The organism is Dyella sp. 05T440 (genome assembly GCF_056395965.1).
On sequence record NZ_JBFTKN010000004.1, the window covers coordinates 1 to 57,671 of the forward strand.

Here is a 57,671-nt window from a genome sequence, read left to right on the forward strand (position 1 = left end):
ACAGGCCAAGACTCAAGACCAGGAGGCCATCGACGAATTGAGCTGACAATCGATACGATTAGGCAACGCCGGGGGCTGCCGCCCTCGGCTTCCACCCCTGGTCAATTTTCAATGAGCAGAGATGGTCAGTTTTCAACGAGCGCCAACATACGTTCCTTCCCATGTGTCGGGATTGCGGCGATGGACTTGTGATACTTCTTCTGGGGCCACCGCAGAGCGGAAAGTCCATTTTATACCAGTGCGTGGTGAAGGCTCTTATGGACGCCTTTCGTGACACTCGACCTGGCGCAATTCCTGTCACCGACCTTCAAATCGAGACTGTCGGTGACGGACGCGCAAGGCCAAAGTGGCTCGGTATCGAACTACTCAAAAAATTAAAGCACCCCGTCTATGAACACATCGGCGCCCTGGATGAGGCCGAACACTACTTTCCTTCTCGTGGTCGTGATGAAGGAACGATCCGGATTGCACTTAAATCGGCTCTAGATGGGCGTTTCGTCCGCCGTGTCTGCCTGGACGAACTTCATTTGCTAACTCATACGAAGGACCCTGATGTCAGGGCATCCATCCTTGAATCAATTAAATCAACCTGCGCAATCAACCGTACTTTGATTGGTTGTGGAGGATATGAAATTGCATACCGCGGCTTGTTCGACTCCGCACACTTCTGCGGGCGCGTTGTTATATACGACTTTGGGCACTACGAAGCGGATAACGCATGTCACGTGAAGGCTTGGCTCCGCATTCTCAAGACATACGAACAGCACCTCAAGCTGAAGACAGAATCGCTACTTGTCGATGAATTTCAGACGCTGTTGCTAGGAACCAACGGTGTGATTGGCCTTCTCGACAAGATGCTCTGGCACGCTCAAGTGATTGCCAACTCAAAGAAGTCACCAATTGATCGAAAGATACTCCTAAGTTGCATACCCCCAGCACTGGAGCGGAGGGCGGTCGCCCTGGATATCAAGATGGGAAAGGCTGCGCTTCGAAACGAATGCCCTGCCGTCGTGACCCGATCAGAGAGCGTTCTGACTTCTGATAAGACGAAAGAAGGGAAGCGGATTGCTCGACCGTTTGAACGAAACCCCAACAGGAATGCGTCGATGGACATCCTTACTCATGGCGATGACTGACTACCTTCCGATATACCCGCTCGGTGCGGAGAGTGTCGAAGTTGAGGCATTTGGTTCGCTTTTCTGTCGCATGGCTGTTGCGCATAGCGTCTCTGTGTACACGTTAGCCATGCATCTTCGCCAATGGTGGAAGCAGCAACATCCGGATGATGAACGGGCGAAGCAGAACGTCATCAACTGCACGAATCCCATGCTATGTGGATATGGCGCTAATGTTGAAACATACCTTGAGATCGTCCGAGAAGCGACCGGCACTGAATCATTGCATCGAACAACGTTTCTAGCACTCAAGGGATCCCTGGAGCCGAATGGACACGGAATCATTCGTGCCGATCGTGCATGGTGCCCAGCCTGTCTTGAAGAGTCCTTCCAATTGGATGTTCCTTTTTATGACCGTCTTGCTTGGGCGGTTCCCTTCGTTCAAAGATGCCCCATACATAGGATACGTTTACTAACCAAGTGTCCGCGGTGCCTCACCACTCAACTTCACTATCATCATTGCGGCTCGCTTGAACTTTGTTGCAAATGCAAATTGTCGTTACGAAGTCTGCCATCTAGTTGGGAAATCATCCCGCACGCCCCACTCTATGAGAGCGAGTGCATCGACCTAGTTGTCGGAATATCGACAGGCGAGCTACGTGTTGTGCCTGGAGCGTACAATCGGTTCATCGAGACGTTTTCTGAATATCTTTCACCCCTCAATAAGAAGATCTCTAAATTTGCTTATAAGGGCCCACGGCGACCTCAGCTGGCACGAGAGGCCAGGCCGCCGAGATTCGATTCGTTCCTGAGAAGGTGCGCGGCCTTTGGAGTCCGGCCGTCGGACATCCTCTGTGACCCCGAAGGCGCGGCAAAATCTGCCTGTCTCCTGGAGTTTGCACGCTTAAATCTACCGTCGACAGCTAAGCCACGCCGACCTGCCGAGCTTGTGCAAATTGCGAAGATTCGGCTCGAGAGCGAAATACGAGAGGGGCAGACTGATCCAATACCGTCGCTGCGGCAGGTCGCGAAGGAAATAGGCGTTTCCGCTGGCTTTCTGAACTTCCACTTCCCCGAGCTAATCCACGAGTACTCTGGCCTTCGAGCACTCAATGGCAAGAAGTCTCAGCGCCGAAGGCGAAACTTGGCGCTGAGCTATCTTCTTGGGGGACCTGTATATGAATATCCCTCGGTCTGCTACCCAAGCCAAGACCATTTGGTGGAAGCAACAGTTAAAGCAACGGGTGTGAATGTTAGAACTGCTAGGCACGCGGTCTTGGCGGCGCTGAAGGAACGCTTCGGTGCAAAGTCCTACGAAAGGTACCGAAAGCGGCGTAGGAAAGACCCCTCCGCTACTTGGCCTCCTTGTGCCCCCGATGCTTCGGCGCCAATACCTTCCGCCCCGATTAGGCCAATCAAGCCGCGCTGAAGCAACGCCGAACTCCGGCATGTGGCGGACCGTCGACGGCGATCGCAAGGACAATGGGTCGACCTAACGCGTACTTCCTAGTACCGCCGACTCTTTACTTCCTCAAAGACGCTCCCTCCCATACGTACTGGGGAATGTTGCAGCCGCAAAATGGGCCTCTCGGGATCCGCCAAAGAGTAGCTCTTCACCCCGAGCCAAATTACCTCGGGGGCAGGGTTCTGTGGCGTTCGCCAGGACAAACTTGCTGGATGTCTATCGAGGATTGGCCAATACGGACAAACTTTGATTGATCGCGCAAAAAGTCCAAAAAGACTTCCAAATTGGTGGGCCCACGAGGATTCGAACCTCGAACCAAGGGATTATGAGTCCCCTGCTCTAACCGTTGAGCTATAGGCCCATGCGTGCCGGCGTTGCGCTGGCTTGGGGCGGACATGGTAGCGGGGTCGGGAGGGGGCGTCGACGGGGGTGGGTGGGTTTTGGGGTGGGATTTCGGCGGGATGGCGCGGTTAACGTAGACTTTGCGCTGTCGCGCCGGTGTTGGCGCCTGCTTTTTTGAAGGATGCGCCATGCGCGAGCTGATCGAACGTTACCTGGCTGCCTATAACCGCATGGATGTCGACGGCATGACGGCGACGATGCATCGCGAGGTGGTGTTCGAGAACTATACGGCCGGGGTGTTGAGCGTGCGGACGTTTGGTGTCGATGAGCTGCGGCATCTGGCGCAGAGTTCGAGCTTTCTGTTTTCGGCGCGGCGGCAGGTGATTCTTGCCTATGAAGAGCGCGACGGGACGGCGACGGTGCATATCCTGTTTGATGGGACGTTTGCGGTTGACTTGCCTAATGGGGTGCGGGCGGGGCAGTCGATTACGTTGAATGGGCGGAGTGAGTTTCGGGAGAGGGATGGGTTGTTGGTTTATATCGGGGATTACAGTGAGTGATGGCTGGGTTCTGAAGAGCCCGATGGATGTCACTCGCGACAGCCGGCCCTAGAGGCGCTGGATTCCGGCTTTCGCCGGAATGACGAGCTAAGAAACACCGCCGCCCTTCCCTTTTTCAGGGCGCTTGCCGGAATGGCGAGCTAGAAGCCCGCAGCTCGCGCATCCGCTTTAAGACCATCCGCATCCGCGCGGCGCAGCAATGCGTTGCGCCACAGCTGTTGCTGGGGGGTGGTCGATTCCACCAGCCATTGCGGTTTGTTGGCGACCCAGGCGGCGACGGCGGCGCCGTCTTCGTAGAGCACGCGGGTGCCGGTGACGGCGGGGAGTTTGTTGCCGGCCAGGACGGTGCCGACCAGGTTGAGTGGGTCGGAGCCGCTGATGAGGACGAGTTCGCCTTGCGGCTCTTGCTGGCGTACGGCGCGCAGGCGGGTGATGGCTTCGGGTAGGGCGAATTGTTCGCCGACGAGGCCTTCGACGAAGCGGCCGCAGCGGAGTTCGCCTCGCGCCTCCAGGCGGTGGTAGACGCGTAGGAGTTCGCGCCAGCTGGGGAGCCAGGAGGCTTCGCGTTCCAGCAGTTTCCAGAAGATGACGCCGTAGCGGCGGAGGAGGCTGCGGGCGATGTGTTCCAGGTGGTCTGGGTCGAGCTTGGTGCTGGTCGTAGGGGAGGATTTGGCGAGCACCCGCCCCTCATCTGCCCTGCCGGGCATCTTCTCCCCGGAGGGGAGAAGAGTTGCGCGGTTTGACCTTACTAGTGACCACCTGCCCGCGTCTTCGATGCCAGTCAGCATGTGTCTGCGCAAACGGCGGTGGCGGTTTGCGTCGCGTTTGGCGGCGGGGACTAGCAGGGCGCGCAGGCCGGCGAAGCTGTCGGCGGTGACGCGGCCGGCGGCGACGAGTTCGCCCAGGGCGTCTTCGAGTTCGGTGCGCAGCAGGTGGGTGTCGCTCAGTAGTTCGTCGAAGAACAGGGCGCCGTGGTCGCGCAAGGCGTCGAGCACGGCTTGTGCGCGTGAGGAGACGACGATGTCCTGCGGGTTCGCATCGGCGGCCGCGGCGTTGGTCCAGATGGGCGAGCTGCGGCGTGGCAGCAGCACGATGGGCGTGGCGCGCACGGGGCCGCCGCCATTGCCGGTGCCGCTGCGCAGGCGGCTCCAGCTGACGCGGCCGGCGCGGATCTGTTCGTCCAGCCAGGTGATGGAGTAGTCGTTGATGCGCGTCGGCAGCAGTTCGCTTTCCCAGGCGCCGGCGGCGGCTTCGAAGCCTTCCAGTTGGGTCAGCACGGCGGGTAGTGCATCCGGTCCGCTGAGGCGTGCGCCGGGGGCCACGTGCTGCCATTCGAACAGGAAGCGCATCAGGTCGCGACGGCTGACGGGTTCGACTTCGCGGCGCAGGCGACCGATGGTGTAGCGGTGGATGCGTGCGAGGAGGTGGCGTTCGCACCATTCGATGTCGTGCGTGCCGGGGGTGAAGTGACCTTGCATGACGTAGCCTTCGGATTGAAGGCGTAGCAGTGCGAGGTCGATGGCGCTGGGCTCGACTTGGAGTGATGTGGCGAGTTGCGCGACGGTGATGGGGCCGGAGCCGGTTAGGCGGCCGCGGACTAGTTCGAGTAGGGCGTCTTCGTGGGTCCAGGGTTGCGCGGCGTATTCGGCCGGGGCATCGATGGGTGGGTGCAGGGTGGCGGTTGGGTGGACGGCTTGCCACTTGGGTAGGGATTCGGCGGTGGTCCAGATGTGCATAGAGCTGGACTGGGGCAAGAGTGACCCCTCACCCCAACCCTCTCCCCGGAGGGGAGAGGGAGCCAAGCGCGTGGCCCTGGAATTTTTGGCCAAGCTCTTTAGCCAGTCGTTCCAGCCTTCGTTCGCATCTGCTTCGCTCTGCGTGATGCCGCCGAGGATGGTGAGGGCTTCATGCATTTCATCGGCGCTGCGCACTTGCGGCCATGCTTCTTCGCGTACCGAGGCGATGGCGTCGGGATCAAGGCGGCCGAGGTCGTCGGCGCTTTCGGGGTCGGACCAGCGGCGGGATTGCACGGCTTGCGTGCGGCGTTCTTCCAGCGGTGCGTCGTCGAGGTAGGCGTAAGGCGCGGCGGTGAGCACTTCGCTGGCGAGCGGGCTGGGGGCGGCGAGGTCGCGCGCCACTACCTGGATGGAGCCGTCTTCCAGGCCGTGCAGGATGTGCAGCAGGCCGTCGACGTCCATCGCTTCGCGCAGGCAGTCGTGCATGGTCTGGTTGACCAGCGGATGATCGGGAATCTCGCGCTCGCCGACGATGTTTTCCAGGCAGGCCACCTGATCGGGGAATACGGCGGCGAGCAGGTCTTCGCTCTTCATGCGCTGCAGTTGCGGCGGCACTTTCTTGCCGCCCTGGAAGCGCGGCAAGGCCAGCGAGGTGGTGGCGTTCCAGCGCCAGCGCGCGGGGAATAGCGGTGCGTCCAGCAGGGCCTGGATCAGGACATGTTCGGCGGTGTTGGAGTGCAGGTAGTGCGCCACTTCTTCCAGCGGAAAACTGTGGCTGGTGGATAGCGACAGCACGATGGCGTCTTCGGTGGCCGCTGCCTGCAGTTCGAAATTGAACTGGCGGCAGAAGCGCTTGCGCAGGGCCAGGCCCCAGGCGCGATTGATGCGGCTGCCCCAGGGCGTGTGGATGATGAGCTGGGTGCCGCCCGATTCGTCGAAGAAGCGCTCGAATACCAGCGTTTCCTGCGTGGGAAGCACGCCTAGCGCGGCCTTGGCGGCGGCCATGTATTCGGCCAGCTGCTGCGCGGAGGCCTCGTTCATGCCGAGCGTGTGCATCAGCCAATGCAGCACGGCGGGCACACCGCCTTCATCGAGACGCGTGGCGATTTCCTCGCGCAGGCGCGACACGCCGTGCGACAGCTCGGCGCTGCGACCAGGCGCTTCGCCCAGCCAGAACGGGATATTCGGCGGCACGCCCTGGGCATCTTCCACGCGCAGGCGATCGCGCTCCACGCGAAGAATGCGGTAGCTGGTGTTGCCCAGCTGGAACACGTCGCCGGCGAGGCTTTCCACGGCGAAGTCTTCGTTGACGGTGCCGATGATGGTGGCCTGCGGTTCCAGCACCACCAGGTAATCGGCGGTGTCGGGGATGGCGCCGCCGGAGGTGATGGCGGTGAGTCGCGCATTGCGGCGGGCACGCAATTGCCGGTTCACGGCATCGCGGTGGATATACGCACCGCGCGGGCCGTGCCGCGTGGTGAAGCCATCGGCCAGCATGCGCACGGTGGCGTCGAATTGCTCGCGGGTGAGATCGCGGTAGGGATAGGCGCGACGCAGCGTGTCGTAGAGCGCGTCTTCGCTCCATTCCTGGCAGGCGACTTCCGCCACGATCTGTTGCGCGAGCACGTCCAGTGGTTGCGGCGGCTGGATCAGGGTGTCGAGTTCGCCGCGGCGCACGCAATCGAGTAGTGCGGTGCATTCCACCAGGTCGTCGCGCGAGGTGGGAAAGAGGCGCGCCTTGGGTGTGCCGTTCACGGCGTGGCCGGAGCGGCCGGCGCGCTGCAGGAAGGCGGCGATGGAACGTGGTGATGCAAGCTGGCACACCAGATCCACGTCGCCGATGTCGATGCCCAGTTCCAGCGATGCGGTCGCCACCAGTACGCGCAGGTCGCCGCGCTTGAGGCGTTGCTCGGCGTCGAGGCGTTGTTCTTTGGCGAGACTGCCGTGGTGCGCGGCGACGGCTTCCTTGCCCATGCGTTCGGACAGATGGCGGGCCACGCGTTCGGCCATGCGGCGGGTGTTGACGAAGACCAGGGTGGTGCGATGCGACTCGACCAGTTGAGTGAGACGGTTGTAGATCAGTTCCCAGCAGTCGTTGGACATGACGGCTTCGAGGGGGACTGGGGGGACTTCGATGGCGAGGTCGCGGTCGCGGGCGTGGCCGACGTCGATGATGTTGACGCTGTCCTTTTCCTTCTCCCCTGCGGGGAGAAGGTGGCCCGAAGGGTCGGATGAGGGGTCGGGGCTTGCCTCGGTTTTTTTCGAAGCGCGCTTTTTTGTGGGCGTGTCGCAAGATTGGCCCCTCACCCCGGCCCTCTCCCCGGCGGGGAGAGGGAGAAGTGTGGCGTGGCTTCCAACGAGAAACTTCGCCACATCCTCAATCGGCTTCTGCGTCGCCGACAACCCAATCCGCAACAGTCGCCGCTGACACAACGACTCCAACCGCTCCAACGACAACGCCAGATGCGCGCCACGCTTGCTGTTAGCGAGCGCATGGATTTCATCCACGATCACCGTGCGCGTCGTCGACAACATGCGGCGACCCGACTCGGAGCCCAACAGGATGTACAGCGATTCGGGCGTGGTCACCAGGATATGCGGCGCCTGCTTGCGCATCAGGTTGCGCTCGGCCTGCGGCGTGTCGCCGGTGCGTACGGCCGTCCGGATGTCCACATCGGGCAGGCCTAGTTTGGCCAGTTCGGCGCGGATGCCTTCCAGCGGCGCTTCCAGATTGATGCGGATGTCGTTGGACAGTGCCTTGAGCGGCGACACGTAGACCACGGTGGTGGCTTCGGGCAGTGCGCCGTCGTGGGCCAGGCCTTCGCGCACCAGGCCGTCGATGGCAGAGAGAAAGGCCGTCAGCGTCTTGCCTGAGCCTGTCGGTGCGGCCACAAGCGTGTGCCGGCCTGACCGTATGGATGGCCAAGCCGCTTTTTGCGGCGCCGTGGGTTCAGGAAAGGCTCCCTGGAACCAGGCCGCAACCGCTGGATGAAAATCGTGCAGGGGCATGGACTTAAGTGTCGCTCAAGCCGCTCTCAGAGGGAGAGACATGGGGGCGTCAAGGGGTTTTGCCAACTTTTCGAAAGAAAATTCGCTTCAACCCTTGCCAGAATTACGTGACAATATCGTTAAGCCGCCTTCTTACGCTGACTTCTTGCGGTGTTTTCCGCCTCTTTCCGCACTTTGCTTCCATTCTCCGGGGACCGTCCAATGACCGCCGCCAGCCAGACGCGTTTCGCGTTGCTCGCCCTTTCCATTGCCAGTGCCCTTGCCGCAGGAACGACTGCTTTCGCACAGGACGCGACCCCACCCGCCGCTAGCGCGGCCAAGGGACAAAGCGGCAAGGCCGTCCAGCTCGAAACCATCAACGTGACCGCTGAAAAGCGCGTCGAAAACCTGCAGAAGGTGCCGGTCTCCATGACGGTGGTGACGGCGGAGCAATTGAGCAATTACGGCCAGGCGGGTGACACCGTGCTGCAGCTGGCCGGCCGCGCGCCGAGCGTGTACGCCGAGACTTCCTACGGTCGTGAGTTCCCGCGCTTTTATATCCGCGGTCTGGGCAACAGCGACTTCGATCTGAATGCGTCGCAGCCGGTGTCGATGGTGTACGACGACATCGTGCAGGAAAACCCCATCCTCAAGGGCTTCCCGCTGTTCGACCTGCAGCAGGTCGAAGTGTTGCGCGGCCCGCAGGGCACCATGTTCGGCCGTAACTCGCCGGCCGGCGTGATCAAGTTCGACTCGGTGAAGCCGAGCCAGGAAACCAGCGGTTACGCCAAGGCCTCTTACGGCACCAAGGGCACCGCCAATGCCGAAGCCGCACTTGGTGGCTCGCTGGGCGGCAACTGGTCGGGCCGCATGTCGGCGCTGGCGCAGCATCGCGATGGCTGGATCGACAACGACTACACCGGCAAGAAGGACGACCTGGGCGGCTACAACGACCGCGCCGTGCGTCTGCAGGCCATGTACGACGTGCAGGATTTCAACGCACTGATCAATGTGCACGGCCGCTGGCTGGATGGCAGCGCGATGGTCAACCGCGCCAACGCGATTCCGCTGGGCAGCGACAGCCTGGTCCAGGGTTTTGACCGCAACGTGGTGTACCAGGACGGCCTCAATCGCCAGCACCTGTTCTCGTGGGGCAGCAACCTGCACCTCACCTGGAACCTGGGCGATTACACGCTCACCTCGATCACCGGTTTCGAGAAGGCCACCACGTACAGCCTCGGCGACGTGGACGGCGGTATCGCCATTCCGCTGAATCCCAGCCAGGACAAGGCCGTCACGCCGTTCCCGTCGGAAACCGCCGATGCGCTGCCGCACGATCGCCAGATCACGCAGGAAGTGCGCCTGGCCAGCAACCCGCAGGATCGCCTGAACTGGCAGGTCGGCGCGTACTACTTCTACGAAAACATCGCGATCGTCAATTACGACTACAACACGCTGGCCAACCACGTGATGGACGGCTATGCGCAGCAGGCGCAGACGACCAAGGCTTATGCGGTGTTCGGTTCGGCCGACTATCACATCACCGACGATTTCGACGTGCGCGCCGGTACGCGCTGGTCGCACGATTCGCGTGACTTCCACGTTGATCGCATCCTCTCGCCGATCGGCGGCGGCCCGCTGTCGCTGAGTGCCAACCCGCATGACGCGCGCTGGAGCGGCGACCTCACCGGCACCTGGGAACTCAATCCCAACGTCAACGTGTATGGCCGTATCGCCAACGGTTTCCGCGCACCGAGCGTGCAGGGCCGCGTGCTGTTTGCCGACTTCATCTCGCAGGCCAAGCCCGAGACGATCACCTCGTACGAGCTGGGCGTGAAGACCACCGGCATGGACAACCGTCTGCGTTTCAACGCCGACGTGTACGACTACACCATGCACAACCAGCAGCTCACCGCGGTGGGCGGCGACATCAACGTCACGCGCCTGATCAACGCGAAGAAGACCGAAGGCTACGGCGCCGAGTTCGACCTCGAAGCCTACGTGACGCCGAACTTCGTCCTCACCGCCGGCGGCAGCTACAACCACACCAAGCTGGACGATCCGAACCTGGCCGTGGCCGTGTGCGGCTCGGGCTGCACGGTGCTCGATCCGCTCAATGCGGACGGCAACGCGCTGGTCAACGGCAACCCGCTGCCGAACGCACCGCAGTGGATCGGCAACTTCACCGCGCGCTACGGCATCCCGTATGGCGAGAGTGGCGAGTTCTTCATCTACACCGACTGGGCCTACCGCAGCGAGGTGAATTTCTTCCTGTACGACTCGGAGGAATTCCGCGGCAAGCCGATGCTCGAGGGTGGTGTGCGCGTGGGCTACAACTGGGATTTCGGCAAGCGCGAAATCGCCTTGTACGGCCGCAACATCACCAACAAGCAGTACATCACCGGTGCGATCGACTTCAACAACCGCACCGCGTTCGTCAACGACCCGCGCATCATTGGCGTGGAGTTCCGCGCGGACTTTTGATGTTGCAGCCGGCTTGATCGCTGGTCACGCGATATGAAAAGAGGGAGCGGCCGGTCCGCTCCCTTTTTCTTTGCTCCTCAGCTCGTCATTCCGGCGCAGGCCGGAATCCAGGCGCGGTGCACTACGATTGTCGCGATAGTTTTGATCGGCCTTGTGTGGCGGTTCCGCGATAACCGTGATGCACCGCACCTGGATTCCGGCCTGCGCCGGAATGACGAGCTTAGGGGCGCCGCCGCTGACCCGGTCATTGGCGACAACCTCTCTGCAAAGCGCCAAACGCACGTCGCTTGTTGCAGAATGCAGGCCTTTACCGTCGAGTGCGCAATGTGAACCACCCGGGCGACCAGGGCAGCGAACGCTCCCACACCCTCACCATGGCCGACGGCCAGACGCTGTTCGTGCGCGACTGGCCCAGCAGCCGGGCGCAGGAGGCCGTGCTGATCGTGCATGGGCTGGGCGAGCACAGCGGACGCTACCAGCGCCTGGCCGCGTGGTTCCGCACGCGCGGCTATGCGGTGCGCAGCTACGACCAGCGTGGCCACGGCCAGTCGCCCGGACGGCGCGGCGCGCTGTCCCATCCGGATGATCTGCTCGAAGACCTGGCGATCGTCTACAACGACTACGCTCAGGCCCGGCCACAGCGGCCGCTGTTGCTAGGCCACAGCATGGGCGGCCTGGTCGCGGCGCGCGCCGTGCTCGACCGCCGCGTGCAGCCCGGGGCGATGGTGCTGTCCTCCCCTTCCCTGCGCACCTGGGAGCCGGTGTGGCGACAGAAGCTGGCGGCCACACTGGCCAAGGCCCTGCCCAATCTGCCGCTGCCCAATGGCTTGCCGTTCGACAAGCTCTCGCATGACCCGCAGGTAGAGCCGGCGTATCGCCGCGATCCGCTGCGGCATGGCTGGATCACGCCGCGCCTGGCGGATTTCATTTTCCGCGCAGGTGACGCGGCCGTTGCTGATGCATCGAAACTTGCCATCCCCACCCTGCTGCTGGTGGCGGGTGCGGACAAGCTGGTCAATCCTTCCGGCAGCCGTGATTTTTCATCAGCCAGCTGGGCCGGCAACAAAGTCACCACGCGCTATTTCGATTCGCTGTATCACGAGCTTTTCAATGAAGCCGAGCCCGCGCGCAGCCAGGTGTTGAAGCAGCTGGGGGATTGGTTGCAGAAGCGGGGGTAGTTTCTCCGCCGCTGTCCCGCGACCGACGGCGCACCTTGTGGGAGCGCACCCTGTGCGCGACAAACCTACGGAGCGGTACACCCCAGCGTGGCCGTCGCGCACAGGGTGCGCTCCCACAGTTGGGGGCATCGCAGCGGCTTACATCCACTCGCGGCCGTATCGCGAGCTGTTCAATGAGGCTGAGCCCGCGCGCAGCCAGGTGTTGAAGCAGCTGGGGGATTGGTTGCAGAAGCGGGGGTAGGTTTTCGCTGCCTGCGATCACCTTGCAGGAGCGCACTTGTGCGCGACCGCAGAGTTGCAGTTCACCGCTTCGCCGGGTTGTCGCGCACAAGTGCGCTCCTACAAGGTGATCGCGGCTTACATCCATTCGCGCTTGCCGGTGAAAACAATCGTCAGCCACTCGGCCCGAATATCGCTGCCCAGCCGACTGGCGATGTCGCTGCGCACCGCATCCACATCCCGCATATCACCCAACGGCCGCGACGCATCCACAAGGATATGGATGTCGATAAACCGCATGCGCCCGATCTTGGCAACGTAGCTGGTGAAGTCGAGATAGCCGCGCTCCCCTACCATCGCCGTCATCACATCACGCACGCGCTGGTCGAGCGAATCGGGCGCCAGTTGCAGCACTTCGCGCAGCGCCTGCCACAGGCTGCCAAGGGGCAGCGGCAGCAGCGCAAGCGTCAGCAGCAAGAGCACGGTGGAATCGATGTAGCGCGTCCAGTGATCAAGCGGGCCGCCCTGCATCACGGCCGCCAGGGCAAAGCCCACCAGCACCGCGACGCTGATGGCGCCGCCGATCAGCCAGCCCTTCGCGTCCAGTTGCAGCAGCACCGATCCCAAGGCATTGGCCTGGCGTCGCATATATAGCGCCATGGCCACGCTGACCACGCCCATGATCGCCGCCCACACCGCGCCGAAACCAAAGGCGAGCTCGTGGCCGCCGGTCAGCAGGCCATGCAAGGCGGTGAAGCCGCCGTAGCTGCAGATCGCGGTGAGCACCGCTGCATTGAACACCAGCACCAGCGGTTCCAGGTGCCAGTAGCCGAACTGGAAGCGCCGGCTGCCCTCGCTGGTGACCAGATGGGAGACCGCCAGCGATCCGGCCGTGAGCACCACGTCGACCAGCGAGTAGAAGCCGTCGAAGGCGAGGGCCTGCGAGCGCATCAGCAAGCCCACGGTGACGCAGGCCACGCCGACCAGGAAGGTCGCGCCGATTGAAAGGCGCAACAGGCTCTGTTCGCGGAAGGTGTCCATGCCCATCCCCTTTTGAGGTCGCAGACATTATGTCTGTAGGAGCGCACCCTGTGCGCGAACGCGACCGCCGAAGTCGCTGCCCCGTCGCAGCGGTCGCGCACAGGGTGCGCTCCCACAAGGGGAGGTTGCACGTCGGATTCGAAACCAGGGAAGCGTTCGTTCTGTTCCTTGGCGATGCGCAGCGTGTCGATCGCCCGACAACACCAAAGTCCGATAGTCGTCATGCGTGCGGTCGACATACTGTGAACGATGGGCGTCCAAACGCCTCCAGGAAAACGCACGCAAGCCGCTCGCCTGCTGCGTTTGTTCTGTAAACAAACCTTCACGTTTTGCATTCAGCTGTCGCGTCAGGATCGGCGAACGCAACGCACGCTTGGTAAGGGGTTGTCATGTCCAGCAAGCCCAGATCGCCTTCCCGTCGCGACTTTTTGCGACAGTCGCTGGTGGCGGTACCTGCCGTCAGTCTGCTGGGAACCTCCGCCATCGCGCAGACGCAAAGCAGCACGGCCGCCACGCCTGCGGCAGCTGCCACGGCAACGAAGTACTCGCCACGTTATTTCACGGCGCCCGAGTGGGAATTCCTGCAGGCCGCGGTGGAACGATTGATCCCGCCCAATGAAGACGGACCCAGCGCCGTTGAAGCGGGCGTGCCGGAATTTCTCGATCGCCAGATGGAAGCGGCCTACGGCCATGGCGGCCTCTGGTATATGCAGGGGCCGTTCGTGCCCGATGCGCCAGCCACGCTTGGCTACCAGCTGCGCTATACGCCGCGCGAGTTCTATCGCAAGGGCATCGCTTCGGTCGACAGCTGGTGCCAGAAGCAGCACAACCAGAAGTTCTCTGCGCTGCCGGCCGAGCAACGCGACGCCATCCTCCATCAGATGGAGAAGGGTGAGATCCAGCTCGACGATATCCCGGCGATCGCCTTCTTCACCCAGTTGCTGGCCAACACCAAGGAAGGTTATTTCGCCGACCCGATGTACGGCGGCAACAAGCAGATGGGCGCCTGGAAGATGATCGGTTTTCCGGGCGCGCGCGCCGACTACGCCGACTGGATCGAACAGCCCGGCAAGGTTTATCCATTTGGGCCGGTGTCGATCCAAGGGGCGAAATCATGATGCGCATGAAACCGGTCGACGTGGTGCTGGTCGGCTTTGGCTGGACCGGCGCCATCATCGGCATGGAGTTGGTCGATACGGGATTGAAGATACTGGCGCTGGAACGCGGCGCTTATCGCGATACCTCGCCTGACTTCACCTATCCGCACAATGCCGATGAGCTGGCTTACGGTATCCGCGGCGAGCTGTTCCAGCCGCTGGCGCGCGAGACGGTGACGATCCGCCACAACCTCAACGAGACCGCCGTGCCGTATCGCCAGTACGGTTCGTTCCTGCTAGGTAACAACGTTGGCGGCGCCGGCATCCACTGGAACGGGCAGCACTACCGGCCCTCGCCGGAGGATCTGGAATTCCATAGCCATATCAGCAAGCGCTACGGGCAGAAATTTATGCCCGAGGACATGCAGATCCAGGACTATGGCGTCACCTACGACGAACTCGAACCCTTCCTCGATCAGTTTGAGTATCTGTGCGGCACTTCCGGGCGCGCAGGCAATCTCAATGGCGAGATCAAGGATGGCGGCAATCCGTTCGAAGGCGTGCGCAAGCGCGAGTATCCGAATCCGCCGGTGGCCGACAACTACGGCGCCAAACTTTTTGCCGATGCGGCTCGCTCGAAGGGCTACAAGCCATTCCCGCAGCCCTCGTCCAACGCATCGCGGCCCTATACCAATCCGCATGGCGTGCGGCTGGGTCCGTGCAATCTGTGCGGCTATTGCGAGCGCTTTGGTTGCTTCATGTATTCCAAGGCGTCGCCGCAGACCACCATTCTTCCCGTACTGATGCGCAAGCCGAATTTCGAGCTGCGCACCAACAGCCACGTGATCAAGATCAACCTCGATTCCACCGGCAAGCGCGCCACCGGCGTCACCTACGTCGATGCGCAGGGCCAGCAGGTAGAGCAGCCGGCCGATCTGGTGATCGTGTCGGCGTTCCAGATGCACAACGTGCGCCTGATGTTGATGTCAGGGATTGGTGCGCCGTACGACCCCAGCACCGGCAAGGGCGTGATCGGCAAGAACTACGCGTACCAGATGATGAGCAACGTCAACGTCTTCTTCGACAAGGACGTGGCGATCAATCCGTTCATCGGCGCGGGCTCCGGCGGCAACCAGATCATCGACGAGTTCAATTCCGATCACTTCGATCACGGTCCGCACGGCTTCGTGGGCGGTGGTTACATCCTCGGCGGACAGACCGGCGGCCGGCCGATCCAGCAGCTGCTGGTGCCGCCGGGTACACCGGCGTGGGGCGAGAAGTGGAAGCGCGCGGCGAAGGATAGCTATCTGCACACCACTGGCGTGCAGTCGCATGGCTCAGTGATGTCCTATCGCGATCGCTATCTTGATCTGGACCCGACCTATAAAGATTCGTTTGGCCTGCCGCTGCTGCGCATCACCTTCGACTGGCACGACAACGAATACAAGATGACGCAATTCCTGACCGATAAGGCGCAGGAGATTGCCGATGCGATGAAGCCCAGGCAGACCTCGCAGACGATACGCAAACCCGGCGGCCACTACGACGTGCGCCAATACCAGACCACGCATACCACCGGTGGCGTGATCCAGGGCAGCTCGCCTGAAACCAGTGCCTTGAATCGCTTCCAGCAGAACTGGGACGTGCACAACGTGTTTGTCACGGGCGCCTCGGCGTTTCCGCAGAATCTTGGCTACAACCCGACCGGTCTAATCGGCGGCCTCACGTATATGTCCGTCAAGGCCATCCGCGAGACCTATCTCAAGAATCCCGGGCCTCTGGTGCAGGCATGAACACCTATGCGAAGCCTCGTCGTGGCAGCAGCTTGTGGCGCGTCATCGTCGTACTGGTCGTGCTGCTGGTAATCGTATGGCTGCTTGCCATGCTTTTCCCCGGTGGCGGCGGCGATCCGACGGCAAAGGCGGCGGAGGCCACGCCCGATCAGGTCAAGCAGGGCGAATACCTTGCGCGCCTCGGCGATTGCGCCGCCTGCCACACTGCGCCCGGCGGCAAGGCCTATGCGGGCGGCCTGCCGATCGCCTCGCCGATCGGCACGATTTACAGCACCAATATCACGCCCGATCCGGATACCGGCATCGGCAAGTACAGCTATGGCCAATTCGAGCGCGCGGTACGTCGCGGCATCAATGCGGACGGCCATACGCTTTATCCCGCCATGCCGTATCCGTCGTATGCGAAGGTGAGCGATCAGGACATCCAGGCCTTGTACGCCTACTTCATGCATAGCGTGCAACCGGTGAAGCAAGACAATCACGCCGAAGACATCCACTGGCCGCTGTCCATGCGTTGGCCGCTCACCTATTGGCGCTGGCTGTTTGCGCCGAAGGTCTCGCCAATCGAGACCGCCGCCACCGGCGACGCGACCATGGCGCGCGGGCAATACCTGGTGGAGGGCCTGGGACATTGCGGTGCCTGCCACACGCCGCGCGCGTTCACGCTGCAAGAGAAGGCATTGAGTCCGAGGGATGGTCCGGCGTACCTCAGCGGCAGCATCAACGACAACTGGGTCACGCCCAGCCTGCGCGGCGAGCTGGCCAGCGGTCTTGGCAGTGTGCCGGAGGATGAGCTGATCGCCCTGCTCAAATCCGGCCGCACCGAACGCAGTGCCGTGTTTGGCGGCATGAGCGACGTGATCGAGCACAGCACGCAGTACATGAGCGATGCGGATCTCGCCGCCATGGTCCACTTCCTGAAGTCCTTGCCGGCGGCGCGGCAGGAACAGGCGGTGACCTATGACGCGGCCACGCACACGGCGCTCTACAGCGGCAACGTGAGCGCACCGGGTGCGCAGCTGTATATCGACAACTGCGCCACCTGCCATCGCACCGACGGCCACGGCTATGGACAGGTCTATCCAGCGCTTGCCGGCAATCCCGTGCTCAACGGCGAGAATCCCGGCTCCGCTGTGCGCCTGGTGCTGCATGGCGCCACCATGCCGGCCGGCCGCGACGCGCCCACGCAGTTCAGCATGCCGGCCTTCCGCGAGCGGTTGAACAATCAGCAGATCGCGGACATCCTCACCTTCGTTCGCTCCAGCTGGGGTAATCGCGGCGGCGCGGTGACGGCAAATCAGGTGGCGGGTCTGCGCGACAAGCCGCCGGTCGGACAGCCATTGATGACGAGTTACGATTCACGTGTGCGTGATCCCAATGAGCTCAAGGCGGATGCGGAAGACCAGGTCCCGCCAACGCCCGCACCTTCGAAGTAACTCCCGTGCACGGCAGCGCTCAACGCGCTGCCACGTCCTTCGCCTCGCTGCCGGACCAGCCGCCGCCCAGTGCACGGAACGTAGCCACTGCGGCGCGCGCGTCATCGGCATGGACGCGGGCAAGCTGGTCGCGCGAAGTTAGCAACTGGCGATCTTCATCCAGTACTTCGATCAGGCTTACCGCACCGCCCTTGTAGGCATCCTGCGCGGCATCGCGGGCCTGCACGTGGGCCTGTACCTCCAGGATCAGATCGCGGTGCTGGGTTTCCAGCTCCGCGAGCGAGACGATGGCGTTCTCCACGTCTTCGGTGGCACGCAACATGGACTGCCGATATTGCGCCAGCGCTTCGGCATTCGCACCCTTGGCCTGCGCCACTTCGGCATCCACGCGACCGAAGTCGAACAGGCGCCAATGCAGGCCCAGCACGGCTTGTGGCTGGAACGCCTGGGAAGAGAACAGCGAGCCGCTCTGCAGGCTTTCAAAACCGAGCAGGCCACCCAGCGACACCTTCGGGTAGTACTCGGCCACGGCGACGCCGATGCGTGCGTTCGATGCGGCGAGCTTGCGCTCGGCGGCGATCACGTCCGGGCGGCGGCGCAGCAGCATGTCCGGGCCGCCATCGGTGCCGATCACGGGCACCGTGAAGGCCGGCGCCTGATCCTTCAATTCCGCTGCGTAGGTGCCGGGCGCGGCGCCCATCAGCACGTCGAGGCGATTGAGCTGCTGCGCCAGCGTGATGCGCAGCGGCGGCAAGGTGGTCTTGGCCTGCAACACCAGCGCCTGTGCCTGTGCCACTTCGCGCGAAGTCGCCAGGCCACCGGCCAGCCTGTCCTTCACCAGTTCGAGCAGCTGGCTTTCCGTATCGATCTGCTGCTGCGCAAGGCGTATGCGTTCCTGCGCACCGCGCACCTGGAAATAGCTGTCCGCAGCCTCGGCGGCTACGGAGACGCGCACGCCATCCTGGCTGGCTTCGGCTGCCTGCGCTTCGGCATCCGCCGCTTCGGCGCCACGATGCAGGCCGCCGGCAAGATCGAGCTCCCAGCTTGCGCCAACGCCCAGGGTTTCCAGCGTCTGAGAGCGCTTGTAGCCGGGCGTCTGGCTGGCGATCTCGCCCAGCGGGCCCTTGGTCGATTGATGCTGCTGCACCACCTGGCCATCAAGACTGCCTTGCGGTGCGAGCTGTGCACCTGCCTCGCGTGCGGCCGCGCGTGCCTGGTCCACGCGTGCCATTGCCGCAGCAAGGTCGAGGTTCTGCGCCATCACGCGGCTGATGATGCGGGTGAGTTCGGGATCATCGAAACCCTGCCACCAAGCATCGAGCTCGGGTGCGGCACGCGTTGCGTCGCGCTGCTGCAGCATCGATTGGCTGGCGTAGTCGGCGTTGGTCTTCACCTCCGGACGCACGTAGTTCGGGCCGACCGTGCAACCGGCCAGGCCGATCAGGGCCGCCGCAAGTGCGCCCAAAGTTAGCGAGTGGCGACGCGATGATAAGCGTGACGCGCCGGCAGATGACGAAAGCGAAGTGTTCATCGTGATATCTCGAAGAATGTAGAAAATCGAATCAGTGCGCATCGGCGGACGGCGCAGCAGGCGGCGCCACCTTGCGCATCAGCGGCACCATCGCCGTGGCCACCACAAAGCACAGGCCAATGGCGAGGAAGGCGTCCGCATAGGAGAGCGTCTGCGCTTCGCGATACGCCAGCTGCCACAACTGATGCAGCGAGCCATTGGTGGCTTCGTCGACGTTCTGGCCGAGCTCGGCGATATGGCCGGTGGTCTGCGCCAGCCAGCCGTTCATCGCTTCGTTGCTCGTGTTGAGATGTTCGGACAGGCGATAGAAATGCAGATTGGTGCGGTCGTTGAGGATGGTCGCGCACACCGCGATGCCGATGGCGCCACCAAGATTGCGCATCAGGTTGAAGAGGCCCGAGGCGAGCTTGAGCCGGTTCGGTGCGAGGCCGCCCAAGGTGAGGGTCACCGCCGGCGGCACCGCCAGCTGTTGGGCCATGCCGCGCAGGGCCTGCGGCAGCAGCAACTCGTGTGCACCCCAGTCATGCGTGATCGGCGTGAAGTCCCACATGGAGATGGCGAACACGGCCAGCCCCGCCATCATGATCCAGCGCAGGTCGTAGCGCTTGGCCAGAAAGGTGTAGAGCGGAATGCTGAGGATCTGGAACACGCCGGTGGAAAACACTGCCTCGCCGATCTGCAACGCGCTATAGCCACGCACGCGGCCAAGAAACAGCGGCGTGAGATAGATGGTGGCGAACAGGCCGATGCCGGTGACGAAGGAGAAGAAGCAGCCCAGCGCAAAATTGCGGTCGCGCAGTGCGCGCAGATCAACGACGGGATGATCGTAAGTCAGGCTGCGCGCAATAAAGCCCACGCCCGCCAGGCCTGACAGCCACGCCGTGGTGAGGATCACCTGGTCGCTGAACCAGTTCCAGCGCGGACCTTCTTCCAGCGTGTATTCCAGACAGCCGAGAAAGATCGCCAGCAGCACCATGCCGAGGTAGTCGGCGTTGCGCAGCAGGGAATAATCCGAGCGGTCGATATTGACCAGCATCGGCACCGCCACCGCGACGAAGATGCCGGGCACCAGATTGATGAAGAACAGCCAGTGCCACGACGAGTGATCGGTAATCCAGCCGCCCAGCGTGGGCCCAAGCGTGGGCGCCAGCGAGGCGATCGCGCCAATGGTCGCCGCCGCGATCACGCGCTGCTTGTTCTGGAAAAACACGAAGGCGGTAGTGAACACCATCGGGATCATCGAGCCGCCCAGGAAACCCTGCAGCGCGCGGAACACGATCATGCTCTTGATGTCCCAGGCCATGCCGCACAGCATGCTGGTAATGGTGAAGCCAATTGCCGAGGCTGCGAACAACCAGCGCGTGGACATCACGCGCGACAGCCAGCCCGACAGCGGAATCACCACGATTTCCGCGATCAGATAGCTGGTTTGCACCCAGGCCGTTTCATCCGCGCCCGCCGACAGGCCACCGCCGATATCGCGCAGCGACGCGGACACGATCTGGATATCGAGCAAGGCGATGAACATGCCCACGCACATGCTGGCGAAGGCAAATACTTTCTGCGCGACGCTGAGCGCGGCCGGATCGATGGGCCCGCTCAGCGGTGCGCTGGCGGCATGAGCGCTCATGGCGTGGCGACCCGGCCGCGCGTGTCCACATCAGCTACCACGGAAAGACCGGGACGCAGCACGCCCAGCTCATCGTCCTTGCTGTCCAGCACCACGCGCACCGGTACACGTTGCACGACCTTGGTGAAGTTGCCGGTGGCGTTCTCCGGCGGCAGCACGCTGAACTGCGCGCCGGTGGCCGGGGCGAGACTGGCGAGATGGCCGTGGAATACGCGGCCAGGCACGACGTCGGCGCGAATTTCCACGGACTGCCCGGCCGTCATGCGGGCGAGCTGGTCTTCCTTGAAGTTGGCGTCCACCCACAGGCCACGCGCCGGCACTACCGACAGCAACTGCGTCCCCGCCGCGGCATAGGCGCCGGTGCGTGCACGGCGGTTGCCGACGACGCCATCCACCGGTGCGCGCAGCTCGGTATAGCCTTGATTGAGGCGCGCAATGTCTTGTTCGGCCTTCGCCTGCTGCAAGGCCGCGCGTGCCTGCTGCTTCTGCGATTCGATCACGTCGATCTGGCGCTGCGCGGCGACCAGCGAGGCATCCGCCTTGTCCGAACCGGCGCGCGCCGTCTTGTACGTGGCATCGGCGCGCTGCGCGCTTTCGATCGACACCGCCGAGCGGCTGGAGAGATCGCGGTAACGCGCTTCGTCGTCACGCGAGCGCTGCGTTTCGGCAGCGGCCGCCGCCACGCTGGCCTGCGCCTGGCGGATCACTGCCAGCTGCAGTTTTTCGGTGGCGTCGAGATTGGCGAGCAGGGCTTCCTGCGCAGCGACTGCACCATCAGCCTTGGCGAGCGCGGCGCGATAGTCGCGATCATCGATCTTCACCAGCAGGTCGCCGGCGTGCACCACCTGGTTATCAGTCACCGCGACCTGCGTGATATAGCCGGGCACCTTCGGGCCGATCACGGTGACATCGCCACCGACATAGGCGTCGTCGGTGTCTTCGATGAAGCGGCCCACGCTCCACCAGTGACCGCCATAGACGACGCCGGCGATCACCGCCGCGCCAATGGCGAGCCTGAGCAGCTGCTTCTTTCGGCTGCGGGGAGCGGATTCCGTAACGGCGGGTGCGTCCGCTCGCTCGGCAACGGTGACGGCATTCATGGGAGTGACTCCGGAGACTTGGGATGGGAAAGGGTTTGCAGGGCTTGCGCCCGTGAATTCCTGAACTCGATGCGCGCACGCATGCGCTCGCTGGCGGCAGGGCCGGCGCGCAATTCGTGGCGTTCGCGAGTGATGGGTTCGCCGGTCTGGCGATCGACCAGCACCGGTTCGACGATGTGCCCCAGCTGGCGATCGATCAGCTCGATGGCCTGGCCTTCCTCGGCGAAGTGCCGGTTGCCCCAGGCCATCATCGCCAGCAGCACCGGGCGGAAATCGCGGCCGCGTTCGGTGAGCACGTATTCGTGGCGCACCGGACGGGTGCTGTAGCGGCGGCGCTCGAGCATGCCGGTTTCCACCAGCATCGCCAGGCGGCGGCTAAGGATGTTCGGTGCGATCCCCAGGCTGGTCTGGAAATCGTCGAAGCGCGTGAAGCCGTAAAAGGCGTCGCGCAGGATCAGCATGCTCCACCACTCGCCCACCCGGTCCAGTCCGCGGGCGATCGGGCATTGCATGTTTTCGGCGGTGGTGTGGCGCACGGCGACGGGCCCTACTGCATTAGATGATGCTCATCATATAAATTGTAACTTGCGAAATGCAAGTGACTTTTTGTGAGGGCGGCGTGAAGGGCGCCGATGCAAAAAAACTTCGGCCGCGCCCTTGAAACTGGCGAGTACTCGAATTATATGATTTCGGTCATATAAAGAATCACCATTCTCTTCCACCCCGCTACCGGACACACCATCATGAAAATCCAGGGTTCCACTGTCTTCATCACCGGCGCCAACCGCGGCCTCGGTCTCGCCTTCGCCAAGGCCGCGCTGGCCGCCGGCGCGCGCAAGGTCTATGCCGCTGCGCGCGATCCGTCCACCGTCACCCTGCCCGGCGTCGTGCCGGTCAAGCTGGACGTGACCAACCCGCAGGACGTCGCTGCCGCCGCGAAGCTGGCGGCCGATGTGGACATCGTGATCAACAACGCCGGCATCACCGGTGGCACGCCGCTGCTGGACGCGGCCGATGGCGAGGGCAACCTGCGTCGCATCATGGAAACCAATCTGTACGGCGTCTACGCGGTAAGCGCCGCGTTTGCCCCAGTACTGAAGAAGAACGGCGGCGGCGCCCTGGTGAACATGCTCTCCGCGCTGAGCTGGCTGAGCCTGGACAGCACCAGCGCCTACTCGGTGACCAAGGCCGCCGCATGGGCGCTCACCAACAGCCTGCGCATCGAGTTACGCGCGCAGGGCACCCAGGTGCTCGGCATCCATGCCGGCTACATCGACACCGACATGGTCAGCCATGTCGATGCGCCCAAGACCAGCCCGGCCGACATCGCCGCCCGCACCCTGGAAGCGCTGGAGCGCGGCGACGCCGAAGTGCTGGCGGACGACACCGCCAAGCACGTGAAGGCGGGCTTCGGCGCCACGCCGGCGGCTTATCTGGGCGGCTGATCGGCGCCCACGCCGTAGAAACATGCCAAACACCAGTGGACGGCCATAAGGCCGTCCATTCGGTCGCGAATGGCAGCTTTTCGTTGCACCGCAGTACTGGACGAAAAAGCCCGAGGGAGTCACGCTTACCGTCTCCCCAAGTGCAGGACCGTCCATGAGAACACCCGCCCGTGCCGCCCCGACCTTGCTTGCTGACCTTGGCGGCACCAACGTGCGATTTGCACTGGCTGATACGGGCCGCGCGAACCCGTTGATGGAGGACAGCGTGCGCCGCTACCGGGTCAAGGATCACGACTCGCTGGCCGAAGCCATGCGCGAATACTTCAAGGACACGGGGTTCACCGCACAGCGCGCCATCATCGCCGCCGCCGGTCGCGTCAGCGAAGGCGAAACGGTGAAGGTCACCAACAATCCCTGGCAGGTCGCGGCGCATGCGCTGCAGGCCGAGCTGGGCATGGAAGCAGTGCACCTGGTCAACGATTTCGCCGCGCAGGCGATGGCCGTGCCGCTGCACACCCGCGATCAGCTGTCCTCGGTCGGCCCGCAGCCGATCACCGAACTGGGCACGCGCGAAACACAAACGTTTGTCGTCGTGGGTCCGGGCACCGGTCTTGGCGTGGCTGGCCTGATGCGCCGCGAAGGTCGCTGGATGGTGCTGGAAACCGAAGGCGGCCATGCCGGCTTCGCCGCGCACACCACCGAAGACGTGGAGATCCTGCATCGCCTCAACTCGCGCTTCGGCCGCGTCTCCAACGAACGCATGATCTGCGGCAACGGCCTGGTGAATCTTTACCTCGCCCTGGCCGACATCGCCGGCCAGCCGCCGGAGGAATACACGCCCGAAGACATCACCGCGCGCGCCGAGTCGGGCAGCGATCCGCTGTGCGTGCGCACGGTGGAAACACTCGCGGGCATTTTCGGCAGCGTGGCGGGCGACCTGGTGTTGAGCCTGGGCGGCTGGGACGGTGTCTATCTCACCGGCGGCATGCTGCCGATCCTGCTGCCGTGGCTGAAGCATGGCGGTTTCCGCGAGCGCTTCGAAGCCAAGGGCCGCTTCCGCGAAACCATGGAGCAGGTGCCTACCGTCGCCATGATGCATCCGGATCCGGGTTTGCTCGGCGCCGCCGCACTGGCCGTGCTCGACGCCGGCAAGGCGCTGGTGCCCAACGGCTGAATGTCGTCAGCCGTTGGCGGTGCTCAACGGTATTGGCGCGTCACCACGAGCTTGCGGCCACCGTCGGGCCGATCGGCAAAATAATCGAGCATGGCGACGCCCGTAGTGTTTCGGGCGATCGCCGTGTTCTCGACAAAGGCGGCGCGCGAGCTGCCACTGCCGCAGCTCGCTTCGGCACCGTTCGTGCCCAGCGGTGCGAGACCGCTGCTGCAGGCCTCCTGCACCACACGGCCGCTGAAGATCAGATGCGCATAGCCTTCTTGCGCAGTCGCCGTAGTCGCAGCCACGCATGCTGCCAAGCCTGCCGTAGCCATCAGCCTGTTCGTGTTCATTGAGATTCCCCTGTTCGCGTTGATGGTGTCGCCGCACGCGCGATCGGCCGGGGATGTGCATATTTGCGAGGATCGCCAACGGCGCTGCGCCATGGAGCAAGCGCGCCTCGCCTTGCGACGACGTGCGCTCCCCGCCCCCGGCCAGAGTCGCTCGTTCGACGACGCCCACGTTAGGCAGGCCGCGGAACGTTTTCTGTCAGCCGACATCCAGCCCTACATGGCTTCGTGCGTTGCATCACGCTTCCAGGAAGCGCCCGGCGCGAGTGCTACGCTTTAGCACCCTCCCCCAGCTCGAGCGCCTCCCATGCCACGCAGCGATACCGCCTTCCTGTTCGATCTCGACGGCACCCTGGTCGACAGCGTCTACCAGCATGTATTGGCCTGGAAAGAAGCGCTCGATCGCGAAGGCGTGGAGCTCTCGGTATGGCGCATCCACCGCAAGATCGGCATGAGCGGCGGCCTGTTCGCCAACATCCTGCTGCGCGAAACCGGCATCGAAATCACCGAGGAACGCCTCACCCGCCTGCGCACGTGGCACGCCGAGGCGTACAACCGCCAGGCCACGCAAGGCTCGGTGCGTCCGCTGCCGGGTGCGCGCGAATTGCTGGCCTTCCTTACCGATGCGGAGATTCCCTGGGCCATCGCCACCAGCGGTCGCATGACTACCGCCGCGCACAATCTTGAAGCGCTGGGTGTGGATCCTTCGAAAGTACCGGTGGTGACGCGTGACCAGGTACGCCACGCCAAACCCGATCCGGATCTTTTCATCGCCGCCGCACAACGGCTGGGCATCGACATCCACTACAGCCTGGTCATCGGCGACAGCATCTGGGACATGCTGGCCGCGCAGCGCGCTCGGGCGCTTGGCGTGGGGTTGCTGTCAGGTGGTTATGGTGAGGAAGAGCTGGAAGATGCCGGCGCATTTCGTGTCTATGAAGACCCGGCGGATCTGCTCAAGCACATCGACGAAGTGGTGGCGCGCAGCTGAGAAGCGAGGAGTGAGAGAAGAGGAGCGAGAGTCAGCGGGCCCGCTCCCGCCTCACTCCTCTCCACTCACTCCTGTCTCTTAACTTGCTCCTCATGTTTTCCGGCGATTCATCGCCCCGCAGACACTTGCGCTAGTCTCGGCAGAGGATCCGTAACACCCGGAGGGCTCATGCGCCGTTTCCTCGCCCTGCTTCCCCTCGCGCTGCTCGTCGCGTGCTCGCCCTCGTCGCCACCGCCCGAACAGAAACCACCCGCGCCCAAAGCCACGGCAATCAGCACGCCCGACAACGCCGAACTCGGCTCCCCACAGTGGTACGAATGGGTCGACGACCGCCTGCACATCACCGACGACGGCCACGGCCCCGACCGCGGCTCCTCGGAATGGAACACCGCCGTGCAGCACAAGCTGGGCCAGGAAGCCCCGCAGTCACCGCTGGGATCGCCGCAATGGCAGCAAGCAGTGGATTCGCTGTTGCGCACCAGGCCGGCGATGTAAGGCACCTGGCGAAAACCTTGTAGGAGCGCACTTGTGCGCGAACAACCTACGAAGCGGTACACCGCAGCTCTGCGGTCGCGCACAAGGTGCGCTCCTACAAGGGAGCTGCATGCCTGCGCGTATTCGTTAGAACCGACAAGCTGCTATTTGTAGGAGCGCACTTGTGCGCGACAAACCTACGGAGCGGTACACCGCAACTCTGCGGTCGCGCACAAGGTGCGCTCCTACAAGGGAGCTGCATGCCGGCGAGTGACGGTTAGAGCCGACAGGTCGCTATTTGTGGGAGCGCACCCTGTGCGCGACAAGCCTACGGAGCGGTACATCGCGGCGTGGCTGTCGCGCACAGGGTGCGCTCCCACAAGGAGACGCAGGGCGCTCCCCCAAGAAGAGATATCGAGGGTTACAGACTGCCGATCAACCAGGCGCCAACAACGCATCCAAATCGGACTGATCAAAACTCAACTTCTCCCGCGTCCCACCACCCTCAAGCACCGCCTCGGCAAGCTCCGCCTTGCGCGCCTTCAACTCCTCGATGCGCTCCTCCACCGTGCCACCGGTGATCAGGCGGAACACAAACACCGGCTTGTCTTGCCCAATGCGATGGGCGCGATCAGAAGCCTGCGCTTCCGCCGCCGGATTCCACCACGGGTCGTAATGGATCACGGTGTCGGCTGCGGTGAGGTTGAGGCCCACGCCGCCAGCTTTCAGCGACAGCAGGAACAACGGCACTTCGCCTTCCTGGAACTGGCGCACCGGCTCAGCGCGGTCGCGCGTTTCGCCAGTGAGCGTGACGTAGCGAATGCGATGGCGATCCAGCTCGTGCGCAATCAGCTTGAGCATTTCGGTGAACTGCGAGAACAGCAGCACCTTGCGGCCTTCCGCCAGCAATGCGGGAAGCATGTCCATCAGCAATTCGAACTTCGCCGAATCGCGCACGCCGCGCGCCGCTTCCAGTTTCACCAGGCGCGGATCGCAGCAGACCTGGCGCAGCTTCAGCAGCGCATCGAGCACCACGATGCCGCTGTGCGAAATGCCGCGCTGAGCGATGACCTCGCGCAGTTCTTCCGCCAGCGACAGGCGCAGGCTTTCGTAGAGTTCGCGCTGACGACCCTCGAGGATCACGCGACGCGTGATCTCGGTCTTGGGCGGCAGCTCGCTCGCCACCTGCGACTTGGTACGACGCAGGATGAAGGGCGCAAGGCGGCGATTGAGTCGATCCTGGCAATCGGTATCGCGATGACGTTCGATCGGCACTCGGTAGTGACGGCGGAACGCGCCTTCGTCGCCGAGCAGGCCGGGCACCGACAGATCCACCTGCGACCACAATTCGCCCAGGTGATTTTCCAGCGGCGTGCCGGTGAGGCAGATGCAACGTGGCGCGCGCAGGCTGAGCACAGCGCGGCGTGCCTGCGTGCGCGGGTTTTTCACCTGCTGCGCTTCGTCGAGCACGATCAGCGAGAACGGCTGTTTGCGCAGCGACACCACGTCGCGCGGCAACAAGGCGTAGCTGGTGAGGATCAAGTCGTGCGTGGCGATCTGCGAGAAGTCGCCACTGCGCTGCGGACCATGCAACGCCAGCACACGCAGCGCAGGCGCAAAGCGCGCCACTTCGGCGAGCCAGTTCGGAATCAGGCTGGTCGGCACCACTACGAGCGCGGGCTCGGTCAGTGCACCGCTGTCCTTGAGCGACAGCAGATGCGTGATCAGCTGCAGCGTCTTGCCTAGGCCCATGTCGTCGGCAAGCACACCGCCCACGCCAGCTTCAGCCAGCGCGTTGAGCCAACGCAGGCCTTCGCGCTGATACGGACGCAGCTCGACGGTGAGGCCCTCAGGCACCACATCGCTGGCACGCTCCGCGGCATCGCGCAGACGCGCGGTGAAGCCACGCAGCGCATCGGGCGCGACGAGTTCGCCGCCGGTGGGCAGCGCCTCGACCAGTTCTTCCAGACGGCCCGCCTGCACGCGCGGCAGATGGAGTTTCTTGCGCGGACGTTCGAGGTACTCGGCCAGCGGCGCCAGCAAGCCACGCAGTTCCTTCAGGCGCACCGGCACGCGGCGACGTTCGTCGACGGGCGCGTACCACACGGCGTCTTCCGGCTCGTTCGGTACCGGGCTGAGGTTCAACTGATGATCGGCCAGCGCCTGCGCCACGGCGGGCAGCAGGTTGTGGCGCTTGCCTTCCACTTCGATGCCGATTTCCAGATCGAAGGCGTGGTCGTCGGTGTCTTCCACCGCGTTGCCGTACCAGCGTACCGGACCTTCGAGCACTTCGAAGGGGAAGCTCGGCGCGTAGTCGAGCACGAAGCCTTCCGCTTCCAGCTTGGGACGCAGCGCCAGCCAGCGTGCCGGGGTGTTCACTTCCAACGCGCCCGCGTAGCCCTTGCCGGGGAACAGCCAGGCATCCTCGGGCAGGGTGTCGGCGAGATCCCAGGGCAGGCCTTCGGTATCCACACCGGGCGTGAGGCCGGCGCGTTCCAGCTGTTCCATCGCCGAGAGTTCTTCTGCACGGCGGCGGATGATTTCCACCAGATGCCCATTGCGCACACGCCGCACCAGCGGCTCGCCTCCGCGTCCGGGCAGACGCTCGCCCGCGTAGTCAAAGTTGAGGCGCGCATAGGCCAGTGGTGGCGTGCCTGCGGCGAGGCGGGCGTGACGGGTAAGCGCGTGCAGGGTCAGCACCGGCTTGGGCGACAACTCCGCGCGGCGCAGCTCGCCCAGCACCTGCGGCAACGGCAGGCGATGCGAAAGGCGGCTACCCGGCAGCGCATCGCGCAGTATCTGGCTGTACTCGTGCTTGAGTGCCGGCAGGTCGAGCCAGGAGGTTTCTTCCAGCGGCGCATCGAGATGACCCATCTCCGCACGCTCGGCGTCGAGATACCACAGGGCATCGATGCGCAGCACGCGGTGGTTGGCCGGCATGCACGGCATCAGGCGCTGGCTGCCGTCGTTTTCCAGGTGCCATTGCCAGTTGAGCTGATGGCCCTTGCCGCGCGACAGGCGCAGGCCGGCCAGGCCACCGAGGAAGCACGGCGTGGTGTCGAGGATTTCCGCCAGCAGGGCATCGCCCACATGGCCGGACAGACGCGCATAGGTGCGGCTCTTGCGCAGGGTCTGTGGCAGGCCGAGCACGGTCGCGGCCAGTCGCTGTTCATGCGGCTGCAGTGGCTGTTGCGACAGGTGTTTGCTGTCGAACGGCATCGGGCGCACGTAGCGGGTCTGATCGGCCATCGCCAGCAGCACCGGCGCCACATCGACATGCGCGTAGGCCACGCCCTCTTCAGGCACCACGTCCAGGAAGAAGCCCAGCACCAGGGGCTCCGCCGGCGCGAGCGGTGCCGCTTGCGCCAGCAGCTTGCGCCAGACGCCGGGCAGCGGCTCGCTGACGGCAGCGTCGTCGCGTTGCGTGTGTCGTTTATCGTCCGGTGACTGCATGCGCATTCGATCCAGGGCGACCAAAAGATTCAGCTTAGCAAGGGTCTTGCGTGCGTGCGCGTCTCACGCACCGGTTTTTTCAAACCGATGCGTGTTTGGATGACGGAACCGTTCAGCGTTGGCGCCGGAAGGATCGAGCAAGGGGCTTACACCGTCGGCGTAAACAGGCCGTGCGGATATTCCGGTTTCTGCTCACGGCTCATCAGGCGCTTGAGTCCTTCGGCTGGCGTCACTTCGCCGTGCAGCACGGCGCGCACGCCACTGCTGATGGGAAGGTCCAGGCCGTGCTTGGCGGCCAGTCGCGCCACCTCGTCGGCGGTGAGCACGCTCTCCACCACCTGGCCGATCTCGCGCACGGCCTCGTCGATGGCCTTGCCGCGACCCAGCGCCAGGCCAAGTCGGCGGTTGCGCGAAAGATCGCCAGTACAAGTGAGCACCAGATCGCCCAGCCCGGCCAGACCCATCAGGGTTTCCGGCCGCGCACCGAGCGCCATGCCCAGGCGCAGCATTTCGTTCATGCCGCGGGTGATCAGGCCGGCGCGCGCGTTGAGGCCCAGATCCATGCCGTCGGCCACGCCGGTGGCCACGGCGAGCACGTTCTTCATGGCGCCACCGAGCTCGGCGCCGAGCACGTCACTGCCGGAATAGGCGCGGAAGTTCGGTGCGTGCAGGATCAGCGCCATCTCATGCGCGAAGGCCGCGTCGTCCGAATGCACGGTGACGGCGCTGGGCATGCCCGAGGCGACTTCCTTGGCGAACGAGGGGCCGGTGACGACTGCCGCTGCACGACCCGGGAAGCGCTCGGCCACCAGTTCATGCAGGAAACGGCCGGTGCCCGGCTCAAAGCCCTTGGTCGCCCAGGCAATGCGCGCGTCGGGCTCCAGGTACGGCGCCATCTCCTCCAGCATCGAGGCAAAGGCGTGACTGGGCACCACGATCAGCACGACCTGGGCTCCGCGCAGGGCGGCGGCCAGATCGGCTTCGTAGACCAGCTCAGCTGGCAGCTCGACGTCGGGCAGGTAACGCTGGTTGCAATGGGTTTCAGCCATTGCCTTCAGCGCGGAGGCATCGCGCCCCCACAGCCGGGTCGGCACCTGGTTGCGGGCGGCCAGGGCCGCCAGGGCGGTGCCCCAGGAGCCAGCACCGAGTACGGCCAGGGTCGGACGCTCAACCATGAGCACAGACTCTTGGATTAGCTGTTGAGCGTCGGGACGGCGCTGCCGCCGAGGATGCGGCGCTGCTGTTCGGCATACAGCGCGTCGAAGTTGATCGGCTGCAGCAGGAACGGCGGGAAGCCGCCTTCCAGCACCAGCGACGACAGCATCTGGCGGGCGTACGGGAACAGCAGGTTCGGGCAGTAGCTGTTGAGGATGCCGGCCAGGTCTTCTTCGGAGAAGCCGGAGATGCCGAACACGCCCGCCTGGTGCACTTCGGCCAGATAGGCGGTGCGGTCGTTCAGCGAGCAGGTCAGGGTGAGGCTCAGCACCACTTCGTACAGGTCATTGCCCATGTCGGCGGACTTCTGGCCCAGGTTCAGCTGGACCTGCGGCTGCATCTCGGTCTCGCCCACTTCCTGGAAGATCTGCGGGGCGTTGGGCGCCTCGTAGGAAACGTCCTTAATGTAGATCTTCTGCAGCACCAGCTGGGGCTGGCCGGCCTGGCCGTTGGCGGAAACGTCTGCCATGGGGAATTCCTCGTAAGTGTTCGGTGCGTGAAAACGCAAAGGGTTTAATTGTTCCATACATCCCCGCGGCCCGCCATGCGCCCGGAGCCCCGGTTGAGCAAATATTGCGCACCGGCCTGTATTTCTGGGAGAATAGCCGGCTCGACCATGCCGACCCGATTCATCGGGCAAGTCCGCCACGCGATGCGGGCCTCACGGCAGGCGCGAAAAGATCCATCTCCAGCATCGCGAGGCCCTAAGGGCCGCTGGGCCGATGCCGCCCTGGCTAACGGGTGGCAAACGCGCCTTTGGGCGCCTAACAGGAGGTCATCATGGCCCGTATTTGCCAAGTCACCGGAAAGGGTGTGCAGACTGGTAACAACGTCTCGCACGCAAACAACAAAACTCGCCGCCGCTGGTTGCCGAACCTGCATGAGCGCCGCTTCTGGGTCCCGAGCGAAAACCGCTGGGTGAAGCTGCGCGTTTCCAACCATGCCCTGCGCACGATCGACAAGAACGGCATCGAAGCCGTCCTGGCCGACCTGCGCTCCCGCGGCGAAAAGATCTGAGGATTGAGCCATGGCTAACAGCAAGCAAGACAAGATCCGCCTGATCTCTTCGGCCGGCACCGGCCACTTCTACACCACGCAGAAGAACAAGAAGAACACCCCGGAAAAGTTCGAGTTCAAGAAGTACGATCCGGTGGTCCGCAAGCATGTGATCTACAAGGAAGGCAAGATCAAGTAAGCCCTCGGGTTTAGTTGACGCTTCCACGAAAAACCCGCCGAAAGGCGGGTTTTTTGTTGGGTGCACGCATCCCCCCACTGTGGGAGCGCACCCTGTGCGCGACCGCCACACCTGGATGTACCGCCCTGTAGGTTTGTCGCGCACAGGGTGCGCTCCCACAGTAGCTCTGCAGCTCGTGGCTCGTGGCTCGTGGCTCGCGGCTCGCGGCTCGTGGCTCGTGGCTCGTGGCTCGCGGCTCTTGGCTCTTGGCTCTCGGGGGTCCCCGTATGACGCGGCGGGCGGGTGGAGGAAAGCCCGAAGGGTGGCCGCATGGATGCGGCCAGTTTTTCGACAGGACAGGGATGTCCTGTCGAAAAACCCCGGAGCCCGCACGCGCACCTGGAGGGCCAACGGCCCGGAAGGCGCGTCATCCGGGGGGCCCTTCTCTTTGGTTACTTTCTCTTGGGCAAGCAAGAGAAAGTGACCCGGGCCGCGGCAGCGGCACGGAAGCCCGCGGCAGGCGAGCAAGCTGGCGACATGGCGACAATCAAGCATTGAGGGCTTTTGCCTGCGCCGGCACGAAGAATAGAAACGCTCCCGCGAGCACCCGCCCCTCACCCCAGCCCTCTCCCCGGTGGGGAGAGGGAGCAAAGCGCGGGCTCGCTTGGGTTGTCGCGCCACACCACGCCATAAAAAAAGCCCGCCATTCGGCGGGCTTCTTCATTCAATCAGCGACACCGCTTACGCGTTCGCCACCGAATAACTCTTCAAGCGACCAGCGAATTCCTGCAGCGCGCGAATACCACTCTGCTCAGCCTCGGCAATCCACTGCTGCAACCCCTTCAGCGCCTGATCGGCACCGCGCTGCTCCATCAGGGCAGCCAGGCGATTGCGGAACTCGCACACCGTGCTGAGCGTCGGACGCTTGGCCAGAACCGCCTGCATGCGATCACGGCCTTCGCTGTCCAGCCAGCGACCACCATCAGCCAGCGCGCGACGCATGCGGCGCGGCACCGACTTGATGCTGTCGCCGGCGTGCTGCGCTTCGTCGCGCAGGGTCGGCATGATCACGTTGCGGTAGTAGTCGGTCATCGCGGCGAAGCGATGGGTCAGCACGCCCTTGAGCGTCTCGGCATCCGGCAGGTGCACGTTCGGGCGGACGTCGAGCGCCGGCGCCACACGCAGCACCTTGGCCAGACCAACGGCGCGCAGCGCGCAGATGGCAGCCCAGCCGATATCGAACTCCCACTTGCGCAGGGCGAACTTGGCCGAGCTCGGGAAGGCGTGGTGGTTGTTGTGCAGCTCTTCGCCGCCGATCCAGAAGCCCCACGGAATGAGGTTGGTCGCGGTGTCGGCGCTCTCGAAGTTGCGGTAGCCCCACCAGTGGCCGATGCCGTTGACGAAGCCGGCGGCCCAGAACGGGATCCAGACCATCTGCAGCGCCCACAGGGCCGCGCCGATCACGCCGAACAAGGCCACGCTGATGAACAGCATCAGGGTCGGGCCCCAATACGGATGGGCGCTGTAGAGCTTGCGCTCGATCCAGTCGTCCGGCGTGCCGCGGCCGTACTTCTCGAGGTCTTCCTTCACTTCGCTGGCGTCGCGGTACAGCGACACGCCATCCCAGAAGACCTTCTTGATGCCATAGATCTGCGGGCTGTGCGGATCTTCCTCGGTCTCGACCTTGGCGTGGTGCTTGCGGTGCACCGCCACCCACTCCTTGGTGACCATGCCCGTGGTGAGCCAGCCCCAGAAACGGAAGAAATGCGAAATGGACCAGTGCAGGTCCACGCCGCGATGGGTCTGGCAGCGATGCAGGTACAGCGTCACCGTGAAGATGGTGAGCTGCGTCATGACCAGCATATAGACCAGCATGGTCAGCCAACTGGCGTGCGTCAGGCCGTTGGACAAGAAATTGAGTACTGCATCTAGCATGGGAAACACCCAGGTGTATGAAAAGTCAGTCTAAACGAGGGGTTTCCGTACCCGCCAGCATGGACCAGCAAAATATTGTCGCACCCATTTGCGACGACAAAGTTAATGTGCTGTATCGCCCATCGGCGCCCTCTCCCGGTTGTATGAAGTTGGGGCCGCACTGACAATCATGCAATGACCGCGCCTAGCACCGTATTGCAACTGGATCACATAACCCGACACCGCGCGGGACGTGCCGCTGTCGCCGATCTCAGCCTGACCCTGGATTCGGGACAGGTGCTGGGTTTGCTCGGGGTCAACGGTGCCGGCAAGAGCACCACCCTGGCCATGATTGCCGGTGCGCTGACGCCTGATAGCGGCGCCATCAAGCTGAACGGGAAGGACTTTCTGGAGCATCCGGAGCTGGCCCAGCGCGGCATCGGCTGGCTGCCTGAACGTGCCCCGCTGTGGCCGGAACTGACCGTGCTGGAACATCTGGACGCGCATGGCCGCCTGCGCGGCCTTGGCGGCGCCGCGCTGGCCAAGGTGCGCCAGCGCATCGTCGAACGCCTGGAACTTGGCGCGCTCTCGCGTCGGCTGGCTGGCGTGTTGTCGCAGGGCCAGCGTCAGCGCCTCGGACTCGCCTGCGCGCTGCTGCACGAGCCCTCGCTGCTGGTGCTGGACGAACCCGCCAATGCCCTCGATCCGGTGCAGGTCGCTGCGCTGCGCACCGTGATCCGCGAACAGGCCGCGGCCGGCACCGCCGTCATTCTTTCCACGCATCTGCTGGCCGAAGTCACGGCGGCCTGCGATCGCGTGGCGATCCTGCACGAGGGGCAGCTGCGCTACGACGGCCCCATCACCGACGACGACCACAAGATGCTTGAGCAGACCTTCTTCGATATCGCCCTGCGCGGCGGCGACGGCAACGACAAGGCACGGGCCGCATGAGGGTGCTCGCCGTGACGCGGCTGGAGCTGCGCCGCCTGATCGTTCGTCCGCTCGCCTGGGTGCTTGCCGCGTTGACGCTGGCGCAGCTGGCCTGGCGCTTCACCTTGTTGCTCGGCGGCTTTCTGGCCGGGCAGATCAAGCTCGCCGCGTTGCCGGGCGGCCCGGGTTATACCGATCTGGTTGGCGTGCCGATGCTGAGCAGCATCCTCACCGGCGGCATCCTGCCGTTTGGCGTGGTGGAGCTGGCGCTGGTGATCGTGCCGCTGCTCACCATGTCCTCGCTCGCTGGCGAACGCAGCAACGGCACGTTGCCGTTGTGGTTCGCCGCCGGCCTGCCAGCTTCGCGCATCGTGCTGGGCAAATATCTGGCGCTGATGTTGTGGCTGGTGCTGTGGCTCGCGCTAGCCCTGGCGATGCCGCTGAGCCTTTCGCACGGTGTCACCCTCGACTGGGGCAAGCTCGCTGCGGCATCGCTGGGCGCGCTGCTGACGCTCGCTGCATTGGCCGCGATCGGCGTGGCAAGTTCCGCCTACGCCTCGCACGCCTCCATCGCCGCCACCATCGCGCTCACCGTCGGACTGGTGCTGGCCGGCATGAATATCGCCGTGCAGAAAGCCGGTGCGACCAGCGGCGTATTCAACTGGCTGGCACTGAGCGGACATCTTGAAGACATGCTGCGTGGCCTGGTGTCGCTGTCTGATGTCGCGTGGTTCCTGCTGGTGATCGTGGTGGCGCTCGCACTCGCCACGCAACGGCTGGCTGCCGAAAAGGAGCGTGGCTGATGGCGCGCTTTTTCCGGCATCTGAATGGATGGCTGTTTGCGTTGGCGCTGCTGGTTGCCGCGGGTGCCATCGGTTATCTCACCACGCGCCACGATCATGTCAGCGACTGGACCTTTGGCGGGCGCGCCAGCCTGTCGCCGGAAAGCCGCGCGGTGCTGGCGACCTTGCATGGCCCGGTGGAAATCGTCAGTTACGCCAATCCGCAAGGCGATCTGCGCCACACCGTGGCCGGCTTCGTCGAACGTTACGAGCGCGCCAAGCCCGACCTGACGCTGCGCTTCGTCGATCCACAGCAGGATCCGGCTGCGATGCGCGAGCTCGGCATCACGGTGGATGGCGCCTTGATCCTGCATTACCAAGGCCGCGAGCAGCGACTCGATGAGCTGTCCGAGCGCAGCCTCACTAATGCGCTGGAACGGCTCGCGCGCGGCGGCGAGCGCATCGTTGCGTTCGTGTCCGGCGATGGCGAGCGTCGCGCGGACGACAAGGGCAATGCCGATCTGGGCATGTTCATGGCGCAGATGGAAGGCCGCGGCATGCGCGCGGTGCCGCTGAACTTTGCGCAAGTCACCGCCGTACCGCAGCACACCGACCTGGTCGTACTCGCGAGCCCCGAGCTGGCCTTGCCCGATGGCGCGGTGAAGGCGCTGACCGATTACGTGGGCAACGGCGGCAACCTGTTGTGGTTGAGCGAACCCACCAATGACGACCTGCATCTGGGGCCGCTGGCCGATGCGCTGGGCATTCGCGTCCTGCCGGGCGTGCTGGTCGATGGCCAGGGCGCGGCGCTGGGTTTGAAGGATCCGCGCATGCTGGCGCTGGGCGACTACCCGCAGCACGCGATCACGCGCGGCTTCCAGCTGACCACGCTGTTCCCGCAGGTGTCCGCGCTGGCGATGGCGGCGCGTACCGATTGGAAGGTGGCGCCGTTCCTGCGCTCGAGCGCGCAGAGCTGGACCGAGTTCAAGCCGATCGACAACGCGCAGAGCTCGAGCATCCAGTACGACGCCAGCGCCGGAGAGCTGAAGGGCCCGCTGGATTTCGGCTTTGCACTGAGTCGTCTCTCGCCCAGTCCCGACAAGGCCGAGCAGCGCGTGGTGGTGGTTGGCGATGGCGATTTCCTCTCCAACACCTTCCTGGGCAACGGCGGCAATCGCGCGCTGGGCGAACGCATCTTCGATTGGCTGCTGGGCGACGATGCCCTGGTGAATCTGCCGCCGCGTGGCGCGCCTGATCGTCTGTTGCAGATCACCCAGACGCAGCTGAGCAGCGTCACGCTCGGCTTCCTGGTGGTGTTGCCGTTGTTGCTGCTGCTGATCGGCGGCTTCATCGTGTGGCGCCGTCGTCGCGCATGAAGCGGTCGACCCGACAGCGCTGGTGGATGGCAGCCGGCGTCCTGGTGATCGTGGCGATTGCGGGCTGGCAGTGGCAGCAGGATCGCGCACAGGCCACAGGTACGTTGCTGACGCTCGATCCGGCGAGCGTCCATGACATTTCGCTCGCCATGGGCAGCGGCAACACCGAACACTTCGCCCGGCGCGACGGCCACTGGTGGCGCACCGATGGCACGCCCGCGCGTGCGGACGACGGTCGCCTCGGCGAGCTCGCCGATACCGCCGCCGCCTCAGTGCTGAGCTGGCGACCGCTGCACGATTTCGACCCGGGCAAGATCGGCCTGGCCAACCCGATGGCAGTGCTCACGCTGGATGGCCAGCGCCTGGAATTTGGCGAAACCTCGGTGACGGGCCCGCAGCGCTATGTGCGCGTGGGCGATCGGGTGGCGTTGATTTCCGTGCGCTATACGCCGCGCGGCGCGACCGGCGAGGCCACCAGGCTCAAGGAATGATGCTCAAGGGCCCGTTGTTCGCCGCCTTCACCCGCCCCTGCTCTTCCCCCGAGTACCTTGCACCGTCTCGCAGACTCCCCATATGGGAAAGCACACCTCGACAGGAGCGATGTCATGAGCAAGCAGGCGATCGGCGTAGTGGGCATGGCCGTGATGGGCAGCAATCTCGCCCTGAATATCGAAAGTCGCGGTCACGCCGTGTCGATCTACAACCGGCATCGCGAACGCACCGATGAAGTGGTCAAGGACAACCCCGGCAAGCGCCTGGTGCCAACCTTCACGCTCGAGGAATTCGTCAATTCGCTGGAAAAGCCGCGCCGCATCCTGCTGATGGTCAAGGCCGGCGAGCCCACCGACGCCACGCTCGCACAGCTCAAGCCCCTGCTCGACAAGGGCGACATCGTCATCGACGGTGGCAACACGTTTTTCAAGGACACCATGCGCCGCGAGAGCGAGATGAGCGCAGCCGGCCTGCACTTCATTGGCACTGGCGTGTCCGGCGGCGAAGAAGGCGCGCTGCATGGACCGTCGATCATGCCGGGCGGCCCGCGCGAAGCCTATGACCTGGTCGCGCCCATCCTCACCGAGATCGCGGCGCGCGCACCCGATGGCGATCCCTGCGTGGCCTATATGGGCCCCAACGGCGCCGGCCATTACGTGAAGATGGTGCACAACGGCATCGAGTACGGCGATATGCAACTGATCGCCGAGAGCTACTCGGTACTACACAACGTGCTTGGGCTGTCCAACGATGAACTGGCCGAGGTCTACGCCGATTGGAACAAGGGCGAACTCGACAGCTACCTCATCAGCATCACCGCCGACATCTTCACCAAGAAAGACAAGGACACCGGCAAGGCGATGGTCGACATCATCCTCGACCGCGCCGCGCAGAAAGGCACGGGCAAGTGGACCAGCCAGAGCGCGCTCGATCTTGGCGTGCCGTTGCCGCTGATCACTGAGTCGGTGTTTGCGCGTTTGCTTTCGTCACTCAAGGAAGAGCGCGTCGCCGCCAGCAAGATTCTCAAGGGACCGGCACCGCATAAGTTCGAAGGAGATCGCAAGGCGTTTATCGAAGCCGTGCGTCGTGCCTTGTATCTCAGCAAGATCGTCTCGTACGCACAGGGCTTTGCGCAGTTGCGTGCGGCATCGGACGAATACCAGTGGAATCTGCCGTACGGCACCATCGCCCGCATCTTCCGCGCCGGCTGCATCATTCGCGCACGCTTCCTGCAGAAGATCACCGATGCGTACGAGCGCGACCCGCAGGTGAAGAATCTGCTGCTGGATAGCTATTTCCGCGATATCGCCGCCGAGTACCAGGGTGCGTTGCGTGACGTCGTGGCCGCGGCCGTAAAGGCTGGTGTGCCGGTGCCGTGCTTCTCCTCCGCGATCGCCTATTACGACGGTTATCGCGCCGAACACCTGCCCGCCAACCTGATTCAGGCACAACGCGACTTCTTCGGCGCGCATACGTTTGAGCGGGTGGACAAGGAAGGGAGCTTCCATAACGACTGGGGTTGAGTTGGGGATCGAGGCGATCCTGTAGCTCCGCGGTCGCGCACAGGGTGCGCTCCCACAAGGTGACGTCTCGCCTGTAGGAACGCACCTTGTGCGCGACCGCGAACTGTCAGGAACCTCAGTACTCGCCACCGCCGCCCCACCCGACCGAGACCTGCAGTGCCCGAACTACCCGAAGTCGAAACCACCCGCCGCGGCATCGCCCCGCATCTGATCGGACGCCGCATCACCGGCGTGACCCTGCGTCGCCCCGACCTGCGCTGGCCGATTCCGCCGGAGATCAGCACGCAATTGCCCGGCCAGCGGATCGAGGCGGTGGAGCGGCGCGCGAAATATCTGCTGCTGCACACCCAGGTGGGCAGTGCACTGCTGCACCTTGGCATGACCGGCGTATTGCGCGTGCTTCCACCGGATGCCTTGGTCGGCAAGCACGATCATGTGGACATCGCACTGGAACCGACCGCCACCGAGGGGCCACGCGTACTGCGTTTCACCGACGCACGGCGCTTCGGCTGCCTGCTCTGGCAGCCGCCCGGTGAGACGCACGAACTACTGGAAAACCTGGGCCCCGAGCCACTCACCGATGATTTCGACGGCGACCTGTTGTGGCGCATGTCGCGCGGACGCACCGCTGCGGTAAAGCTGTTTCTGATGGACAACGCCGTCGTGGTGGGCGTCGGCAACATCTACGCCAGCGAAGCGCTGTTCGCTGCGGGCATCGATCCGCGCAAGCCCGCCGGCTCCGTCTCGCGCGCACGCTACGCGCGACTGGCAGGCGAAGTGAAACGCATTTTGGCCTGGGCCATCGAACGCGGCGGCACCACGCTGCGCGACTTCATCAACCCCGATGGCGCGCCGGGGTATTTCTTTCGCGAGTTGCAGGTGTATGGGCGCGAGGGCGAAGCGTGCCGGGCGTGCGGGACGCCGGTGAGGCAGGTGGTGTTGGGGCAGCGATCGACGTTTTGGTGTCCGAAGTGCCAGAAGTAGTTCGAGGGTTTTCTTTGGGACCGGCAAGCGTTTCTGCGCCGCGCCGCCGCATAGAAGACTCAAAACTTCTCCTCGGGCCCAACCCTTCAGCTATCAGCACGCTGGCTTGTCTGTGGGAGCGCACCCTGTGCGCGACAGCCACGCTGCGATGTGCCGCTCCGTAGGTTTGTCGCGCACAGGGTGCGCTCCCACAAAAAGCAGCCGGCAACGCCTGATCCGCGACTCATACGCGCACGCCCCTCCTGTAGGAGCGCACTTGTGCGCGACCGCAACGAGTGGGTGTCTCGCTCCGTCAGGGGGTCGCGCACAAGTGCGCTCCTACAAGAGAGCTGCTCGGGCCGGCAGCACCCGCCCCTCACCCCAACCCTCTCCCCGCAGGGGAGAGGGAGCAAAGCGGCGGATTACTCCGGCCAGCGAAACTCCACAAACGTATTGTTGAAGTCCGGATCTTCCAACCCGCCGCCCAGAGTGGCCACCAACGACATCCCGTCGGCCTCCAGCTCCTGCCCCTCGGCAAAACGCGCACCAAGCGCCTCCAACTCTACCAACCGCTCACACAACAAACCCGCCCGATCGCTATCAGCCTCAGGCACATGGCGAATGCTGACGTCAGGGCGACCGAACTTGCGCATGCCGCGCGTGTGGATCCAGTAAGTCCCATTGGGCTCCGCATCGCGAAGTATCAACAAATGATTGCGGATCGGCGCGCCGTCGCGCACGACGAAGTGCCTGCACCACGTGTCGGCGTCGTAGAGGTTGAGCGTCTGCGGATCGAGGATGGCCACGCCGCCCATGTCGAGCAGCGCCGCGAGCACGCCCAGCGTGTCGCGCAGATAACCCGTATCGGCGCTGTCGGGCAGGCGGCCGCGAATCACCAGCACTTCGGGTGCGTCGATGGCCTGGCGGTAAGCCTCGGGCGCGCCATCCTTGAACATGCGGCCGATGCTGCCGCGCAAGGGATAGCCGTCCCACTGGCGCAGCTGTGCGTGGTTATGGCTGGTCATTTCCACGCCATCGGGCAGGCCTTCGCTGCCGTAATCGAGCGAGGGTGCCCGTCCCGACTGGAATTTCCCGAACACATAGAACTGCAACAGGATGTCTTCGTTGCTCGACTGCCAGTGCGGACGTTGCCAGGCGGGAAAAGGGATCTTCGACATGCCGTTACCATTCCTTAGATGAGTGCGAAACGCTCAATGCCCTTCGCCCAGCGGCAGCACGGGCTGCTGCAGTTCTATCCTGCCGTGTCCTTCCGTAATGTTCTTGAACTCGGCGCGACTCACCGAGACATAGCGGTCGTTGCCGCCGATCTCAACCTGCGGGCCTTCGGTGACCGCACGGCCCTGTTCATCCACGCGCACCACCATGGTGGCCTTGCGGCCGGTGTGGCAGATGGTCTTGATCTCGTCCAGGTTGTCGGCCCAGGCAAGCAGGTAGCGGCTGCCCTCGAATAGTTCGCCACGGAAATCGGTGCGCAAGCCATAGGCGAGCACCGGGACGTTGAGCTTGTCCACCACGTCGCTCAGCTGCCACACCTGGGCCTTGCTGAGAAACTGCGCCTCGTCGACGAACACACAATGCAGCGGGCCGCGGGCGGCGATGTCCGACTGCACCAGGGCCAGCAGGTTTTCTTCCCCGCCGAAGCGCACGGCGTTGGCCTTGAGGCCGATGCGCGAGGCCACCACGCCCTCGCCGTAGCGGTTGTCCAGCGCCGGCGTGAGGATGAGCGTGCGCATGCCGCGCTCGTGATAGTTGTAGGCACTCTGCAGCAAGGTCGTGGTCTTGCCGGCATTCATCGCCGAATAATAGAAATAAAGCTTGGCCATGACGGTTCCTGTGGCGGGGTGCTGATGTTACCCGGTTGACCGCTGGCCTTCAGCGCCTATTCCTTGTCCAGCGGCGTGGTACCCCCGCTGAACTGCGCATGGGCCTGCGCCAGCCGGTAGTGGCGATCGCCGCTCCACCGTCGCCACTCGCGCAGGGTGAGCGCCCGGTACACACCCTTGAACGCGAGTATGCGTATCCAGACCTTGAACGAGTCGAACACGTCGCCCGCCAACATCGAAATGACGCCCTGCTCGATCTGGAACGTATTGCGCGGCGAACTGAAGACCTGCCGCATGATCGACCCGTTGAAGCGGTAGATGAAGAACGCGAACCGCTTCATGCCACGGCGCTGGCGACGCTCCAGACGGCGTTGCAAGGCCGCCTCGCGGGTGGGATCGCGCAGCGCCGCATCCACCACCTCCACCGCCTGTTCCGCCCCGCTCATGGCGAGGTACACGCCGGAGGAGAACACCGGATCGAGGAACGCGAAGGCATCGCCGATCAGGACCCAGCCAGGACCGGCCATGCGTGCCGAGTCGTACGAGTAGTTGCCGGTCACGCGCACTTCGTTGTCGATCAGCTCGGCGTGTTCGATGCGCTTCCACAGCGCCGGATTCTGGCGCAGCGTTTCCAGCAGGAAATCGGTGCTGCGGCCGCGGCGCTGCTTGAGATAGTCGGGCCAGCACACGGCGCCCACGCTCATCACGCCGTCGGGCAAGGGAATCATCCACATCCAGCCGTGATCGAACCGGTAGATGCTGATATTGCCGGCGTGCTCGCCGGCCCGGTATTGCGCGCCGCGAAAGTGGCCGAAAATCGCTGCACTCTGGTGTTCGGCGTTCTTGCGCTTGAGCTTCTTCTTGCCGGCGAGAAACGCATCGCGGCCGGAGGCGTCCACCACGTAGCGTGCACGGACGGCGTACTGCTCACCCTGATCGGTGGCCACCTGCACGCGCCAGTCATGCCGGCCGCGCTCTTCCACGCCGCGCACCTCATGGCCTTCGCGCGTATCCGCGCCGCTGCTGGCCGCGTGGCGAAACAGCATCTGATCGAAATCCTGCCGCCGCACCTGATAGGCATGCGGCGGGCTGTTGCCGAGGGCGCGGGCGAACTCGAAGGTGATGTAGCCGGCCTCATTGTCGGCCTCAAAATCCGCACCCGGCTTGAACACGCCCAGTGCGCGGACCTGGTCCAGCACGCCCAGCCGCTCGAAGATCGGCAGATTCATCGGCAGCAGCGATTCGCCGATATGAAAACGAGGGTGGTGATCCTTTTCCAGCGCGATCACCTTGTAACCGCGCCGCACCAGCAGTGTGGCCGCCGTGCTGCCGGCGGGTCCGCCGCCGATCACGACCACGTCGCACTGCTGTTCGGTGATTCGTTCGCCGTCCGTCATGCCGTCACCACTTTACCTGTGCTTAGTTGAGGATCGACGCTACATCAACGGACACTGTACCGCGCGATGCGCGCCCGTTTTCATCGCCGAGACATTGAAATACAGCTAAGCCGCGGGAACAACCGCAACCTGGTACTGCGCTAGGCAGCGGGGTGCGCCGGGTTCCGAGGCGGCGCCGGCACAGGTTCGGGTTCACCCACGTCGACGCGGCTGTTCATCTGCAGCTGCCACTGCAGATCCTTCACGTCCAGGTATTCGGCGGTGTTCATGTGCAGCGCCTTGTCGAACTTGCTGAAGTCTTCCACGGCGTTGTCGCCGTAGGTCACGCTGCCGCTCCCCAGCCAGCCGACGTGGCTGCCGGTGACCTGGGCGCGGCTGGCGCCGATTTCGAGCGTGAGCCGGCGGGCACCGACGGCATCGCCGTAGTCGGCTTCGAGCGTCGGGCGCAGTTCACGCGCCTTGGCACGCTCCGCATCGCTCAGCTGATCCCAGTAGAGCTGGCGCTGACGCAGCAACTCGGGATAGCCGCGGCTGGCAGCAAGCTCCATCCACGCATAAGCAAGCGGGCGATCCTGGGCCACGCCATCGCCCGTCCAATACATCACGCTCACCAGCGACTGCGAAGTCTTGTCGGCATAGCGGGAGGCCAGGCGGAAATAGTGGAAGGCGTCGCCGTGGTGGCCCTCTCTGTACGCTTCCTGGCCTTTGTAGCGATAACGCAGGTCGCTGTGGGCGTCGACGAACAGGCGCGACTCCATGCCACCGAGCAGCTCGGTGTCGCGCTTGATGTCGGTGGCATCGGCAGCCTGCTGTGCCCATGCATGGCTGGCGCCTGCCAGCGCCAGGATTACTACGCCGAAAGTCGCCAGTCTGGCCATCTCACGCTCCGGTGATGCGCAGGTGCCGGCATGTCTCGACCTGCGGTGAGCGGAGCATAGCCTGCTTTGGGCGAGGGTGCTCTGCTACCATCGGGCGCCGCCCAGCCACCATCGCAATCATGCTCAATCCCCAACAATTGGCCGCCGTGGAACACTGTGACGGCCCGCTGCTGGTATTGGCAGGCGCCGGTTCGGGCAAGACCTCGGTGATCACGCAGAAGATCGCCTATCTCATCGCGCGCAAGAAGCTCGCACCCTCGCGCATCGCCGCCATCACCTTCACCAATAAAGCGGCGAAGGAAATGCGCGAGCGCGTGACCAAGCTGATCAGCAGCGAGGACGCCGCCGCGCTCACCGTGTGTACGTTCCACGCGCTGGGCTTGAAGTTTCTGCAGATGGAGCACGCGCGCGCCGGGCTGCGCAAGGGTTTCTCGGTGCTCGATGCGGACGACAGCGAAGGCATCATCAAGGAACTGGCGCCCAAGGGCATCAAGCCCGATGTGCTGTTCGGCATCCGCAATCTGGTGAGCCGCGCGAAGAATGCAGGCTTGTCGCCCGAGGAGGCGCTGGCGGCCGCGCGCAGCCCGCGCGAGCTCGACGCTGCCACCATCTACGAGATGTACCAGCAGCGCCTCAATGCCTTCAATGCCGTGGATTTCGACGATCTGATCCGTCTCCCGCTGCGCATCCTGGAGAGTGACGAGGAGTGCCGCAATGTGTGGCGCGAGCGCCTGCGTTATCTGCTGGTGGACGAATACCAGGACACCAACGATGCGCAGTACCGCCTGCTGAAGGCGTTGGCCGGTGAGCGCGGCAGTTTTACCTGCGTGGGCGATGACGACCAGTCGATCTACGCGTGGCGCGGCGCCAATCCGGAGAATATCGACCAGCTCGGCAAGGACTGGTCCAGCCTGCGCGTGATCAAGCTGGAACAGAACTACCGTTGCGGCAAGCGCATCCTGCGCGCCGCCAACAAGCTGATCGCCAACAATCCGCATCTGCACGAAAAGAAGCTGTGGAGCGAGCACCCCGAAGGCGCGCAGATCCGCGTGCTGGAGTGCAAGGAAAACGAGCACGAAGCCGAGCGCGTGGCCGCCATCGCCGCCTCGCTCGCGGAAAAGCACAAGGCGCGCTGGCACGACATCGCCATCCTGTATCGCGGCAATTTCCAGGCACGCCCGCTGGAAAAAGCGCTGCGCCTGGCGCGCGTGCCGTACCATCTTTCCGGCGCACTGAGCTTTCTCGATCGCGCGGAAGTGAAAGACCTGCTGTGCTATTTCCGCCTGCTCACCAACCCGAGCGACGACGCCGCCTTCCTGCGCGTGGTGAACGTGCCCAAGCGCGAAATCGGCGCCACCACGCTGGAGAAACTCGGCGAAATCGCCCAGACGCGCCACGCGCCGCTCTTGGACGCCGCGCGCAGCGACGCCGTGCTGCGCCAGCTGTCGCCACGCCCCGCCTCGGCGCTGGCCTCGTTCACGCAGTTGATGGACGAACTGCGCAGCGCCTCGCTGCACCAGAGCGCCGCCGACCTGGTGGAGACCGTGTTGCAGCGCACGGGCTACGCCGCCCATGTCGCCGCCAGCACCACCGATGCCACCCTGCGTGAGCGTCGCCTGGGCAATCTGCGCGAACTGGCCGACTGGTTCCGCGCGATGCAGCGCAACGACAACACCACCGGCGATCTGGCCGCCCAGCTCGCCCTGCTCACCCACGCCGATCGCGACGAGCCGGGCAATGCCGTGCGCATGATGACGCTGCACGCGGCCAAGGGACTGGAGTTCCGCTTCGTCTTCATCGTGGGCTGCGAAGAAGGCACGCTGCCGCACGATGGCGCCATCGACGAGGGCCGCATCGACGAAGAGCGCCGCCTGATGTACGTGGGCATCACCCGAGCCAAGGAAATGCTCACCCTGTCCTGGTCGGCCAAGACCAAGCGCTACGGCGAAGTCCACAGCAATCAGCCCAGCCGCTTCCTGCACGAGCTGCCGCAGGACGATCTGCACTGGCAGGGCAAGGACCCGGAAGCGGACAAGGAAGTGGTGCGCGAGACGGCGCAATCGCATATGGCGAAGATTGCCGCCATGCTGGCCGGCGGCTAAGTCGCCCAAAGCGCCGGGCCCTCACATAGAATCGGGCGACATATCAAACCGATTCGGATAGTCATGGCGGAACCGGCTCAGCTCTACGCGCAACTGGTCGACGCGTTCAACCGCAGGCAATGGCAGCAGGCCCGCGCCATCTCCGGGCGCCTGCTGCCCCTGGTCCCGAACGATCCGGGCGTCTGCTATATCACCGGCGTGACCTTCCTTGAGCTGGAAGAACTGCCCCTGGCCCTGGGCTTTCTGCACAAGGCGTCGGATCTTGCACCCGAGCGCGCGGATTATGCGACCCAGTTCGCCAAGGCCTTGACCGTGGTGCGGCGCTCGCGCGAGGCATTGCAGGCGGCGGACAAGGCGATGGCGTTGCGCCCGTCGGACCCGTTCACGCTGGACACGCTGGGCGTGATCTACACACAGGCGCATATGCACGAACGTGCAGCCGCGGCATTCCGTGGCGCCGTGTCGTTGATGCCGCAACATGCTCCCTATCGCTTCAATCTGGCCACGGCGCTGGTTGCCATTGGCGATCTACCGGCGGCGGAAGAAGCGCTGGAAAGTTGCATCGCCATCGACCCGACCTTCTGGGGAGCTCACCTTACGCTGGCGCAGCTGCGGCGCCAGACACGCGAGAGCAATCACATCCCGCGCCTTGAGCATCTGGCTGACTCCCACGTACAGGACGTCAACGCGCAGACCTTCGTCAACATGGCATTGGCGAAAGAGCACGAAGACCTGGGCGAGTACGGCGCGGCCTTCGAGCGTCTGGTCAAGGGCAAGTCGGCGGGCAAGGAGGCGCGCGGATATGCCATCCACACCGATGAAGCCTTGTTTGATGCGATAACGCGGCAGTTTCCCGAGCCGATGGCCACGACCTCGGGCGATCCGACCCGCGAACCCATCTTCATCATCGGCATGCCGCGTTCGGGCACGACGCTGGTCGAGCGCATCATTTCCAGCCATCCGGATGTCTATTCGGCCGGCGAGCTGCAGAACTTCGGCGCCGTGCTGAAGCGCCTCAGCGGCAGTACGACGTTCCCGATGATCGACCGGGATACCATCGCGCGCGCCGGAAATATCGACTGGGCGAAGCTAGGCGCCGATTACCTTGCCAGCACACGGCCGGCAACCTCACAGCGCCCCCGCTTCATCGACAAGCTGCCGCACAACTTTCTGTATGCGGGTCACATCGCCCACGCCTTGCCCAACGCGCGGATCGTCTGCCTGCGCCGCGACCCCATCGACACCTGCCTGAGCAACTTCCGCCAGCTGTTTTCGCAGCTGTCGCCGCTCTACGGCTATTCGTTCGACCTGTTGGACACGGGGCGCTATTTCGCCTTGTTCGATCGCCTGATGGCGCACTGGCGAGGCGTGCTTCCTGGCCGCATTCTTGAAGTGGAATATGAAGCGCTGGTGGACTCGCAAGAGGAACACACCCGTCGCGTACTCGAATTCTGCGGTCTTTCGTGGGACGAGCGCTGCCTGCAGTTCGAGAAGAACGATGCACCGGTGAATACGGCAAGCGCCGTACAGGTTCGTGCACCCATGTATCGAACAGCCATCCGGCGCTGGAAGAAGTACGAGGCGCAGCTGTTGCCGCTGTTCGATGTGCTTGAGAAGGCAGGCGTCGCGTTCGAACGCTAGGCGCGCCAAGCCTCAAAATGAAAACGGCCCCGCTTTCGCGGGGCCGTTCCAATACCAGGCAACCGTTGCCGATTACTTGGCAGTCCCGCCAAAGCTGTACTTCGCTTCCAGGTAGATCGCGCGGCCGTACACGCTGTAGTTGAGCGTGTTATACGGCTGGTTGGTCGTGCCGGGATAGCTGTCGTCCTTGGGCGGCATCTTGTTGAACACGTTGTTCACCAGCAGCGAGAGCCCGAGGCTCCTGATGGGGTTGTACGTCACGCTGACGTTGTACAGGATCCACGGCGGCAGCTTGCCGGTGCCCGGTGCTTCATAGCTGTTCAGCACGCTGGCCAGGTAGTTCGGCGTGCTGCCATAGCGGTTGAAGTACGCCGTCGCGCTCCACTGGTCGAGCGACCAGGTGAGCGAGCCGTTGACCTTGGACTTGAAGTCCGTGCTGTAGAACGGCTCGCGCAGCACGTCGATCTTCGGATCGATCACAAAGTCCTGGGTCGTGTGCTTGAGGATGTCCGAGTAGGACAGCTGAGCGGCCAGGTTGCCGAACGCGCCGATCGGCTGCAGGTAGCTGAAGTTCGCTGTGACGGCGTTGACCTGCTCGTTGGCCAGGTTGAGCTTGGGCGTGGAAATATTGGTGATCTGGCCCAGCAGATTGCCCTTGCCCGGTCCGCGAGTGATCAGGTTGAAAGCCTGCGCGCAGGTGCCCGACTTGGGATCCAGCGTGCCGGTGTCGCACAGGTATTCGGTCTGGGACAGCTTGTCCGGATCGACCTGGGTGACTTCGTTGTTGATGTCCCAATGCAGATAGTCGGCACTGACGGACATGCGCTCGATCGGTGCCCACACGAAGCCGTAGCTCCACACCTTGGCGGTGATCGGCTGCAGCGCCGGGTTGCCATAGGTCAGGCCCTGATACTGCGTGGCGTCGTACGGGATGGGGCACTTGGTCGGCGCCACGGCCGGCGCAAAGCCAAGGCGTGCGCAGTTGAGGTAGTCGGTGACCGAGTCGTAGTAACCGCTGGGTCGCTGGAATTCATCGGCCAGCGTAGGCACCTTGAACGCCGAACCGTAACGACCGCGCAGCAACAGTGTTTCGAACGGACGGTACTCGATACCCGCGTTGAACGTGGTGTGATCCACGGTCTGGCTGTCGACTTTGTAGGCGTCGTAACGCGTGGACAGATCCATGGTGACCTGTTCCAGCAACGGCAGGCGCAACTCGGCCGTGGTCGCAAAGCGCGAACGATGGCCCGCACCGGGCGTGGCGCTGGTGCCGTAGACGTAGCTCTGCTGATTGCCGTTGATGTCGGTGATGGTCTCCAGCAGGCGCGGATCCGGCGTGGAATCCCAACCCTGATTGCCGCCTTCCATGACCAAGGCGAGGCCGGCCTCACCGCCGCCAATCTGGAACAAGGACTGGTTGGTCACCTGGCCGCGGAGCAGGTTATCCCAGGTCTTGGCATGGGACGTGGTGTAGCCGGTGAAGCTACGGAAGTCCGACGTGGATATCTGGTTGTACAGCGCCGCGTAGTTGGGCGTGAACACCGGATAGCCCGAATACGTGCCCTGCTGGCGACCCATGACGTGATCGGAGAAGTACTTTTCGATCGGTCCGGTGAAGCGCGCGAAGTCGCGGTTGGTCAGCTGATCGTCGGAGTGGGTGAAGCCCAGATCGTAGTCCCAGTTGGACTGGCCGAACGTACCCTTGCCACCCAAGGTCAACATGTACGAGCTGTCGTACTGCTTGCTCATGATGTTGGAGAAGCCACCCACTTCTTCCGGCGTGAAGATTTTCTGCGCCAGAACCAGGTCACCGTTGCCGCCATTGCGCGTCGGATCCCAGAAGTAGCCCGCCGTGCTGCCGGCGGTGGCAACGCTGGTACCCCAGAACGTGGTGTTGCTGCCCGAGGTGAACTTCTGCTCTTCGTAGTTGTAGAGCAGGTCGCCGTAGAGCTGCAGGTTGTCGCTGACGTCGAAGGTGGAGTGCGAATAAAGGTTCGCGGTCTTGTCGTCATTGCCAAGCGTCGCGTAGCCGGCACTGTACTGCGAGCCGCAGTAGTCACCCTTGCCCGCGCGGTTCTGCTTCGCTTCGGTGCCGCCGTAGCCGCTGGCCACCGTGGAGCAGTTGTTCGGATCAAGGAAAAGATACTTGCCAGTCAAGCCGCTCGCGAACAGATAGTCGCGCGATGCGGTCGGCGGCGTCGTACCGTCGGTGAAGTACTGCTTGGTCAGGTCGCGCTGATAGCCCCAGATCGGCTTCTTCTGCTCGTACTGCACACCGATCATGGTGTTGAACTTGCCGAAGGTGAAGCTGTCGGCAAAGCTGATGCGCTGACTCGAACCGCCGCCCTCGCTGTAGCCGCCCGCGCGCACGTCGATGGTCGGTGCGTCCACGTGCTTCTTGAGCACGATGTTGACGACGCCAGCGATGGCATCGGAGCCGTACAGCGACGACTGGCCACCCGGAAGAACGTCGATGTGATCGACCATCTCCATCGGGATGTTGCTCAGGTTGTTGAAGATGTCGCTGCCGTTGTACAGGCCGGGGAAGTCGCCCATCGGCCGGCCGTCGATCAGGTATTTGGTGAAGCCCACCGGCAGACCGAACATGCTCAGGGTCTGCGCACCAGTGGTGAACGAGTTGTTGTTCTGCGGGCCCTGCACACTACCCGTCGCGAACGAAGCCTGTTGCAGCGCCTCGGCCACCGTAGTGAAACCGCGTGCCTTGAGATCTTCCGCAGTGATGCTGATCACCGGTTGCGCCGTTTCCACCTGCGACTGCGGAATCAGTGAGCCGGTGACCGTGACGGCCTCCAGCTTCTTGGCCTTCTTGGCGTCGGCGCTATCCTGCGGCTGGCTTTGCGTGCCCGAGGAATCCTGCGGCATCGGTGACGGCGCATCGGCCGCATAAACCGACGAATAACCGAACGCCATGGCTGCCAGCACGGCAACCGCGAGCTTGGACTTCAACATGTTGTCTCCCCTACTAAAAAGCAAAGATTTGTGATCGTTTGCTGCCGCGTTCTGAGTTGTGCCGGCTCTCCCCCGACACATCCCTACGTTGAAAAAGCGTTAGCGCTTACGGCTTGTTTAGCTGACGGCTTGCTGAACAAACCGTAAAATTACGTTTAGCACGGGACAAATTTTTTACACAACCGTTTGTTCTTGCGAATTCGTAAGTGTGTGAATTTGCGTATTTTTTTTGAAGGAATGTGACAACAGCCTGTAGGGTTTTTCCTACAAAACGCCCCGTAAAGGCCGAGAGCGCTTTCACCAAAGCCTGCTGGAACGCAGGCGTATGGACCAAAAAAAAAAAAGCCCCGCCAGTCTGGCGGGGCTTTCGCGTGCAAGCGGAGGACTCGGCTTGCTGGGGTCAGATCACGTCGCGGGACATCAACCGTTGCTGGTATGGCCCCCGAAACGCCACTGCAGCTGCAGCATCACTTCGCGACCGTAAACGTTGTAGTTCTCGTTGTTGTAGTACGGATAGGTGCCGGCATAGGAGCCGTCCTTGGGCGGCATCTTGTTGAACACGTTGTTGGTCAACAACGACACGTCCACGTCCTTGGTAGGCGAGTAGGTGACGCTCCAGTTCCAGGTGATCCACGGCGCCACCTTGGCATCGCCGGGGTAGTTCGGACCGTTGATCAGGCCGGTGTAGTTCGGCGACGGTCCATCGCGGTGGTAGTACACCGTGCTCGACCAGGTGTCGTGGAACGACCAGCCCAGTGCGCCGCTGACGATGCTCTTGAATTCCGAGCTGTACAGGGGATTGGTGAGCTGGTTGATGGTCGGGCCGCCCGGGTAGATCTGGTAGGCATGCTTGAGCATGTCGTTCCAGTCGAGCTGCAGGTTGAACTGGCCGACGGGGCTGGGGTTGAACAGGTATTTGATCTGCGAGGTCACCGACTCGGTCTGCTCGCTCGACACATTGATGTAGTACTGGGTGATGCTGGTGACCTGGCCGGTGAACTGGTCACGCACCACTTGCGAGGTCGCCGCCAGGCAGTCCGGCGAATTGGCCGGCAGCTGGCCTTCCAGGCACTGCGCGTTTTCCTTCATCAGCAGATCGGCCGGCTGTGGGGCCACCTCGTTGCTGATGTTGATGTGCAGGTAGTCGGCGGTGATGCTGAGGTTGTTGATCGGCGCCCACACGAAGCCTGCGGACCAACTCTTGGCCGTGGTCGGCTTGAGCTTGGGATTGGACAACGTCGTGCCCGACACTTCGGTGGTGTAGTTCTGGCTGCAGTTCTGGCCGTTGCCCTGCGTCTGGCACAGATAGTAGTCGGTGACGTTCTGGTAGTTGCCGCTCGGTCCCAGGAACAGCGCCGACATGTCGGGCGCAAGGAACGAGGTGGAGTAGTTGCCACGCAACAGCAGCGTTTCCCAGGGACGGAATTCCAGGCCTGCCTTGTAGGTGAACTTGCCCGTGTCGCTATCGGAGGTGCTGTAGTGGTCATAGCGACCGGACAGATCGACCGTGAGCATCTTCCAGATCGGCGCATTGAACTCGAACGCCGACGCCGCGTGGCTGCGCGTGCCGCCACCGGAAGTTCCGGTAAGCCCCCACACTTCGTTGTTCAAGATCAGCGGATTGATCGGCTCGTACCAGGCCTGGCTGCCGCCTTCCACCAGCACGGCCAACGCCGCATCGCCGCCCGGCAGCGAGAACAGGCTGCTGTTGCTCACGGTGGCGCGCGTGTTGTTGACCCAGGTGTTGGATTCGCTGCTGATGTTCTGCATGAAGCTGGCCAGCTGGGCCGGGGTCAGCGGGGTATAGAACTGCGCATAGTTCGGGTTGTAGACGTTCAGGCCGGTGTTGGGGTCGTTGCCCATCTGCGGACCAAGAATGTTGCCGAAGTAGTTGTCCACCGCAGTCGTCATGCGCTCCGGCGTGCTTGAGGTGGTGCGGTCGCCGGAACGCACGAAGTAAATGTCCCACAACCAGTTCGAATCGCCGAAGCTGCCGTTCGCGCCGATGTCGGCCTGGTACATCAGGTCATCCTGGCGGCCAAGCTGGTTGTAGTAGTTGTTGCCCACTTCTTCCGGGCCGAACACACGCTCGGGATAGAGGATGTGGCCGTTGGTGTCTTCGATCAGCCCGCCCGGATAGTCGATCGGACCCCACCAGTTGTAGTCCGAGCCAGGCGTCCACTTCTGCTGCTGCCAATCGACCAGCGCGTCGCCGTACAGACGCACGTAATCGTTGACGTTGTACTTGAGCTTCAGCATGCCGTCGTAGCTGCGGCTCTGATTGAGCAGCGTGGTGTAGCCGTAGACGTCGTTCGAACCGCAGAAGGTGCCGGTGCGGCTGGTGTCGGTCGAATGCGCGTTGACCGTGGTGCCCTTGAACAGGCCGCTCATCGCGGCGCAGTTATCCTGTGGGCTGATATAGCCCTGCACGGCGCCGGTGTACGTATCGAGCGTGCCGTAGTCGAGCACGCGCGCCACCGTGACCGGCGTGGGATTGGTCGCGGTGAACGAGCGCTGGTACGCCCAGATCGGCGACTGGTTGTCGAATTCGACCGCACCGAGCACGTCGAGCTTGCCGAACTGGTGGCCGAAGGTCAGCGACAAACGCTGGCTGGAGCCGCCGCCGCCGTCATAGCCGCCCGCGCGCACCAGCACTTCGGCGCCATCCATGTGCTGCTTGGTCACGATGTTGACGACGCCGGCAATGGCCTGCGAACCGTAGATGGACGAGGCGCCGCCGGGCAGCACGTCGATGTGGTCGATCATCGCCAACGGGATGTTGGAGATATTGGTGAAGTTGCTCTGCCCGTTGTACAGCTGGCCGAACTGGGTGATCGGCCGGCCATCGATCAGGGTCAGCGTGTACTCGGGATTCAAGCCGTACAGGCTGATGGTCTGCGCACCCTGGGTGAAACCGCCGCTGGCCTGCGGGCCCTGCACGGAACCGGTGGACAACACCGAGCTCTGCAGCACTTCAGCCACGCTGTTGAAGCCGCGGGCTTTGATTTCCTGGCTGGTGATCGTGTAGATCGGCGCGGCGGTCTGGATCTGCGCATTGTTGATCAGCGTGCCGCTGACGGTGACCGCATCGAGGCGTTTGGCCTTCTTTTGCGCATCGGTATCGGTGGACTGGTCCTGCGCCGCGTCGGCGTTCGAACCCGTCGCAGCGGCACTGCCCGGCTGGGCGTTGCTGCTTGCATCGGTAGTTGCGGCGAAGGCTGGCGCGCAGCCGAACGCCAAGGCCGCCAGCACGGCGGCCGTGAGCTTGGACTTCAACATGGATCTCCCCTACATCGAATCTATGAATGGATGTCCCACACGCGCGTCTTCGCACGCCCGATGATTTCGGCGCCCCCGTCTCCCGCGGGGTTGTCATCATTTGGACGCCCAAATGAAATCACCTGTTTGGCTTTCTAACACGAAGAAGGCGCGTCGCAACAGCCCCAAGAAACTCGCAAGTAATTGAAGCGCAATAACTATTTTCTTGCACTTGAGAGTTGCGATGCGCTCGCAGGAAAGCGCTGGAATTCGCAGGTCACTACTGATGGTGCGCAACACACTGCGCCCCTTCGCAAGTGCGAACGGACGCTGCGTGGTTTTTTGCGTTGGCGCGCGAGTACGCGCGCGGCGACTCAGATCAGCCGTTCGGCTTCAAGCTCGCTCTTGAGATAGGCGTAGTAGATCGGCGCGGCAATCAGGCCGGCCAGTCCAAAGGCGGCTTCCATCAGCAACATGGCCACCAGCAACTCCCACGCACGCGCGCGGATCTGGCTGCCCACGATACGTGCATTGAGGAAATACTCGAGCTTGTGGATCAGGATGAGAAAGCCGAGCGCCGCAATACCGACGCCCAGCGAAATCGACAAGCCCGCAATGGTGATCGCCGTGTTGGAAATCAGATTGCCGATCACCGGCAGCAAGCCAACGATGAAGGTCACCACCACCAAGGTCTTGGCCAGCGGCACGTGGATGTCCATCAACGGCAACACGCCGAGCAGGAAAATCGCGGTAAATGTCGTGTTGAGCAGCGAAATCTTGATCTGCGCGAAAACGATGTTGTGGAATGCTTCCGCCAGTCGCTGCGCACGCAGGCCCAGCGCAGAAGCCAGCGGGCCGACTTGATGCGCCGGACGCGCGCGGCTGAGCGCCACGATGGCGCCGAGCACCATGCCGATCAGGATGTGCACGAAGACGCGCGCCGCCTCCTTGCCGATGGTCTGCAGGCTCACCGAGTGCTTGCGCGTGAGTTCCAGCGCCATCACGCGCAAGTCGTCGACGCTGTCGGGCAACCAGCCGACCACGGTCCCTGGCAACTGCTCGCGTGCCTTCTCCACCAGCGGCATCAATTGCTGTTGCCACAACAGCTCGGGGTTGCCGATTTCATTGCGCAGAAAACTCACCGCGCCAAGGATCAGCAACACCAGCAAACCCACCACGATGGTGGCGAGCAAGGCCACCACCAGCACCCGCGCGCGGTCGCCGGGCACCCGCTTGCCCAGCAGCGGCGCGGTCGATTGCACCAGCTCGTAGACCAGCAGGCCGGCGAACAACGCAGGCAGAAGTCGCAATCCCAACACCAGCACCAGCGCGAGGCCGGCCAGCACATAGCTGGTGATGCGGATGGCCGACGACGGCGGACGGACGTTCTGGGCAGGTTCCATGCAACTTCATGCGGCGGCGGGGATGGGAGGCAGTCTGTCAGTAGCCGATGAGGGCCGCCAGCCCTGTCGTTGTACCCACGAAGCAGGCGGCCAGGGCGCGCGCAGAGGCGGCGTCGACACGCCCCTGTCGTAAACTTGTCCGATTCTGCGCGCTCTGTTTACTCGGGAATCCTCTATGTCCGTTCGTTTGTCGGCGGCGCTTGCCGCCCTGGTCCTGCTTGCCGGTTGTTCCACGTCCACCCCGACCAAGACGCCTGCACCGGTCGCCCCGGTTGCCGCCGCGCCGACGCCCAGGACGCCGGCCGATGACAACCTCAATGCGGTCGCCTGGAGCCAGACGGCGATCGAGCATGATCTGATCTATCTGCAGACCTACCGCGACGCGCAGGCCCGCCTGCCGGCCGCCCTGGCCGACAAGCAGTGGGATGCGCTGCCCAAGGACGACCGCGTGGCGCCGGTCAAGGACCTCAAGCCGGCCGTGGTGCTCGACATCGACGAAACCGTGCTCGACAACTCGCCCTACCAGGCACGCCTGATCAAGAGCGGCGGCGAGTACAACGAGGCCGACTGGGCGGCCTGGTGCAACGAGCAGCGCGCCCGCGCCCTGCCGGGCGTGGTGGAGTTCACCCAGTTCGCCGCCAAGCACGGCATCGCGGTGATCTACATCTCCAACCGCGCCAAGGACCTGGACCAGGCGACCCTGGCCAATCTGCGCAAGGCCGGCCTGCCGGTGGCCGGTCCGGAGTCCTTCCTGGGCCTGGGCACCTTTGTCGAAGACTGCGAACAGATCGGCACCGAGAAGGGCTGCCGCCGTCAGCTGATCAGCCACAAATATCGCGTATTGATGCAGTTTGGCGACCAGATCGGCGATTTTGTGACCGTTCTGGCCAATAACGCCGAAGGCCGTCAGAAGGCCATGAAGCCCTATATGGACTGGATCGGCACCCGCTGGTTCGTGCTGCCCAACCCGACCTATGGCGCATGGGAGCCCGCTCTGTTTAATAATGACTACACGGCCCCGCGCGACGAACGTCGCCGCCAGAAGATCCAGTCGCTGCGTTTTGACTGATTTCTGTCAAGTAAAAACAACGACTTACGAGCTTAAACCTAAAGTATTGCTTTAAGTTTGACGGGGAAGTAACATCCTCCCCGCTGACACCTGCTGACCTTGATAACTCCGCAGGCAAGGCCATTTCCCTTCCGGCTCTGCCGGATTACCCCGTGAGGCTCAACGCCCGCGGGGTTTTCTTTTGGTGCTACTTAAAGAGCGCTTGAACGGGCTCCCAACTTGGTGTCACGCCTCTTGTTCACGCAGAGTCGACACCCTTACGCTCAGCCGACCGCCTCGCGTCGCCTGGCGCCACCAAACGAGATTCCATGCGTCGCTCATCCGTCTACTACGCCGTTGGTGCGTTCATTGCCCTGCTGGTGCTGGCCACGGCGGCCGCGCTGTTCATGACCTCGCACCACAAGACCGTCGGACCGGTGCCGGTGGTGGTCGGCGGCGATACGCCCGAGGCGTCGGTGCAGCAGTCGATTGCGCTGATCAAGACCGGCGACTTCGCCGGCTTCTGGAAGCACGCCCTGCCCCCGGCCGACTACGACACGCTGCGCGCCGACTGGACGCGCCCACGTCCCGACGAGCACCCGCTGACGCCAGAAGACCGCGCGGACTTCATCAAGACCATGAAGCAGCTCACCGCGCCCGATGCCGAAACCAAGCTCTACGCAGTGGCCAAGCCCAAGCTGGCCCAGCTGCAGGCGCAGTACCAGGACCAGGTGCCGGTGATGATCGGCATCTTCCAGGCGATTGCCGCCACTGGCGTGTCGCAGAGCAAGGACCTCACCAACCCGCAGAAGCAGCAGGCCACCGAGGTTATCAACGTGCTCGCGCCGTGGGCCCAGACCGTGCCGTGGTTTGACCAGGCGCGCGCCAAGCAGGTGGTCGGCATCGCCGTCGCCACCGCCCGCAAGCTCGACCTGAAGACGCCCGAGCAGCTGAAGGCGATGGACTTCGACACGGCGATGCAGAAGTACAGCGCCGGCTTCCTGGGCATCAAGCAGGCGCTGGCGGTGTATGGCTTGTCGGTCGACGACACGCTCGATTCGGCCAAGGTCAGCACGGTGGAGAACCGCAACGGCCATGCCCATGTGCGCATCGACTACACCTTGCTGGGCAAGCCGTTGACCACCGAATCCGATCTGATCGAACAGGACGGGCGCTGGTA

The 57,671-nt window shown here is 63.6% G+C and carries 42 protein-coding genes, 1 tRNA gene and 1 pseudogene (1 of these 44 running past the window's edge); 24 read left to right on the top strand and 20 right to left on the bottom strand.

All coding sequences use genetic code 11. The features are described 5' to 3' along the window. The first annotated feature begins 257 nt into the window (after nucleotides 1-257). Both AC1DE1_RS05685 and AC1DE1_RS05690 read left to right on the top strand, forming a co-directional pair. The gene (locus AC1DE1_RS05685) at nucleotides 258-1,136 is read left to right on the top strand and encodes a hypothetical protein (protein WP_477178945.1); all 879 of its coding nucleotides are present in this window, start codon (nucleotides 258-260) and stop codon (nucleotides 1,134-1,136) included. Beyond that, nucleotides 1,129-2,544 (top strand): TniQ family protein, encoded by a 1,416-nt coding sequence (locus AC1DE1_RS05690; RefSeq protein ID WP_477179029.1) that lies wholly within the window; start codon nucleotides 1,129-1,131, stop codon nucleotides 2,542-2,544. The genes AC1DE1_RS05685 and AC1DE1_RS05690 overlap by 8 nt, the downstream gene beginning before the upstream one ends. A gap of 321 nt (nucleotides 2,545-2,865) precedes the next feature. Here the strand turns inward: AC1DE1_RS05690 and AC1DE1_RS05695 are convergent. Beyond that, a tRNA-Ile gene (locus AC1DE1_RS05695) sits at nucleotides 2,866-2,941 on the bottom strand. Between the two features lie 169 nt (nucleotides 2,942-3,110). Here AC1DE1_RS05695 and AC1DE1_RS05700 point away from each other — a divergent pair. Further along, nucleotides 3,111-3,482: a nuclear transport factor 2 family protein gene (locus tag AC1DE1_RS05700; protein WP_441602053.1), complete on the top strand. Its 372-nt coding sequence runs from the start codon at nucleotides 3,111-3,113 to the stop codon at nucleotides 3,480-3,482. 140 nt (nucleotides 3,483-3,622) lie between these two features. On the opposite strand, the gene AC1DE1_RS05705 is transcribed toward AC1DE1_RS05700, so the two are convergent. Next, nucleotides 3,623-8,227 carry a DEAD/DEAH box helicase gene (locus AC1DE1_RS05705; RefSeq protein WP_477176752.1) on the bottom strand — a complete coding sequence of 1,535 codons (4,605 nt, stop codon included), beginning with the start codon at nucleotides 8,225-8,227 and terminating at the stop codon, nucleotides 3,623-3,625. Nucleotides 8,228-8,428: 201 nt separating this feature from the next. Between AC1DE1_RS05705 and AC1DE1_RS05710 the strand changes: the two genes are divergently transcribed. Next, nucleotides 8,429-10,690, top strand: a complete 2,262-nt coding sequence (locus AC1DE1_RS05710) for a TonB-dependent receptor (protein WP_477176753.1) — start codon at nucleotides 8,429-8,431, stop codon at nucleotides 10,688-10,690. Between the two features lie 326 nt (nucleotides 10,691-11,016). Then, nucleotides 11,017-11,868 carry a lysophospholipase gene (locus AC1DE1_RS05715; RefSeq protein ID WP_477178946.1) on the top strand — a complete coding sequence of 284 codons (852 nt, stop codon included), beginning with the start codon at nucleotides 11,017-11,019 and terminating at the stop codon, nucleotides 11,866-11,868. 357 nt (nucleotides 11,869-12,225) lie between these two features. Here the strand turns inward: AC1DE1_RS05715 and AC1DE1_RS05720 are convergent, their stop codons facing one another. Then, entirely contained in the window at nucleotides 12,226-13,128 is a 903-nt protein-coding gene (locus tag AC1DE1_RS05720) for a cation diffusion facilitator family transporter (RefSeq protein WP_441602049.1), read from the bottom strand. Between the two features lie 389 nt (nucleotides 13,129-13,517). Here AC1DE1_RS05720 and AC1DE1_RS05725 point away from each other — a divergent pair, with 389 nt between their 5' ends. Genes AC1DE1_RS05725 through AC1DE1_RS05735 form a run of 3 tightly spaced genes read left to right on the top strand, consistent with a single transcriptional unit; the run spans nucleotide 13,518 to nucleotide 17,454 of the window. Then, complete coding sequence (locus AC1DE1_RS05725) at nucleotides 13,518-14,246, top strand: gluconate 2-dehydrogenase subunit 3 family protein (RefSeq protein WP_477176754.1); 729 nt, start codon at nucleotides 13,518-13,520, stop codon at nucleotides 14,244-14,246. Continuing rightward, nucleotides 14,243-16,018, top strand: a complete 1,776-nt coding sequence (locus tag AC1DE1_RS05730; RefSeq protein WP_477176755.1) for a GMC family oxidoreductase — start codon at nucleotides 14,243-14,245, stop codon at nucleotides 16,016-16,018. The genes AC1DE1_RS05725 and AC1DE1_RS05730 overlap by 4 nt, the downstream gene beginning before the upstream one ends. After that, a complete protein-coding gene (locus AC1DE1_RS05735; protein WP_477176756.1) occupies nucleotides 16,015-17,454 on the top strand; it encodes a cytochrome c in 1,440 nt (479 codons plus the stop codon). The genes AC1DE1_RS05730 and AC1DE1_RS05735 overlap by 4 nt, the downstream gene beginning before the upstream one ends. 19 nt (nucleotides 17,455-17,473) lie before the next feature. On the opposite strand, the gene AC1DE1_RS05740 is transcribed toward AC1DE1_RS05735, so the two are convergent. The 4 genes from AC1DE1_RS05740 to AC1DE1_RS05755 are packed head-to-tail and all read right to left on the bottom strand — an operon-like array spanning nucleotide 17,474 to nucleotide 22,251. After that, complete coding sequence (locus tag AC1DE1_RS05740) at nucleotides 17,474-18,985, bottom strand: efflux transporter outer membrane subunit (protein WP_477176757.1); 1,512 nt, start codon at nucleotides 18,983-18,985, stop codon at nucleotides 17,474-17,476. Between the two features lie 31 nt (nucleotides 18,986-19,016). Continuing rightward, the gene (locus tag AC1DE1_RS05745; RefSeq protein WP_477176758.1) at nucleotides 19,017-20,615 is read right to left on the bottom strand and encodes a DHA2 family efflux MFS transporter permease subunit; all 1,599 of its coding nucleotides are present in this window, start codon (nucleotides 20,613-20,615) and stop codon (nucleotides 19,017-19,019) included. Continuing rightward, nucleotides 20,612-21,715: an HlyD family secretion protein gene (locus AC1DE1_RS05750; RefSeq protein ID WP_477176759.1), complete on the bottom strand. Its 1,104-nt coding sequence runs from the start codon at nucleotides 21,713-21,715 to the stop codon at nucleotides 20,612-20,614. Before AC1DE1_RS05750 ends, AC1DE1_RS05745 begins: the two co-directional genes overlap by 4 nt. Next, nucleotides 21,712-22,251, bottom strand: a complete 540-nt coding sequence (locus tag AC1DE1_RS05755; RefSeq protein WP_441602042.1) for a winged helix-turn-helix transcriptional regulator — start codon at nucleotides 22,249-22,251, stop codon at nucleotides 21,712-21,714. Before AC1DE1_RS05755 ends, AC1DE1_RS05750 begins: the two co-directional genes overlap by 4 nt. Nucleotides 22,252-22,458: 207 nt before the next feature. On the opposite strand from AC1DE1_RS05755, the gene AC1DE1_RS05760 reads away from it, so the two are divergent. After that, nucleotides 22,459-23,160, top strand: a complete 702-nt coding sequence (locus tag AC1DE1_RS05760) for an SDR family oxidoreductase (protein WP_477176760.1) — start codon at nucleotides 22,459-22,461, stop codon at nucleotides 23,158-23,160. Between the two features lie 154 nt (nucleotides 23,161-23,314). Next, complete coding sequence (glk, locus tag AC1DE1_RS05765) at nucleotides 23,315-24,334, top strand: glucokinase (protein WP_441602040.1); 1,020 nt, start codon at nucleotides 23,315-23,317, stop codon at nucleotides 24,332-24,334. 23 nt (nucleotides 24,335-24,357) lie between these two features. On the opposite strand, the gene AC1DE1_RS05770 is transcribed toward glk, so the two are convergent. After that, nucleotides 24,358-24,666, bottom strand: a complete 309-nt coding sequence (locus AC1DE1_RS05770; protein ID WP_441602039.1) for a hypothetical protein — start codon at nucleotides 24,664-24,666, stop codon at nucleotides 24,358-24,360. Between the two features lie 304 nt (nucleotides 24,667-24,970). On the opposite strand from AC1DE1_RS05770, the gene AC1DE1_RS05775 reads away from it, so the two are divergent. Together AC1DE1_RS05775 and AC1DE1_RS05780 are read left to right on the top strand one after the other, a co-directional pair. Next, nucleotides 24,971-25,654: an HAD family hydrolase gene (locus tag AC1DE1_RS05775; RefSeq protein WP_046971182.1), complete on the top strand. Its 684-nt coding sequence runs from the start codon at nucleotides 24,971-24,973 to the stop codon at nucleotides 25,652-25,654. Between the two features lie 168 nt (nucleotides 25,655-25,822). Next, nucleotides 25,823-26,149, top strand: coding sequence for a hypothetical protein (locus AC1DE1_RS05780; protein WP_441602036.1), 327 nt, complete (start codon nucleotides 25,823-25,825; stop codon nucleotides 26,147-26,149). Between the two features lie 414 nt (nucleotides 26,150-26,563). On the opposite strand, the gene AC1DE1_RS05785 is transcribed toward AC1DE1_RS05780, so the two are convergent. The 3 genes from AC1DE1_RS05785 to secB all read right to left on the bottom strand — a co-directional run bounded on the left by AC1DE1_RS05785 (nucleotide 26,564) and on the right by secB (nucleotide 31,265). Then, nucleotides 26,564-29,581, bottom strand: a complete 3,018-nt coding sequence (locus AC1DE1_RS05785) for a DEAD/DEAH box helicase (protein ID WP_477176761.1) — start codon at nucleotides 29,579-29,581, stop codon at nucleotides 26,564-26,566. A 146-nt stretch (nucleotides 29,582-29,727) separates the two neighbouring features. Continuing rightward, entirely contained in the window at nucleotides 29,728-30,756 is a 1,029-nt protein-coding gene (locus tag AC1DE1_RS05790) for an NAD(P)H-dependent glycerol-3-phosphate dehydrogenase (protein ID WP_477176762.1), read from the bottom strand. Between the two features lie 17 nt (nucleotides 30,757-30,773). Beyond that, nucleotides 30,774-31,265: a protein-export chaperone SecB gene (gene secB, locus AC1DE1_RS05795; protein WP_441602033.1), complete on the bottom strand. Its 492-nt coding sequence runs from the start codon at nucleotides 31,263-31,265 to the stop codon at nucleotides 30,774-30,776. 311 nt (nucleotides 31,266-31,576) lie between these two features. Between secB and rpmB the strand changes: the two genes are divergently transcribed. Both rpmB and rpmG read left to right on the top strand, forming a co-directional pair. Next, a complete protein-coding gene (rpmB, locus tag AC1DE1_RS05800) occupies nucleotides 31,577-31,813 on the top strand; it encodes a 50S ribosomal protein L28 (protein ID WP_046971178.1) in 237 nt (78 codons plus the stop codon). A 10-nt stretch (nucleotides 31,814-31,823) separates the two neighbouring features. Next, entirely contained in the window at nucleotides 31,824-31,991 is a 168-nt protein-coding gene (gene rpmG, locus AC1DE1_RS05805) for a 50S ribosomal protein L33 (RefSeq protein WP_008211962.1), read from the top strand. 720 nt (nucleotides 31,992-32,711) lie between these two features. On the opposite strand, the gene AC1DE1_RS05810 is transcribed toward rpmG, so the two are convergent. Beyond that, a complete protein-coding gene (locus AC1DE1_RS05810; RefSeq protein WP_477176763.1) occupies nucleotides 32,712-33,905 on the bottom strand; it encodes a DesA family fatty acid desaturase in 1,194 nt (397 codons plus the stop codon). A 174-nt stretch (nucleotides 33,906-34,079) separates the two neighbouring features. Between AC1DE1_RS05810 and AC1DE1_RS05815 the strand changes: the two genes are divergently transcribed. The 6 genes from AC1DE1_RS05815 to mutM all read left to right on the top strand — a co-directional run bounded on the left by AC1DE1_RS05815 (nucleotide 34,080) and on the right by mutM (nucleotide 39,971). Next, nucleotides 34,080-34,835, top strand: coding sequence for an ABC transporter ATP-binding protein (locus tag AC1DE1_RS05815; RefSeq protein WP_477176764.1), 756 nt, complete (start codon nucleotides 34,080-34,082; stop codon nucleotides 34,833-34,835). Beyond that, nucleotides 34,832-35,617 carry an ABC transporter permease gene (locus AC1DE1_RS05820; protein ID WP_046972923.1) on the top strand — a complete coding sequence of 262 codons (786 nt, stop codon included), beginning with the start codon at nucleotides 34,832-34,834 and terminating at the stop codon, nucleotides 35,615-35,617. The genes AC1DE1_RS05815 and AC1DE1_RS05820 overlap by 4 nt, the downstream gene beginning before the upstream one ends. Continuing rightward, on the top strand, nucleotides 35,617-36,972 hold the full coding sequence (locus AC1DE1_RS05825) for a GldG family protein (RefSeq protein ID WP_477176765.1): 1,356 nt from the start codon (nucleotides 35,617-35,619) through the stop codon (nucleotides 36,970-36,972). The genes AC1DE1_RS05820 and AC1DE1_RS05825 overlap by 1 nt, the downstream gene beginning before the upstream one ends. Beyond that, nucleotides 36,969-37,463: a hypothetical protein gene (locus tag AC1DE1_RS05830; protein ID WP_477176766.1), complete on the top strand. Its 495-nt coding sequence runs from the start codon at nucleotides 36,969-36,971 to the stop codon at nucleotides 37,461-37,463. The genes AC1DE1_RS05825 and AC1DE1_RS05830 overlap by 4 nt, the downstream gene beginning before the upstream one ends. A 114-nt stretch (nucleotides 37,464-37,577) precedes the next feature. Continuing rightward, on the top strand, nucleotides 37,578-38,987 hold the full coding sequence (gndA, locus tag AC1DE1_RS05835) for an NADP-dependent phosphogluconate dehydrogenase (RefSeq protein ID WP_477176767.1): 1,410 nt from the start codon (nucleotides 37,578-37,580) through the stop codon (nucleotides 38,985-38,987). 156 nt (nucleotides 38,988-39,143) lie between these two features. Beyond that, the gene (gene mutM / locus AC1DE1_RS05840; RefSeq protein ID WP_477176768.1) at nucleotides 39,144-39,971 is read left to right on the top strand and encodes a bifunctional DNA-formamidopyrimidine glycosylase/DNA-(apurinic or apyrimidinic site) lyase; all 828 of its coding nucleotides are present in this window, start codon (nucleotides 39,144-39,146) and stop codon (nucleotides 39,969-39,971) included. Between the two features lie 401 nt (nucleotides 39,972-40,372). Here mutM and AC1DE1_RS05845 read toward each other — a convergent pair whose 3' ends face one another. The 4 genes from AC1DE1_RS05845 to AC1DE1_RS05860 all read right to left on the bottom strand — a co-directional run bounded on the left by AC1DE1_RS05845 (nucleotide 40,373) and on the right by AC1DE1_RS05860 (nucleotide 44,069). After that, the gene (locus AC1DE1_RS05845; protein ID WP_477176769.1) at nucleotides 40,373-41,128 is read right to left on the bottom strand and encodes a hypothetical protein; all 756 of its coding nucleotides are present in this window, start codon (nucleotides 41,126-41,128) and stop codon (nucleotides 40,373-40,375) included. 33 nt (nucleotides 41,129-41,161) lie between these two features. Next, the gene (locus tag AC1DE1_RS05850; protein ID WP_441602023.1) at nucleotides 41,162-41,794 is read right to left on the bottom strand and encodes a thymidine kinase; all 633 of its coding nucleotides are present in this window, start codon (nucleotides 41,792-41,794) and stop codon (nucleotides 41,162-41,164) included. A 56-nt stretch (nucleotides 41,795-41,850) separates the two neighbouring features. Then, nucleotides 41,851-43,191, bottom strand: a complete 1,341-nt coding sequence (locus tag AC1DE1_RS05855) for an NAD(P)/FAD-dependent oxidoreductase (RefSeq protein ID WP_477176770.1) — start codon at nucleotides 43,189-43,191, stop codon at nucleotides 41,851-41,853. Between the two features lie 140 nt (nucleotides 43,192-43,331). Further along, nucleotides 43,332-44,069 (bottom strand): hypothetical protein, encoded by a 738-nt coding sequence (locus tag AC1DE1_RS05860; RefSeq protein ID WP_477176771.1) that lies wholly within the window; start codon nucleotides 44,067-44,069, stop codon nucleotides 43,332-43,334. Between the two features lie 119 nt (nucleotides 44,070-44,188). On the opposite strand from AC1DE1_RS05860, the gene AC1DE1_RS05865 reads away from it, so the two are divergent. Together AC1DE1_RS05865 and AC1DE1_RS05870 are read left to right on the top strand one after the other, a co-directional pair. Then, nucleotides 44,189-46,171: a UvrD-helicase domain-containing protein gene (locus AC1DE1_RS05865; protein ID WP_477176772.1), complete on the top strand. Its 1,983-nt coding sequence runs from the start codon at nucleotides 44,189-44,191 to the stop codon at nucleotides 46,169-46,171. Between the two features lie 423 nt (nucleotides 46,172-46,594). Beyond that, nucleotides 46,595-47,683, top strand: a pseudogene (locus AC1DE1_RS05870) (tetratricopeptide repeat-containing sulfotransferase family protein); the annotation flags it as partial. A 201-nt stretch (nucleotides 47,684-47,884) separates the two neighbouring features. Here AC1DE1_RS05870 and AC1DE1_RS05875 read toward each other — a convergent pair. The 4 genes from AC1DE1_RS05875 to AC1DE1_RS05890 form a co-directional block, all read right to left on the bottom strand. Beyond that, nucleotides 47,885-50,782 (bottom strand): TonB-dependent receptor domain-containing protein, encoded by a 2,898-nt coding sequence (locus AC1DE1_RS05875; RefSeq protein WP_477178947.1) that lies wholly within the window; start codon nucleotides 50,780-50,782, stop codon nucleotides 47,885-47,887. 420 nt (nucleotides 50,783-51,202) lie between these two features. Further along, nucleotides 51,203-54,061 carry a TonB-dependent receptor plug domain-containing protein gene (locus AC1DE1_RS05880; RefSeq protein WP_477178948.1) on the bottom strand — a complete coding sequence of 953 codons (2,859 nt, stop codon included), beginning with the start codon at nucleotides 54,059-54,061 and terminating at the stop codon, nucleotides 51,203-51,205. Nucleotides 54,062-54,157: 96 nt separating this feature from the next. After that, nucleotides 54,158-54,340: a hypothetical protein gene (locus AC1DE1_RS05885; protein ID WP_477178949.1), complete on the bottom strand. Its 183-nt coding sequence runs from the start codon at nucleotides 54,338-54,340 to the stop codon at nucleotides 54,158-54,160. A 74-nt stretch (nucleotides 54,341-54,414) separates the two neighbouring features. Continuing rightward, complete coding sequence (locus tag AC1DE1_RS05890; protein WP_441602017.1) at nucleotides 54,415-55,443, bottom strand: AI-2E family transporter; 1,029 nt, start codon at nucleotides 55,441-55,443, stop codon at nucleotides 54,415-54,417. Nucleotides 55,444-55,618: 175 nt separating this feature from the next. Here AC1DE1_RS05890 and AC1DE1_RS05895 point away from each other — a divergent pair, with 175 nt between their 5' ends. Both AC1DE1_RS05895 and AC1DE1_RS05900 read left to right on the top strand, forming a co-directional pair. Further along, entirely contained in the window at nucleotides 55,619-56,512 is an 894-nt protein-coding gene (locus tag AC1DE1_RS05895; RefSeq protein ID WP_477178950.1) for a 5'-nucleotidase, lipoprotein e(P4) family, read from the top strand. 308 nt (nucleotides 56,513-56,820) lie between these two features. Further along, on the top strand, nucleotides 56,821-57,671 hold the 5' portion of the coding sequence (locus AC1DE1_RS05900; protein WP_477178951.1) for a hypothetical protein. The gene runs 151 nt beyond the window's last position; the window shows 851 of its 1,002 coding nt (coding positions 1-851); the start codon lies at nucleotides 56,821-56,823; its stop codon lies beyond the right edge, outside the window.

Coding starts and splice junctions, on each gene's coding strand:
- AC1DE1_RS05685 (WP_477178945.1), top strand. CDS start 258: ATGGACGCCTTTCGTGACACTCGACCTGGCGCAATTCCTGTCACCGAC.
- AC1DE1_RS05690 (WP_477179029.1), top strand. CDS start 1,129: ATGACTGACTACCTTCCGATATACCCGCTCGGTGCGGAGAGTGTCGAA.
- AC1DE1_RS05700 (WP_441602053.1), top strand. CDS start 3,111: ATGCGCGAGCTGATCGAACGTTACCTGGCTGCCTATAACCGCATGGAT.
- AC1DE1_RS05705 (WP_477176752.1), bottom strand. CDS start 8,227: ATGCCCCTGCACGATTTTCATCCAGCGGTTGCGGCCTGGTTCCAGGGA.
- AC1DE1_RS05710 (WP_477176753.1), top strand. CDS start 8,429: ATGACCGCCGCCAGCCAGACGCGTTTCGCGTTGCTCGCCCTTTCCATT.
- AC1DE1_RS05720 (WP_441602049.1), bottom strand. CDS start 13,128: ATGGACACCTTCCGCGAACAGAGCCTGTTGCGCCTTTCAATCGGCGCG.
- AC1DE1_RS05725 (WP_477176754.1), top strand. CDS start 13,518: ATGTCCAGCAAGCCCAGATCGCCTTCCCGTCGCGACTTTTTGCGACAG.
- AC1DE1_RS05730 (WP_477176755.1), top strand. CDS start 14,243: ATGATGCGCATGAAACCGGTCGACGTGGTGCTGGTCGGCTTTGGCTGG.
- AC1DE1_RS05735 (WP_477176756.1), top strand. CDS start 16,015: ATGAACACCTATGCGAAGCCTCGTCGTGGCAGCAGCTTGTGGCGCGTC.
- AC1DE1_RS05740 (WP_477176757.1), bottom strand. CDS start 18,985: ATGAACACTTCGCTTTCGTCATCTGCCGGCGCGTCACGCTTATCATCG.
- AC1DE1_RS05745 (WP_477176758.1), bottom strand. CDS start 20,615: ATGAGCGCTCATGCCGCCAGCGCACCGCTGAGCGGGCCCATCGATCCG.
- AC1DE1_RS05750 (WP_477176759.1), bottom strand. CDS start 21,715: ATGAATGCCGTCACCGTTGCCGAGCGAGCGGACGCACCCGCCGTTACG.
- AC1DE1_RS05760 (WP_477176760.1), top strand. CDS start 22,459: ATGAAAATCCAGGGTTCCACTGTCTTCATCACCGGCGCCAACCGCGGC.
- glk (WP_441602040.1), top strand. CDS start 23,315: ATGAGAACACCCGCCCGTGCCGCCCCGACCTTGCTTGCTGACCTTGGC.
- AC1DE1_RS05770 (WP_441602039.1), bottom strand. CDS start 24,666: ATGAACACGAACAGGCTGATGGCTACGGCAGGCTTGGCAGCATGCGTG.
- AC1DE1_RS05775 (WP_046971182.1), top strand. CDS start 24,971: ATGCCACGCAGCGATACCGCCTTCCTGTTCGATCTCGACGGCACCCTG.
- AC1DE1_RS05780 (WP_441602036.1), top strand. CDS start 25,823: ATGCGCCGTTTCCTCGCCCTGCTTCCCCTCGCGCTGCTCGTCGCGTGC.
- AC1DE1_RS05785 (WP_477176761.1), bottom strand. CDS start 29,581: ATGCAGTCACCGGACGATAAACGACACACGCAACGCGACGACGCTGCC.
- AC1DE1_RS05790 (WP_477176762.1), bottom strand. CDS start 30,756: ATGGTTGAGCGTCCGACCCTGGCCGTACTCGGTGCTGGCTCCTGGGGC.
- secB (WP_441602033.1), bottom strand. CDS start 31,265: ATGGCAGACGTTTCCGCCAACGGCCAGGCCGGCCAGCCCCAGCTGGTG.
- rpmB (WP_046971178.1), top strand. CDS start 31,577: ATGGCCCGTATTTGCCAAGTCACCGGAAAGGGTGTGCAGACTGGTAAC.
- rpmG (WP_008211962.1), top strand. CDS start 31,824: ATGGCTAACAGCAAGCAAGACAAGATCCGCCTGATCTCTTCGGCCGGC.
- AC1DE1_RS05810 (WP_477176763.1), bottom strand. CDS start 33,905: ATGCTAGATGCAGTACTCAATTTCTTGTCCAACGGCCTGACGCACGCC.
- AC1DE1_RS05815 (WP_477176764.1), top strand. CDS start 34,080: ATGACCGCGCCTAGCACCGTATTGCAACTGGATCACATAACCCGACAC.
- AC1DE1_RS05820 (WP_046972923.1), top strand. CDS start 34,832: ATGAGGGTGCTCGCCGTGACGCGGCTGGAGCTGCGCCGCCTGATCGTT.
- AC1DE1_RS05825 (WP_477176765.1), top strand. CDS start 35,617: ATGGCGCGCTTTTTCCGGCATCTGAATGGATGGCTGTTTGCGTTGGCG.
- AC1DE1_RS05830 (WP_477176766.1), top strand. CDS start 36,969: ATGAAGCGGTCGACCCGACAGCGCTGGTGGATGGCAGCCGGCGTCCTG.
- gndA (WP_477176767.1), top strand. CDS start 37,578: ATGAGCAAGCAGGCGATCGGCGTAGTGGGCATGGCCGTGATGGGCAGC.
- AC1DE1_RS05845 (WP_477176769.1), bottom strand. CDS start 41,128: ATGTCGAAGATCCCTTTTCCCGCCTGGCAACGTCCGCACTGGCAGTCG.
- AC1DE1_RS05850 (WP_441602023.1), bottom strand. CDS start 41,794: ATGGCCAAGCTTTATTTCTATTATTCGGCGATGAATGCCGGCAAGACC.
- AC1DE1_RS05855 (WP_477176770.1), bottom strand. CDS start 43,191: ATGACGGACGGCGAACGAATCACCGAACAGCAGTGCGACGTGGTCGTG.
- AC1DE1_RS05860 (WP_477176771.1), bottom strand. CDS start 44,069: ATGGCCAGACTGGCGACTTTCGGCGTAGTAATCCTGGCGCTGGCAGGC.
- AC1DE1_RS05865 (WP_477176772.1), top strand. CDS start 44,189: ATGCTCAATCCCCAACAATTGGCCGCCGTGGAACACTGTGACGGCCCG.
- AC1DE1_RS05875 (WP_477178947.1), bottom strand. CDS start 50,782: ATGTTGAAGTCCAAGCTCGCGGTTGCCGTGCTGGCAGCCATGGCGTTC.
- AC1DE1_RS05880 (WP_477178948.1), bottom strand. CDS start 54,061: ATGTTGAAGTCCAAGCTCACGGCCGCCGTGCTGGCGGCCTTGGCGTTC.
- AC1DE1_RS05890 (WP_441602017.1), bottom strand. CDS start 55,443: ATGGAACCTGCCCAGAACGTCCGTCCGCCGTCGTCGGCCATCCGCATC.
- AC1DE1_RS05895 (WP_477178950.1), top strand. CDS start 55,619: ATGTCCGTTCGTTTGTCGGCGGCGCTTGCCGCCCTGGTCCTGCTTGCC.